Below are 57,671 nucleotides of genomic sequence, written 5' to 3'. Positions count from 1 at the left end.
GCGAGATGGCCGCGGAAGCCGGCAAGCGCGCCGGTGTCGGCGGCAATCTCGGGACTCCGGCGCTGGATCTGCTGACCGACCCGGAGCCGGACCTCTACGTGCTGGAACTATCCAGTTTCCAGCTGGAGACCACCTACTCCTTGCGGCCCGCCGCTGCGGTAGTGCTCAACGTCAGCGCCGATCACATGGACCGCCATGGGGACATCGATGCGTATGCGGCGATCAAGTCGGGCATCTACGCGGGTGACGGCATCATGGTCGTCAACCGCGACGATCCGCGTGTCGCTGCCATGAGCCGGCGGCGCCGTGCAGTGCGTTCCTTCAGCCTTGGTGCGCCCGCCCCGGGAGGATACGGGATTCTCACGGAGCAGGGCTGTGAGTGGCTGGCCCGGGACCGGGACCTCATTCTGCCGGTGGCCGAACTGGCCCTTCAGGGCCGGCACAATCAACTGAACGCCCTGGCGGCCCTGGCCCTGGCGGAGTCGGTGGGGCTGCCGTCCCAGGACTGCGTCAATGTCCTGCGCCGGTTCCGGGGTCTGCCGCACCGGATGGAGTGGCTGGCCGATCATGACGGCGTGCGCTGGATCAATGACTCCAAGGCCACCAACGTCGGCGCGGCCATCGCCGCGATCCAGGGGCTCGACGGGCCACTGGTGCTGATCGCCGGTGGCCAGGGCAAGGGCGCGGACTTTGCGCCTCTGGCGGAGGCGCTCAGGGACAAGGCCCGCGGCGTGGTTCTGTTCGGCGAAGATGCCTCGCTGATTGCGCGGGCGCTGGGGGATAGCGTGCCGGTGCAACGGGTTGCCGGCATGGACGAGGCCGTCGCCGCCGCCGCGGACACCGCCCGGGCCGGCGACACGGTCCTGCTGGCGCCGGCCTGCGCGAGTTTTGATCAGTTCAGCGGCTACCAGGAACGGGGCCGTGCGTTCGCCGAAGCGGTGGGGAGGGTAACCGGATGAGCGTTCCCGTGCTCAACGCCGTCGCCACCGAGGCCCGCCGCGCCACTGCGCTGTGGCCGAATCTCGACCAGCGCCTGCTGCTGGCGATCGCCGCCGCCGTGACGCTGGGTATCGTCGCGGTAACCTCTGCATCCGTGTCGCTTGCGGAGAGCCAGTTCGGGTCGCCGTTCTACTATCTCAACCGGCAGCTGTTGTTCCTCGGGCTGACACTGGCTGCCAGCTGGATGGCGTTGCAGGTGCCTGTAAACAGCTGGTATCAGGCCAGTGGTCTGCTCCTGTTGCTGGCCATGCTTCTGCTGGTTCTGGTGCTGGTCCCGGGGGTGGGGCGCGAGGTGAATGGTGCGACCCGCTGGATTCCCGTGGGCATCTTCCACCTGCAGGTGTCCGAGGTGGCCAAGTTCGGCATTCTGTTCTACCTCGCCGCCTATCTGGTGCGTCGGGGCGACCGGGTGCGGGGCTCCATGCAGGGCTTTCTCATTCCGATCGTGCTGCTTGGCGCCAGTGGGCTGCTGTTGCTGATGCAGCCGGACTTCGGCGGCGCCCTGGTGCTGGGCGCGACCGGGCTGGGGCTGCTGTTCCTGGCCGGTGTGCCTCTCTGGCGTTTCCTGGTGCTGGCGTCCTGTGCCGGGGGCGCGGCCTGGATGCTGATCGTCACGTCGCCTTACCGGATCACCCGGCTCATGGCTTTCATCGACCCCTGGGCCGATCCGTTCAACACCGGCTTCCAGCTGACCCAGTCGCTGATTGCCATTGGCCGGGGCGAGTGGTTCGGCGTTGGGCTGGGCGCCAGTGTGCAGAAGCTCTTCTACCTGCCGGAGGCGCACACCGACTTCGTCTTCGCCGTGCTGGCCGAGGAGCTCGGTCTGGTGGGGGTCGTGCTGGTCCTGGTGCTGTACTCGTGGATCGTCTGGCGGATTCTCTCCATTGGAGCCGCGGCCATCCGCGCCAACCAGCCGTTCGGAGGCTACCTCTGCTTCGCGGTCGGTTTCTGGCTGGGGCTGCAGAGCTTCATCAATATCGGTGTGAACATGGGACTACTGCCCACCAAGGGCCTGACGCTGCCCCTCATGAGCTATGGCGGCAGCAGTCTGCTCACCACGGGCGTCGCCCTGGCCGTGGTTCTGCGGGTGGATTACGAGCGCCGCATGGCCAAGCGGACAGCGCGTCCGGGGAGGTCGTCATGACCCAGACCGCGACCGAGGCGCCCGTTCTGATCATGGCCGGCGGTACCGGGGGGCACGTTTTCCCGGCCCTGGCGGTCGCCGACGCCCTGCGGGCGCGGGGGGTGCCGGTGATCTGGCTCGGTACCCGCCGTGGCCTCGAGTCCCGGGTGGTGCCGGAAGCGGGGCTGGTGCTGGAGTGGCTGACTGTCCAGGGGCTTCGGGGCAACGGCGCCCTCGGCTGGATGCTGGCCCCGCTGCGGGTGCTGCGCGCGGTGCTGCAGGCGGCGAGCGTGGTGCGCCGTCACCGGCCCCGGGCCGTACTGGGCATGGGCGGTTACGTGGCCGGGCCAGGGGGGCTGGCGGCCTGGTTGCTGCGCTGTCCGCTGGTCATCCACGAACAGAATGCCGTCGCCGGCCTGACCAATCGCCTGCTGGCGCGGCTGGCGCGCCGGGTGCTGGCCGGGTTCCCCGGAGCGTTCTCCGGTGATCGGGCAGAGGTCACGGGTAACCCGGTGCGCGGCGCCATTCTGCGGTTGCCGCCGCCGGAGCAGCGCTCCCAGGGGCGCGAACCGTGGCGGCTGCTCGTGGTGGGCGGGAGCCTGGGAGCCAAGGTACTGAACGAGGTCGTGCCACAGGCGCTGGCGCTGATGCCGGAGGCGGAGCGGCCGGCGGTCGTTCACCAGGCGGGCGAGGCCACCATTGCGCTGGCACGCAGTGAGTATGAAGGGCTTGGTCTCAGGGCCGAGGTGACGCCCTTCATCGGCGATATGGCCGCGGCCTATGGCGACGCCGACCTGGTGGTCTGCCGTGCCGGCGCGCTCACCGTCAGTGAATTGTCCATCGCCGGTGTGGCATCGGTCCTCGTGCCGCTTCCCCACGCGGTGGATGACCATCAGACCGCCAACGCCATGCAGCTGGCGGAGTGTGGTGCGGCCGAGCTGATGCCGCAGTCCGAGCTTACGGCGGAGCGCCTGGCCGCGTTTTTCCGCACTGTTGCGGGAGACCGCGCCCGACTCATCGACATGGGGCAGGCCGCACGCGGACTGGCGCGGCCCGATGCCGCTGAAACCGTGGCTGAACGGTGTCTGGAGGTAGCCCGATGAGCGATCATCGTCCCGAACCGAGCTGGGATCACACCCGTCCGGGCACCATGGGCCGGGTGCGGCAGATCCACTTCGTCGGGGTCGGCGGCGCCGGGATGAGTGGCATCGCCGAGGTGCTGTGCAATCTCGGTTACGCCGTCACCGGCAGCGACCTGCGCGAGAATCCGGTGACCCGGCGTCTGGGATCCCTGGGCGTGCAGGTGACCATCGGCCACGCCGAGGCCAATGTGGCCGGGGCGGATGCGGTCGTGGTCTCCAGCGCCGTGGGCGCGGACAACCCCGAGCTGCAGGCCGCGCGCGCGCGGCGCATTCCCGTGGTGCCGCGCGCGGAGATGCTCGCCGAGCTGATGCGGTTCCGTTACGGCGTGGCCGTGGCCGGCACACACGGCAAGACCACGACCACCAGCCTGGTGGCAAGCGTGCTCGCGGAAGGGGGGCTGGACCCCACGTTCGTCATCGGTGGGCGGCTGACCAGTGCCGGGGCCAACGCCAGACTGGGCGATAGTCAGTTCCTGGTGGCGGAGGCGGACGAGAGCGATGCGTCGTTCCTCTACCTGCAGCCGATGATCGCGGCAGTGACCAACATCGACGCCGACCACCTGGGCACCTACGGCGGCGATTTCCAGCGCCTGCGCCAGACGTTCCTGGAGTTTCTGCACCACATTCCGTTCTACGGTCTCGCCGTCCTGTGCCTGGATGACGACGAGGTTGCCGGCCTGATGCCGGAGCTCACGCGCCCGGTGCGCACCTACGGGGTCACCGAGGGCGCGGACCTGCAGGCGTTCGACATCGTCCAGGAAGGCGCGCGCACCTATTTCAGCGTGCGCCTCAACGGCGACCCCGAGCCACTGCGCATCGGGCTCAACCTGCCGGGCCGCCACAACGTGCTCAATGCCCTGGCGGCCATTGCCATTGCCGACGAGCTGGGCGTCGACCACGACGCCATCGTGCGGGCGCTGGGCGAGTTCCAGGGCATCGGCCGGCGGTTCCAGAGTTACGGAGAGCTGCCCTTGGGCGACGGCGGGCACGCCCTGGTGGTGGATGACTACGGTCACCATCCCAGCGAGATCCGTGCGGTGCTTGAGGCGGTGCGGTCCGGGTGGCCGGAGCGGCGCCTGGTGGTTGCGTTTCAGCCGCACCGCTACAGCCGCACGCGGGACCTGTTCGATGACTTCTCGCGGGTGCTGGCCGGCGTCGACGGGCTGCTGGTCTCCCAGGTCCATGCTGCCGGTGAAGAGCCTGTCGCGGGCGCCGACGCCCGTGCCCTGTGTGCGGCCATCCGCGCGCGCGGGCAGGTCAACCCGGTGTTCGTGGAGTCCGTCGAGGAGCTGGTTGAGACCCTGCCCGGTGTGCTCCGGGACGGCGACATCCTGCTCACCCTTGGTGCCGGCAGCATCGGTGGTGCCGCGGGCATGCTCAAGGAGCGGCTGACAGGAGGTGAGGCGTGATGGCCGAAGCGCTCGAGCATCGCGGCGAGCTGCGGCTGCAGGAGCCCATGGCCCGGCACACCACCTGGCGGGTGGGTGGTCCGGCGGATCGCTTCTACCGCCCCGCGGACCGGGACGACCTGATCACCTTCCTGCGCAGCCTGCCCGAGGATGAGCCGGTGTTCTGGTGCGGACTGGGCAGCAATCTGCTGGTGCGCGATGGCGGCCTCCGCGGGACGGTGATCTTTCTGCAGGGCGGTGTCGACGAACTCCGCCAGCTGGACGCGACCCGCGTGCATGCGGACTGCGGCGTGGCCTGCGCCAAGGTGGCGCGCTTCGCGGCACGGCAGAACCTGGTGGGGGCCGAGTTCCTCGCCGGCATCCCGGGAACCATGGGAGGCGCCCTGGCCATGAACGCCGGAGCATTCGGCGGCGAGACCTGGGAGGTGGTGGAGACGGTGGAGACCATGACGCGGGGCGGCGAGGTTCGGCGGCGCAGCCCCGGGGAGTACAGCGTCGGGTACCGCAGCGTGGAGGCGCCGGCAGAGGAGTGGTTTCTCAGCTGCACGCTGGCATTGCAGGCCGGGGATGGTGACGCGGCAATGCAGCGCATCCGCGAGCTGCTGGCCCAGCGGGCCGCATCGCAGCCCATCGGCAAACCGAGCTGTGGTTCCGTGTTCCGCAATCCGGAAGGCGACCATGCCGCGCGGCTGATCGAGGCCGCAGGGCTGAAGGGCGCCCGGCGGGGCGGCGCAGTGGTCTCGGACAAACATGCGAATTTCATTATCAACGAAGGCGATGCCACCGCCGCAGACATCGAGGAACTGGTCGGGGCCGTGCGCGACGCCATCGCCGAGCGGTTCGGTGTCGGCCTTGAGGCGGAAGTGCGCATCGTCGGGGAAGCACGGAGGACGGCGGATGACTGAGCATTCGGTGACCACGCCAGCGATATTCGGCCGGGTAGCCGTGCTCATGGGCGGCTGGTCCGCCGAGCGCGAGATCTCCCTGCGTAGCGGCCGGGCGGTGCTCGCCGGCCTGCAGGCGCGCGGTGTGGACGCCTACAGCGTGGACGCCGGCCGTGACGTGCTCCAGGTGCTGGAGGATGGCGGCTATGACCGCGCTTTCATCGCCCTGCATGGGCGTGGCGGCGAGGACGGCGTGATTCAGGCCGGCCTGGAGCTGCTCGGGCTGCCCTACACCGGTAGCGGTGTGCTGGGGTCGGCCCTGGGCATGGACAAGCTGCGCACCAAGCAGGTGTGGCGGGGCGCCGGGTTGCCCACGCCCGAGTACATGGAGCTACGCCCGGAGACACCCGCGGCGGATGTCATCGCTGCCCTGGGGACGCCGCTGATCGTCAAGCCGGCGCGTGAGGGGTCGAGCATCGGCATGAGCCGGGTCACCACCGAGGCCGAACTGGTTGCCGCCCGTGATGCGGCGGCCCGCTACGACCGGGACGTGATCGCCGAGCGCTGGATCGCCGGCGAGGAGTACACGGTCTCGCTGCTTGGCGACACCGTGTTGCCCGCGATCCGGCTGGAGACTCCGCACACGTTCTACGACTTCGAGGCGAAGTACGAGTCCGACGCCACCCGTTACCACTGCCCGTGCGGGCTGGAAGGGGCCGACCTGGACGTCCTCGATGCGCTCGCGGCGGAGGCCTTCCGGGCGGTTGACGGTGCGGGTTGGGGGCGCGTGGACGTGATGCGGGACGCCAACGGTGCGTTCTGGCTGCTGGAGGTGAACACCATCCCCGGCATGACCGATCACTCGCTGGTGCCCATGGCCGCTGCGGCCGCGGGGATCCCGTTCGACGAGCTGGTCTGGCGGATTCTCGAAACCAGCCTGGAGGCGGATGCATGAAACGGCAGCGCGCCACCGCGAGTGCCCGTCGGCGCGGGCCTGTCCGCAGGCCGGTGGATCCGGCCGTGCGGGCGGAGCGCCGCGCACGGGTGCTGCTGTGGTTGCGTCGGAGTGGCCTGGCGGGTGTGGCCGCCGCAGGCGTCGGCGGCGCTGTCTGGGGGACCGCGTGGCTGCTGGCCCCGGAGACGTTCCCCCTGGAGTCGGTGCACTTCGACAGCCGGCTCGAGCACGTACGCGAAGGCGACCTTCGCGACGCTCTGGACGGCCGACTCAATGACGGCTTCTGGGCGCTGGACGTGGACGGAATCCGCCGGGCGCTGGAAGCGCTGCCCTGGGTTGACCGGGCCGCGGTCCGCCGGGTCTGGCCGGGCCAGCTGCGGGTCGAGATCCGCGAACAGGAGGCGGTTGCGGTGTGGAACGACGAGGCCCTGCTTGGTGCCAGCGGTGATGTCTTTGCCGCGCCGGAGGACACCTGGCCGGAGGGTCTGCCGGCCCTGTCCGGGCCGGACGGCCGGGAGTCGGACGTGGCCGAGCGCTATCGCGAGCTGCAGCGTGCGGTGGCCGGTATCGGTTTCGGTGTCGAGCGCCTGGGAATGGACGACCGCGAGTCGTGGACCGCGGAGCTGGACTCGGGCGCGCGGATCCGTCTCGGCCGCGAGGATGTGGCGGACCGGCTCGAGCGGTTCGTGGCCGCGTACCCGGGGCTGGTGCGCGAACGGGAAGAGGAGATGGCCCGCGCCGATCTCCGTTATCCCAACGGTTTTAGCGTGCGTTGGCGCGACGACGGAAACAACGCGCCCAACTGACGAGGGGTTTAGAGCATGTCGAAGAAGACGGAACAGAGTCTGCTGGTCGGCCTGGATATCGGCACATCCAAGGTCGTCGCCATCGTGGGCGAGGTGGGCCCCAATGGCGAGGTGGAGATCAGCGGGATCGGTTCTCATCCTTCGCGCGGACTCAAGAAAGGCGTGGTGGTGAATATCGAGTCCACGGTGCAGTCCATCCAGCGCGCCGTGGAGGAGGCCGAGCTCATGGCCGGCTGCCAGATCCACTCCGTGTACGTGGGAATCGCCGGCAGCCACGTGCGCAGCCTGAACTCCCACGGCATCGTTGCCATCCGCGACAAGGAAGTGGGGCAGGCGGACATGGAGCGGGTTATCGACGCGGCCCGGGCCGTGGCCATCCCGGCGGACCAGAAGATCCTGCACATCCTGCCCCAGGAGTTCGTGATCGACAGCCAGGAGGGGATCCGGGAGCCCATCGGCATGTCCGGTGTGCGCCTGGAAGCCAAGGTGCACATGGTCACCGGGGCGGTGAGCGCGGCCCAGAACATCGTCAAGTGCATCCGCCGCTGCGGGCTGGAAGTGGACGACGTGATCCTGGAGCAGCTCGCGTCCAGCCACGCCGTGCTCACCGACGACGAGAAGGAGCTGGGGGTCTGCCTGGTGGATATCGGTGGCGGCACCACGGATATCGCTGTGTTCACGGAGGGCGCCATTCGCCATACCGCCGTCATCCCCATCGCCGGCGACCAGGTCACCAACGACATTGCCGTGGCCCTGCGCACGCCGACCCAGCATGCCGAAGAGATCAAGGTGAAGTACGCCTGCGCGCTCTCCCAGCTGGCTGGCGCGGAAGAGACCATCGAGGTGCCCTCGGTGGGGGATCGCCCGGCCCGCAGGCTATCGCGGCAGACCCTCGCCGAAGTGGTGGAGCCGCGTTACGAGGAGCTCATGACACTGGTCCACCAGGAGCTGCGCCGCAGCGGCTTCGAGGACCTCATCGCTGCCGGCGTCGTGCTGACCGGCGGCAGCTCGAAAATGGAAGGGGCCATCGAACTGGCCGAGGAAGTGTTCCACATGCCGGTGCGCATCGGCATACCGCAGAACGTCACCGGGCTGTCGGACGTGGTCCGCAACCCGGTCTACGCCACCGGGGTCGGTCTGCTGACCTTCGGGGCCAACAGCCGCGGTCAGAGCGCCGCGGTCGATTACGACACGTCCAGTGGATACAACGCGCTCTGGGACCGCATGAAGAGCTGGTTCCAGGGCAACTTTTGAGTTTCGGGTCGGGTCTGCGAGCGGCAGCTGCCCTCGCAGGGCATTGTGAGAAGGAGGCATCGCCATGTTTGAACTGATGGATTCGTTCAGCCAGAACGCAGTGATCAAGGTCATCGGGGTCGGTGGCGGCGGCGGCAACGCCGTGCAGCACATGGTCTCTGCAGACATCGAGGGCGTGGATTTCATCTGCGCCAATACGGACGCCCAGGCGCTGAAGAACACGTCCGCCAAGACGGTTCTGCAGCTGGGCAGCTCCATTACCAAGGGGCTGGGCGCAGGTGCCCACCCGGAGGTGGGGCGCAACGCCGCGGCCGAGGACCGGGAGCGGATCGCCGAATCGCTGGAAGGGGCCGACATGGTGTTCATCACCGCCGGCATGGGTGGTGGCACCGGCACCGGCGCGGCGCCCGTGGTCGCCGAGATCGCCCGGGAGATGGGCATTCTCACCGTGGCGGTGGTCACCAAGCCGTTCCCGTTCGAGGGCGGCAAGCGCCTGCGCGTGGCCGAGGAAGGGATCAAGGAGCTGGGACGGAGCGTCGACTCCCTGATCACCATTCCCAACGAGAAGCTCCTCAGTGAGCTGGGTCGCAACCTGACGCTGCTGGACGCCTTCAAGGCGGCCAACGACGTGCTGCTGGGCGCCGTGCGCGGTATTGCGGAGCTGATCACCCGTCCGGGCCTGATCAACGTCGACTTTGCCGACGTCCGCACCGTCATGTCCGAGATGGGCATGGCCGTCATGGGCACCGGTGCCGCGTCCGGCGAGGGGCGTGCCCGGGAGGCCGCGGAGCGAGCCATCGCGAGCCCGCTGCTGGAGGACATCAACCTCCACGGCGCCAACGGCATTCTCGTGAATGTCACTGCCGGTCTCGATCTCGGCATCGGTGAGTTCGACGAGGTTGGTCAGGCCGTGCGGGAGTTCGCTTCCGATGACGCCACGGTGGTGGTCGGCACGGTGATCGATCCGGAGCTGGAGAGTGAGTTGCGGGTGACGGTTGTCGCCACCGGGCTCGGGCAGCCCAAGACCGAAGACAAGGCGCCGCAGCTGCGCACGGTCAAGAAGCCGTCCGGCGAAGTGGACTACGACGAACTGGAGAAACCCACGGCGACCAGGAAGAAGGCCGCCAACGACAAGTACGGCGATTCCGGTGATATGGACTATCTTGACATTCCGGCCTTCCTGCGACGGCAGGCGGATTGACAATGACGGTTCTGTGAACTAGTGCGCGGGTACTGCCCGCGGCGCGCGGTACCATTGCGCCCGTCACCGACCCGACGGCGTGCTATGTTGCACCGCAGTATGCAAGCTGTGTGCGTTACAGTAAAATGACGCGGCACTAATTCGGGGCGAGTTTGTCGAACGTCGATCGACGCGCCCGTTTCGGGCCAGGCTAGGAGTTGATTGTGGCAATGATCCGCCAACGCACCCTCAAAAACGTGATCCGCGCCACCGGCGTTGGTCTGCACACCGGGGAGAAGGTCTACCTGACGCTTCTGCCCGCGCAGGCGGATACCGGGATCGTGTTCCGGCGCACGGATCTTGGCACTGAATGGGAGATCGGCGCCCACCCCGAGAATGTGGGTGACACGCTGCTCTCCACGTGCCTGGTCCGCGACGGCGTTCGCGTGGCAACGGTCGAACATCTGTTGTCCGCCCTGGCCGGGTTGGGCATCGACAACGTCATCGTCGAGCTGAGCAATGCCGAAGTCCCCATCATGGATGGCAGCGCCGGCCCGTTCGTGTTCCTGATTCAGTCCGCCGGCATCCAGGAGCAGGAGGCGCCCAAGCAGTTCGTGCGCATCCGCAAGCCCGTGGTGGTGGAAGACGACGACAAGTGGGTCCGTTTCGACCCGTTCGACGGCTTCAAGGTGGACTTCACCATCGAGTTCAATCACCCGGTCTTCGACAGCGGTACCCAGCATGCGTCCGTGGACTTCTCGGCGACCTCCTTCGTCAAGGAGATCTCGCGCGCACGCACGTTCGGGTTCATGCGCGACATCGAAACCCTGCAGGCCAACCGGCTGGCCCTGGGCGGCAGCCTGGACAACGCCATCGTGGTGGATGACTACCGCATCCTCAACGAAGACGGCCTGCGTTACCGCGACGAGTTCGTGAAGCACAAGATCCTGGACGCCATTGGCGACCTGTATCAGCTCGGCCACAGCGTGATCGGGGCGTTTACCGGCTACAAGTCCGGTCATCACCTGAACAACATGCTGCTCCGGGCCCTGCTTGCGAACCAGGAGGCGTGGGAGTACGTCACCTTCGAGGGGGACGAGCCCGCACCGGTGTCGTTCGACCAGCCCCTGTCGGTGCCGGCACCGGCGTGATCGGAACAGAGCGGTCGGCGACGGGCTGACCGCTGCTACTTCTTCTCCTGACCTCCCGAGGCGCGGGAGGCCAGCTTTGCCAGCGCGTCCGCGAGCCGTGGGTCGCTGGCATGCCGTGCCGCAGACTCGATTGTGCGGCCGGCCTCCTTCGAAAGGCTTTTCGGTGTGGTGGTGTCGGGGCGGCGGGGCAGATCGCCGATTCTGACCGTGACGGTCTCCGGGCGGGTGCCGGACTGTTCCGCGACCACATCCTGCAGACGTGGTGCCAGATAACGCAGCCGGTGCCGCCATTCCGGGCTGTCCGCCACCAGAACCAGGGCATCCCGCCCGATCCGCGCCACGCGCACGTGGCCCTTGGCCTGGAGCGGCAGCTCCCGCAGCAGCCGTGCCTCCCAGCGGCGCAGCTCGGTGGCGCGTGCATACAGCCCGGCGGCCGGGCCGCGCATCGCCTTGAACGCGCCGGCCAGGCGTTTCGGTCCCTTGCCTTCAGTCGCCATGTCCCGCTCCCCTGCAACCCACTGCCTGCAGTTTACCCGCTGATCAGGTATGATGGCCCATTTACCGGCCGCGCCCTGCGGTAATGCTCGTGGTCATGGCCATGATGATGCCAGACCGATGGCTTGCGGGGCGACCGGGAATGGAACCAGGCCCCGTTCGAGGGCGTCGAAAATGCGTCTGCAGTGGCGCGCTCGTGCCGCTGCCCACATCGTCATCGAGAAGGTCTCTATGCTAGGTGCAATTGCCAAGAAGGTCTTCGGCACCCGTAACGAACGGCAGGTCCGCAAGCACTGGAAGAACGTGGACCGGATCAACGCCCTTGAGCCCGAGGTCGAAGCGCTGACCGACGAGGAACTCCGGGCGCGTACGGATGCTTTCAGGGAGCGGCATGCCAACGGGGAGAGTCTCGACGCGTTGTTGCCGGATGCGTTCGCCACGGTTCGCGAGGCCGCACGGCGCACCCTGGGCATGCGGCATTTCGATGTCCAGCTCATCGGCGGCATGGTCCTGCATTCCGGGCGCATCGCCGAAATGAAGACCGGGGAGGGCAAGACCCTGGTTGCCACACTCGCCGCCTACCTCAACGCCCTGAGCGGCAACAGCGTCCACGTGGTGACGGTTAACGACTACCTCGCCCGGCGTGATGCCGAGTGGATGGGGCGCATCTACGGCTTTCTCGGGCTGGAGACGGGGGTGGTGGTGCCTGGCATGGCCCACGAGGACAAGAAGGCGGCCTATGCCTGTGACATCGTCTACGGCACCAACAACGAATTCGGTTTCGATTACCTGCGCGACAACATGGCGTTCCGGCTTGAAGACCGCATGCAGCGGGATCTCGGCTTCGCCATCGTCGACGAGGTGGACTCCATCCTCATCGACGAGGCGCGCACCCCCCTGATCATCTCCGGTCCTGCCGAACAGAGTTCACAGCTCTACGAGGGGATCAACCAGTTGATCCCGAGGCTGGAGAAGCAGGAAGAGGAAGAGGGGCCGGGCGACTTCTGGCTGGACCTCAAGTCCCGCCAGGCCTACCTGACCGAAGAGGGGCATGATCGCGTCGAGGAGATGCTCTCCGAGACCGGCATGCTCAAGGAAGGGGAGAGCCTCTACGATCCCCGCAACATCGGGCTGTTGCACCACATCAACGCGGCGCTGCGTGCGCATCATCTCTATCATCGCAATGACCAGTACCTGGTGCGCGACGAGCAGGTGGTGATCGTGGACGAGTTCACCGGGCGCGCCATGCCCGGGCGGCGGTGGTCCGATGGGCTGCACCAGGCAGTGGAAGCGAAGGAAGGGCTGCCCGTGCGCAAGGAGAACCAGACCCTTGCCTCGATCACTTTCCAGAACTTCTTCCGCCTGTACGACAAGCTCTCCGGCATGACCGGCACGGCCGACACGGAGGCCTACGAGTTCCAGCACATCTACGGCCTCGAGGTCACGGTCATCCCGACGCACCGGCCGATGGTCCGTGAGGACAACAACGATCTCGTCTATCTCAATCAGAGCGACAAGATCAACGCCATCGTCGAGGACATCATCGCCAATCGCGAGGCGGGCCGGCCGATTCTCGTGGGGACAGCCTCCATCGACGTCTCCGAGGTGATCTCCAGGAGCCTGGACGAGGCCGGTATTCCCCATGAGGTGCTCAACGCCAAGCAGCACGACCGGGAAGCGCCGATCATTGCCAAGGCCGGTGAGCCGGGCGCCGTGACCATTGCCACCAACATGGCGGGTCGCGGCACCGACATCGTGCTGGGCGGCAACCTGGACGCGGAGCTTGCCGAGCTGGGCGAGGATGCCACGGAGGAGCAGCGCGAGGCGGTCCGCGCCGACTGGCAGCGCCGCCACCAGCAGGTCATCGAGGCGGGTGGTCTGCATGTGATCGGGACCGAACGGCACGAGTCGCGCCGGGTCGATAATCAGCTGCGCGGCCGTTCCGGGCGTCAGGGTGACCCCGGCTCGACCCGGTTCTACCTCTCCCTGGAAGACAGCCTGTTGCGCATCTTTGCCTCCGAGCGTGTCTCCAACCTGATGCAGCGGCTTGGCATGCAGGAAGGTGAGGCGATCGAGTCCGGCATGGTGTCGCGGGTGATCGAGAACGCCCAGCGGAAGGTCGAGACCCACAACTTCGACATCCGCAAGCAGCTGCTGGAGTTCGACGATGTCGCCAACGACCAGCGGCGGGTGATCTACCGGCAGCGCCAGGAGCTCATGGCCGACGACGACCTGAGCGAGACCGTCGAGGCCATGCGCGAGGACGTCATCAACCGCGCCATCGACGAGTACATCCCGCCGGGGAGCATCGACGAGCAGTGGGACGTCCCGGGTCTGGAAGAGGCCCTGCGCCGGGAGTTCTCCCTGGAGCTGCCGATCCGGCAGTGGCTGGAAGATGAGGACGATCTCCATGAGGAGCCGTTGCGTGAGCGCATCGTGGAGCGCGCGCAGCAGCAGTATCGCGAGAAGGAGGAACAGGTCGGCGCCGACGCGCTGCGGCGTTTCGAAAAGGTTGCAATGCTGCAGGTGCTGGACAGTCAGTGGAAGGAGCACCTGGCGGCCATGGATTACCTGCGTCAGGGCATCCACCTGCGTGGTTACGCGCAGCGCAACCCGAAGCAGGAGTTCAAGAAAGACGCGTTCAACATGTTCTCCGCGATGCTCGAGAGCATCCAGCGGGAGGTCATCAGCCTGCTCCAGCGCGTCCAGGTGCGCGAGCCGGAGGATGTGGACCGTGCCGAGGCGGAGCAGCCCAAGCCCCAGGAGCGCGCAGACGTCAGTTATCAGCACGCCGAAAGCCAGAGTGCCCTGGCCGAAGGTGGTGAGACCGGAGGCGGCCAGGGCGAGCGCGCGGCCCCGCGCACCGCGGACACCTTCGTCCGGGAAGGCCGGAAGGTGGGGCGTAACGAGCCGTGCACCTGCGGGTCCGGCAAGAAGTACAAAAACTGCTGCGGACGTCTGACCTGAGGAGCCTGTAACGTGGCGGTCGGACTTCCCGCGCAACCTGCCATTTCGCCCGTCGCCGGTGTCCGCCTCGGCGTCGCCGCGGCGGGTATCAAGAAGCCGGACCACCCGGATCTGGTGCTCATGGCACTGGATCCGGGCGCCCGGGTCAGCGCCGTGTTCACCCGCAACCGCTTCTGTGCGGCGCCGGTGCACGTGGCACGGCATCACCTCGGGGTGGCCGAGCCGCGTTTCCTGGTCATCAACACCGGTAACGCCAACGCCGGCACCGGCGAGCCCGGCATGGCTGCGGCGCGCGCGACCTGCGAGGCCGTGGCGCGGCACATGGATGTGGCAGACGCCTCGGTGCTGCCGTTCTCCACCGGCGTCATTGGTGAGCCGCTGCCGGTGGATCGCATCATCGATGCCATCCCTGCGGCTGCAACCGCACTGCAAAGCGACGGCTGGCTCCCGGCGGCGGCCGGTATTCTCACCACCGACACCGTGCCCAAGGGGGCGTCGCGGCGGGTCGTGCTGAGCGGTGGTGAGATCACCATCAGCGGCATGTCCAAGGGCGCGGGGATGATCCGCCCCGACATGGCGACCATGCTCGCGTTCATCGCCACCGACGCGGACCTGAGCCAGGCACAGCTGGATGACCTCTTGCGGGGCGCGGTCGGCAACAGCTTCAACCGCATTACCGTGGACGGTGACACGTCCACCAACGACGCCTGTGTCCTGATCGGTACCGGTGCCAGTGGTATCGCGCCCGCGGACGGCAGCGATGATCTCGCACGGCTACACCAGGCCATGGTGTCGCTGTGCCAGGAACTCGCGCAGGCCATTGTGCGGGATGGGGAGGGGGCGACACGCTTCATCACCATCGATGTCGGCGGCGCACGCGACGAGGCGGAGGCGGAGGCCGTGGCCTTCACCATCGCCCAGTCGCCCCTGGTGAAGACCGCGTTCTTCGCGGGTGATCCCAACTGGGGCCGGATCCTGGCCGCCATCGGCCGCGCGGGCGTGGACGACATGGATGTGGATCGAGTGGCCATCTGGCTCGACGATCTCTGCATCGCCGCGCACGGCGGGCGTGCACCCGACTACAGCGAAGCGGCTGCGGCGGAGCGCATGGCGCGGGAGGAGATCACCATTCATGTGGCGCTGGGGCGCGGCGATGCCGACGCCACGGTCTGGACCTGCGACTTCTCCTATGAATACGTCCGCATCAATGCCGAGTACCGCACCTGACGGCAGCCTGCGCCCATGAGCGGCGCTGATCCCGAGCCGATTCACGTGGCCGTGGGGGTGATCCGCCAGCCCGACGGGCGCGTGCTGATCGCGCGCCGGGCCGAGGGCAGCCACCAGGGTGGTCGCTGGGAGTACCCCGGTGGCAAGGTGGAGGCCGGCGAAACCATCCGCGATGCGTTGACCCGGGAGCTGCACGAGGAACTGGGTATCCGGCCGCTTGAGCTGCGGCCCCTGATCCGCGTGCCGTGGCGGTATGCCGACAAGAGTGTGCTACTGGATACCTGGGAGGTGCGCCGTTTCGCCGGGACCCCGTCCGGCCGCGAGGGGCAGCCGCTGCGCTGGGTGCCCCCGCCGGAGCTGGCCCGCTACCGCTTTCCCGCCGCCAATGGCCCGATCACGACCGCCGCAGCGCTCCCGGAGACCTACCTCATCACCCCCGATGTCCCCGGGGGGGAGCGGCACAGTGCGTTCGTGGAGCGGTTGCGGCGCCACATGGCAGGCGGGGCGGAACTGGTGCAGCTGCGTCTCCCCGGCGCCTCGGCAACCGCCTGGCGCCGGATTGCCGCCGACGCCGCCCAGGTTGCCAGAGAGCAGGGTGCCCGGTTGCTGCTCAACGGCGACGTCGCCCTTGCGCGGGAGCTGGGGACGGGGGTTCACCTGCCGGCCGCCATGGTGCGGGCGCTTGGCGAGCGGCCGCTGGCCGCATCTTCCCTGGTGGGCGCCTCCTGCCATGACGCCCGGGAGCTGGACCAGGCGGTGGCACTGGGGGCGGATTTCGCCGTGCTCGGGCCGGTGCGGCCAACGGCAAGCCATCCGGATGCGACGCCACTGGGCGACGCGCAGTTCCAGGCGCTGATCGCCGACGTGCCGATTCCCGTGTACGCCCTGGGCGGGCTGGGCCCGGAAGACCTGCCCCAGTTGCAGGGATACCGGGCTCAAGGCATTGCGGCCATACGCGGTCTCTGGCGGGAGGCCTGAGCCCTCAGGTCCGGTCAGTGGTTGGCCGGATCCTGGCTGTCGCCCACTTCGTCGAGCAGTTCCTCGGGGAGCTCGATGCCCGGGATCCGGTGGCTCTCCTGCAGCCAGCCACCCAGGTCCACCGACTTGCAGCGTTCACTGCAGAAAGGCCGCCAGGGGCTGTCGCCGTCCCAGTCCACCAGTTTCCTGCAATTGGGGCAGGGGACCTTGCGATCGCTCATCTCAAAGCACGCACAGTTGCAGTACGAACCGCATATCCTCGGTGGACTGCTGCGGGCGGTCAAGGGTGCCGCTTTGTTCCATGAAGCGGATGGTGATGAACATCTTGGTGCCGCTGATCTCCGGGTACTGGCTGCTGTCCGCCGGCAGCTCCACCCGCACGAGCTGATAGGAGGTGTCCTTGTCCAGGTTGCGCTGGTAGGTGCCCTTGCGGGCACTGCACTCCCGGGGAATGGCGCTGTCCCGCAGCAGCTCCAGCACGGTTTCGGTGGCATCGCGGACCGTGTCGATACTGGCATACCAGTTCTCGAGATCGTGCTGCCGGGCGCTGGCCGGACGGGACAGCCAGCGGTGGTACCGGGGCAGGTCGAAGGCGCAGGTCCCCCCCGCGATGCCGGCGCGCTGCATGACGTTCGAGAGCAGATCGTCCTGGCGCAGCGCGGCCCCCAGCTGCCCGGTGTGCTGGCCCAGCCGCTCGTGCAGCGTGCCGCAGCGTTCAATGACGTGGTTCAGGCGGTCGGTGTCGACACCGGGGCGTTCCTCCAGCCGCCGCAGCAGGCTGGTGACCCGGTCCAGCTCCTTGATGAGCTCGGTCTTGAGGTCACCGCGGCTGAACAGGTCCAGGATCTCGCCGATCGTGCTGACGCCGAGCCGGCTGTGCCACAGGGTGTCCCCTTCCATGGCGAAGCGGGCCTGGCCAAACAGGTGCTCCAGTCGCATGAGGGTGCGCACGCGCTCGTTCAGCGGCTGTTCGAAGACGATGGATTCGTTGTCGTTTGGTTCGTGTTCCATTAGTGCTCCGCTAGACCGGCGTTCGTGTCGGTGCTGCGTTCCGCCATGGCGATGTACGCCTGATGAAGGGTCTCGATCTGTTGCTTCAGCGCTGTCATGTCCCGGGTGTTGTCGATGACGTCGTCGGCGTGCCGGAGCCGCTGCTCCCGGGAGGTCTGTGCGGCGATAATGGCTTCCGCCTGCTCCGGGGTGCTGCCGTCCCGGGCGATCAGGCGCTCGCGCTGCACCGAGTCGGGGACGTCCACCACCAGCACGCGGTCGACCATGTCCAGCAGGTTGCTCTCCACGAGCAGCGGTACCGACAGGATCGCATACGGCCCTTGTGCCCGGCTGAGCTCCTCGTCCATGAACGCACGAATGCGCGGGTGGAGAATCCCCTCGAGCCGCCGGCGGGCTGCTTCGTCGGCGAATGCCGTGTTCCGCAGCTGCTGACGGTCCAGCGTGCCGTCGGCCGTCACGATCTGATCACCAAAGGCCTCTACGAGTTCCGACAACGCAGGTTGTCCAGGTTCCACGACCCGACGGGCGGCCACGTCCGCGTCCACCACGGTAATGCCGTGACCGGCGAACAGATCGCTGACCGTCGTCTTGCCGCTGGCGATGCCGCCGGTGAGGCCGATGATGTGCACGAATCCGTTTCCTCCTGGTTCTGGGCGGGCCCCGGTCTGTTCTAGCCCAACCCGGAGAACCGCATGTAAGCGGCGATCAGGTCATCCCGCCACAGTAAGGTAAGCCAGCCCGCAGCGGCAAGGTATGGGCCGAACGGAATGGGCAGCTCCCGGTCCCGCCCGAGAATCAGGATCATGGCGATCCCTGCCACGGCACCAACCAGCGACGCCATCAGGATGATGACCGGCAGCGCCTGCCAGCCAAGCCACGCCCCCAGCAGGGCGAGCAGCTTGAAGTCGCCGTAGCCCATGCCCTCCTTGCCGGTCGCGAGCCGGAACCCGTGAAACACCAGCCACAGGCTGAGATAGCCTGCCATGGCACCGATGAGTGCGTCCGCCGGCGTGGCCAGCGCCCCGCCGGTGAGTAGCGCAAACGCCAGGCCGGCCCACAGCATGGGGAGCGTCAGTGAATCGGGTAGCAGCTGTTGGTCCAGGTCGATCACCGAGAGGGCGATCAGCGACCACGTGAGCAGCAGGGCGCCCGCCAGCTCCACGCCCCAGCCGAAGTGCCACGCGACGGCGGCGGAGAGCAGGGCGGTGATCAGCTCCACCAGTGGATAGCGTGCGCTGATGGTGGCGCGACAGCCCCGGCAGCGGCCACGCAGGGCCAGCCAGCTCAGCACCGGGATGTTCTCCCAGGCGCGGATGCGGCGACCGCAGGCCGGGCAGTGTGACCCCGGGCTGACCAGGTCGAATCGGTCCCCGGCCGGCTCCGCAGGTTCGCCGAGGATCTCTCTTGCCTGCTGCCGCCATTCCCGTTCCAGCATCACCGGCAGGCGCAGGATGACCACGTTGAGAAAACTGCCCACCAGCAGCCCGAAAGCGAGTGTTGCGGGAATCAGCCCCGCTGGCTGCTGCAGCACGTCGATTACACTGGCCATCCGGTGAGAAGGGTCCTCGTTGAACGCGGCGTGTCAGATAACCTGACCCATCTGGAAAATCGGCAGATACATGGCAATGACCAGACCGCCGACGAGGACACCCAGGATGACCATGATGAACGGCTCCAGCAGACTGCTCAGGCTGTCGATCTGATTGTCGACCTCCTCCTCGTAGAAGTCCGCCACCTTCGCCAGCATGGTGTCGAGAGAGCCCGACTCCTCGCCGATGGCGGCCATCTGCACCACCATGTGCGGGAACAGGTTGGACAAGCGCATGGCGACATTCAACTGTTGCCCGGAGGCGACCTGATCCTTCATCTCGAGGATGGCGTCTTCGTAGACGGTATTGCCGCAGGCCCCGGAGACGGATTCCAGCGCCTCCACCAGCGGCACGCCGGCGGCGAACATGGTCGAGAGCGTGCGCCCGAAACGTGCGGTGGCCGCCTTGTCCAGTATCGGCCCGACCACGGGGATACGCAGCATGAGCCGATCCATGAAGCGCCGGAATCGTGGTGATCGTCGGTGGGTCATGACGAAGGCGACAACGGCGCCGATGATGCCCCCGAAGATCGCGTACCAGTACTGCTGGAAGAAGTCCGAGAGGTTGATGACCATGCGCGTGAACACGGGCAGGTCGGCGCCGAAACTGCGGAACATGTTCTGGAATTCCGGCACCACGAAGATCAGCAGGATCGCGGTGACGATGAATGCCACCACGATGACGGCGGCCGGATAGAACATGGCCTTGCGGATCTTCTTCTTGATCGACTCCGTCTTCTCCAGGTAGGTGGCGAGCTTGTCCAGCAGGGTGTCGAGCACGCCCGCGGATTCGCCGGCCTCCACCAGGTTGCAGAAGAGGTCGTTGAAGTAGCGGGGGTGTTTCGCCAGCGCCTCGCTGAGATTGGTGCCACCCTCCACGTCGCCCTTGATGTCGGCGATAAGCTCCCGCATGGATGGGTTCTGGTGGCCGGAGGCCATGATGTCCAGGCCCTGCACCAGCGGCACACCGGCATTCATCATGGTGGCGAGCTGGCGGCTGAACACCGCGATATCACCGGGGGCGATTGGCTTCTTGCGCTGCCCCAGGCTGGACAGCGCGGATTTCCGCCGGACGTTCTTCGGGTTGATGCCGATCCGGCGCAGCTCCGCCTTCATCATGGTGACGTTGGCGGCCTGATTCTCGCCCTTGACCCGTTCTCCCCGTTTGTCGGTTCCTTCCCAGATAAACGTGGGGTTCTGTTTTCCCGCTTTTGCTGCCATGTTCATTCCTTGGTGACGCGGTTGACCTCATCGAGGCTGGTGACGCCCTGCATGACCTTCATCAGGCCCGAGCGTCTGAGGTCGTTGATGCCTTCCCTGGTGGCCTGCTCCTCGAGCTGCATGGCGTTGCCGCCTTCCATGATGATGCGGCCCATGGCTTCGCTGACGGGCATGGCCTGGTAGATGCCCACCCGGCCCTTGTAGCCCTGGTTGCACTGGTCGCAGCCCACCGGGGCATAGACGGTGAGATCCTGCAGGTCGGCGTCGGTAAAGCCTTCCTTCTTGAGCGCCTCGGCGGGAATGTCCGCCGGGGCCTTGCAGTTGTTGCACAGCCGCCGTGCCAGGCGCTGGGCGATGATCAGATGCACGGACGAGGCAATGTTGTACGACGGCACGCCCATGTTCATGAGCCGGGTCAGCGTCTGCGGCGCGTCGTTGGTGTGCAGGGTGGAGAGCACCAGGTGCCCGGTCTGGGCCGCCTTGATGGCGATCTCGGCGGTTTCCAGGTCGCGGATCTCCCCGACCATGACCACGTCCGGATCCTGGCGGAGAAATGCGCGCAGGGCGGTGGCGAACGTAAGCCCGGCCTTGGGGTTCATGTTGACCTGGTTGATGCCCGGCAGGTTGATCTCCACCGGGTCCTCGACCGTGGAGATGTTCCGGTCCTCGGTGTTGAGGATATTCAGCGCCGTGTACAGGGAGACGGTCTTGCCGCTGCCGGTGGGGCCGGTGACCAGCACCATGCCGTAGGGTTTCTCGATGGCGCTGAGGAAGCGCTCCTTCTGCTCCGGCTCGTAACCCAGCTTGTCCACGCCCAGCATGGCGCTGCTGGGGTCCAGGATGCGCAGCACGATCTTCTCGCCGAACAGCGTCGGACAGCTGCTGACACGGAAGTCGATGGCGCGGCTCTTGGACAGGCTCATCTTGATGCGCCCGTCCTGGGGCACGCGCCGTTCGGCGATGTCCATGCGCGACATGACCTTGAGCCGCGCGGAAATCCGGGGTGCCAGGCCCAGGGGCGGGCTGGCGACGGTGTGCAGCATGCCGTCCTGGCGGAACCGCACGCGGTAGGTCTTTTCGTACGGCTCGAAGTGGATGTCCGATGCACCCTTGTTGATGGCATCCACCAGCACCTTGTTGACGAAGCGCACCACGGGTGCGTCGTCGGCGTCGGACTCCTCGCTGGAGGTGGTGTCATCGTCGCTGGCGCTGACCTGCAGGTTCTCCAGGTCACTGTCCAGCTCCTCGCTGCCCATGCCGAAGTTGCTGCCGGCCGCATCCAGTGCGCGCTCGATGGCACGCTGCAGCTTGTCGTGCTCGACCAGGATCGGCTCGGTGGTCAGCCCGGTGTGGAACTTGAACTCGTCCAGGGCTTCCAGGTTGGTGGGGTCGGTCACTGCCACGAACAGCCGTTTGCCGCGCTTGAGCAGCGGCAGGATGTGGTGGTGGCGGATGAGCTTTTCCTTGACCAGCTTGACCGCGGCCGGATCCACGTCCAGCGCGTCCAGATCCAGCAGCGGCACGCCGAACTCCACGGCCGCCGCATGGGCCAGGTCACGGGCGGCGATCAGGTGTTCGCCGACCAGGTGGGTCACCAGGGGCTGGCGCGCCTTGCGGGCGGCTTCCACTGCCTCGCGCGCGGTCGCCTCGGCGATGAATCCGTCGCGGACAAGTCGTCCGGCCAGGCCACTGAGATTGATTGTCGGGTTTGCCGTTGCCATGGATCAGGAGTCGGTCGTTCCGGTTGCGGGCCCGGGAGGCGCGTTCACTCGCGGGCCGGATGTCCGCAGTCACGGGACGTGCGATGTAACCCTGTACGCAACGGCCTGCGCTCGGCTGGCCAGATCAGGTGCATCGTCCGTGACACCAGTGCGGGACGCTTGATTGTTCTCCATTATGCGTCCATGGACTATAAACGATGGATGCCACGAACAAAAACGTAGCACCTGCGGGCACCCGCAGATGCGACACAGTTCCGGTTTAAGGACCGGGAAGTCCCTTTCCCGGTCAACGGCTTTCGCTGGCCCGCCGGGCCCGGTCAGGCGGTTGGCAGCAGCTCGGCTTCGGCCAGTGCGGCGCGGATGCTGTCCAGCGCTTCCGGGTTGCCGAGGGCGGCGCGGTTTTCCTCTTTCCTGTCGCCGCGGAGCATGCGCGCCACGGCCAGTTCCACCTTCTTGCCGCTACGGGTGTAGGGGATGTCGTCAACCGCGACGATATGCCTCGGCACGTGTCGGGGGCTGGCGCCTTCGCGGATGCGCTGGCGCAGCTCCCGCTTGAGGTCGCCGGTGAGGTGCGTGCCTGCCGCCGGCACCACCAGCAGCACCACTTCCACGTCGCCCTCCACCGGGCGCCCTACGACCAGGCTGTCGGCCACAGTGTCGACGGTCTCCACCTGCCGGTAGATCTCCGCCGTGCCGATGCGCACGCCGCCCGGGTTGAGAACCGCGTCCGAGCGCCCGTAGATGATCGCACCGCCGCTCTCGGTGAAGCCGACAAAGTCCCCGTGGGCCCAGACGCCGGGAAACGTGTCGAAGTACGCCTCGCGGTAGCGTGCGCCGTCGGGGTCGTTCCAGAACGCCACCGGCATGGACGGCAGCGGCTGGCGGCAGACCAGCTCCCCGCGGTCGTGGGCCAGGGCGTTGCCGTCCTCATCAAAGGCGACAACGTCGGCGGCCAGCATGGGCGCCTGAATCTCGCCCCGGCGGACGGGCAGGATCGGGTTGCTGCCCACGAAACAGGCGCAGATGTCGGTGCCGCCAGCGATGGAGCCGAGCAGAATGTCCCGGGAGACGGACTCGTAGAACCAGTCATAGTCCTCCGGCAGCAGCGGTGAGCCGGTGGAGAACACCACCCGCAGCCGGCCGAGGTCCTGATCCCGGCCCGGGTTGATCTCCGCCTTGCGGCAGGCGGCGATGAAGCGGGCGCTGGTGCCGAAGTGCGTAAGCCGCTCCGACTCTGCCAGCCGCCACGGCATGCCCACGTCCGGATAGCCCGGGGAGCCGTCGTAGACCACCAGCGTCGCGCCCGCGAGCAGGGCGGAGGCCTGCCAGTTCCACATCATCCAGCCGCAGGTGGTGAAGTAGAAGAAGCGGTCGCCGGGCGCGACATCACCGTGGAGGATCAGCTCCTTGGCGTGGTTCAGCAGAATGCCGCCGGTGCCGTGGACAATGCATTTCGGTTTGCCGGTGGTGCCGGAGGAGTAGAGGATGTAGAGCGGGTGGTCCGCGGGCACCGGCGTGAGCGATGGTTGTTCGCCGTCGTGGGCAGCCAGGGCCTCGTCCCACGGCACGAAGGCATCCCCTTCCGGCATGGGCGCCTCGTCGAGCTGGCAGATAACCGCCACGGCGCGGATCGACGGCATGCGCTCCTTGAGTTCCCGCAGCTGTTCGGCCCGGTGGAAGCGCTTGCCGCCAAAGCTGTAACCGTTCACGGCCACCAGAACCTTCGGCTCGATCTGGCCGAAGCGGTCTTCCGTGGCCTGGGCGCCGAAATCCGGGGACGCGGAGCTCCAGACCGCGCCGAGGCTGCTGGTGGCCAGCATCGCGACCATTGCCTCGTGGCCGTTGCACACGAACCCCGCCACGCGGTCTCCGGCCTCCACGCCCTGGGCCCGCAACCAGCTCTCGAAGGCACCCACCTGCTCATAGAGCGTGCGCCAGGTGAGGCGTACGGTCTCGCGGCCCTCGGCGACGGCGACGATGGCCTCCTCGTCGGCACGCGCACCGTGGGCATGGCGCAGCAGGTTGCCGGCGTAGCTCAGCCGGGCGCCGGGCAGCCAGCGCGTGGCCGGCATGGGCTGGTCGTCGCGGATGCGTTCCCAGGGGGTGTCGGCCTGCAGGCCGGCATACTCCCAGACCGAGCGCCAGAAACCGTCCATGTCGCCGATGGACCACTGATACAGCGCCTGCCAGTTGCCGAAGCGGCCGTACCCCTGGTCTGCCAGCCAATCCATGTACCGGGCCATATTGCTGTTGCGCAGCTCCCGTTCACCCGGTTGCCACAGGATTTCACCGGACATGTCTGTATTCCTCCGTCGCTGTTCTTGTCACGGGCGGCCAGCGCCCGCGCGGCGCCCGTTCTGCATCCTACTGCATGTGCCAGCCGTGGCTCACCACCACGGACTGTCCCGTGAGGGCGTTGGACGGGAAAGCGGCCAGATGGATCGCCAGCTCGGCGACATCCTCCAGCGTCGTGAATTCCTGATCCACCGTCTGCTTGAGCATGACATCGCGCACCACGGCCTCTTCGGAGATGCCGAGCTCCTGCGCCTGCTCCGGGATCTGCTTCTCCACCAGCGGTGTGCGCACGAAACCGGGGCAGATGATATTGCTGCGCACGCCGTGGGCGGCGCCTTCCTTGGCGACGGAACGGCACAGCCCCGCCAGGGCGTGCTTGGCGGCAACGTAGGGCGCCTTCAGGGGCGAGGCCTCCTTGGAGTGGACCGAACCCATGTAGATCACGGCGCCGCCGCGCCCGCTGGCGTACATGGACTGCAGCGCCGCCTTCGTGACCAGAAAGGCGCCGTCCAGGTGAACGGAGACGACTTTCCGCCAGTCGGCATAGTCCAGCTGATCGATGGGGTCGATGTGCTGGATGCCGGCGTTGGCCACCAGCACGTCCACGGCGCCCCACCGCTCGCAGACGGCGGCGACGCCGTCATTGACGGCCTGCTCGTCGGTCACGTCCATGGTGACGGCCATGGCCTCGCCACCATTCGCGGTGATGGCGGCCGCCGTCTCGCTGGCCATGTCCGCCGACAGGTCGGCCACCGCCACCCTCGCGCCTTCGCGGCCGTAGGCTTCGGCGATGGCCCGGCCGATGCCCCGGCCGGCCCCGGTAATCAGCGCCACTCGCTTGTGCATGCGCATGGAGTGTCCTCCGCGTTGTTATGTTGCGGCGTATCGCACGCCGGTTGGCATCAGCCCAGCAGCAGCTCCGGCAGCCCCGTGATCAGGCCCGGGAACAGCGCGAGAATAACGCAGGTGAGCACGATCAGCAGGCAGAACGGGATCACCGCCTTGTACAGGTCCAGGATCTCGACGCCAGGCGGTGCAACGCCCTTGAGGTAGAACAGGGCGTAGCCGAACGGCGGCGTGAGGAAGGACGTCTGCAGGATGACCGCGTTCATCACCACGAACCACAGCACGTCGTAGCCCATCATCTGCACCACCGGCAGCATGATCGGGAAGCTCAGCAGGACGATCCCCGTCCAGTCCAGGAACATGCCCAGCAGGAAGACCAGGAACAGCATGGTGATCAGGACACCGATCTCGCCGCCGGGGGCGCCGAGCATGAGCTGCTGCACGAACTCCATGCCGCCACCACGGGAGAACACGCCCGTGAACGCGGTTGCGCCGACGATCACGAACGTGACCATGGCCGTGGTCTTGCCGGCTTCAACGAAGGTGTTGAAGCAGGTCTTGATGGAACGGTCCCCGAAGATCAGGAACAGCACGAAGGCGAGCAGTGCGCCGATGGCCGAGGCCTCGGTGGCCGTGGCAAAACCGGTGAACAGGGAGCCCAGCACGCCCAGAATCAACCCCATGGGCGGGATCACGTAGAGCGCCATCATGCCCAGCAGTCGGGGCGTGGTGTACTGGGCCCGCTCGGCGGGCGCCACCGGCGGCCCCCATTCCGGCTTGAGCCAGCAGGCGACCAGCACGTAGGCCGCGTAGAGCGCGCCGAGGATCAGGCCGGGCACCAGGGCACCGGCAAACAGTGCCCCCACGGATACCGGTGAGTAACTGGCCATGAGCACCAGCATGATGCTCGGCGGGATCAGAATGCCCAGGCTGCCGCTGGCCATGATGACCCCGGAGCTGAGGGACTTGTCGTAGCCGTACTTGAGCATGGGGGCCAGGGCGATCAGGCCCATCACGGCGATGGATGCGCCGACAATGCCGGTGGTTGCGGCCAGCAGTACCGAGACCACCACCACCGTCAGTGCCACACCGCCGCGCAGGTTGGCCATGAGCAGGCGCATGACTTCGAACATGCGCTCCGTGACCCCGGAGTCGTTGAGAAACCGGGCCATGAGAATGAACAACGGAATGGCCACCAGGACGTAGTTATCCATGACGCGGCCGTAGACGTTGCTGACGATGGTGCCGAACACCTGCGGGCCGGGCCCGAGGTAGGCACCGATCACGGCGGCGCCGCCCAGCACGAAGGGCAGGGGGTGGCCCATGAACAGGCCGATCAGCAGCGCGCCGAACATGATGAGAGTGAGCAGTTCCGGACCCATGCGTTATTCCTCCCGCAGCCGCTGGACAGCCTGAAGCACGATGGCGATGGCCTGCAGGAGCAGGAGCACGCCGGTGACCACCATGATCATCTTCACGGGATACACGGGGATGGACATCATGCCCGAGGTGGTCTCGCCGCGGGTCCAGGAGCGCATGGCGTAGCCCCAGGAGCGCTCCAGGTAGATGTAGATGAACGGTGCGAAGAAAATCAGATAGCCGAGGATCTCCAGAATCGCCTGGATCTTCTTCGAGAACAGGTTCTTGACGATGTCCACTTCCACGTGCGCCCGGTGGTAGAGCGCAAAGGCGCCGAGCAGCATGAAGTGGGCCGCAAACAGCTGTTTGGTGACCTCGAACGCCCAGTCGCTGGGCCGGCCGATGAAAAAACGCAGGGTGATGTCGTAGACCACCACCAGCGCGAGGATCGCAATGATCGGAGCGACGATGCGCCCGAACCATTTGTTGAATCCGTCGATGAAGCTGGCAATGAAGTGCATGAGCCATGCTCTCCCGTCACGGTTCGGAAGGGGGATGCGGTGCCGCCTGGGCGGCCGACCCCGTCGGCAACACCCGCGGCCGGAGGCCGGCCGCGGGTGCGATCAGGCGATCAGTGCCTGCCGGATCAGAGGCACTCTTCCAGTTCGTCAAGGGACGGCAGGTTGTCCATGGTGCGGCTCATGTTGAACGGCACGGACAGGTCCCGCCAGGTGGCGTACTCCTTCAGGTAGCTGACCTGGGAGTGGTACACCTTCGCATGCAGCGGGTTCTCGCAGGCACCGCGGACGATGACCTCGTTGGTGGCCTGCTGCACTTCCTCAAGCTCTTCGGACGGGATCTGGGTGATCTCCACGCCGGCTTCCTGGAATTTCCTGGTGCCCTCCGTGGAGCCGTGCTCGGACCAGGCAATGGACCAGGCCATGGTGGACTCGGCGGCGACCTTCAGCTTGTCCTGGGTCTCTTCGGATAGGGCGTCCCAGGAGTCCTTGTTGATCATCACGCCGAAGACGCTGGCGGACTGGTGCCAGCCGGGGGTGGCCCAGTAGTCGACGATCTCGGCGAAGCCGACGTTGTAATCGACGCCCGGGATGGCGAACTCGGCGCCGTCCACCACGCCGCGCTCCACGGCCTGGTAGATCTCGTCACCGGCCAGCTCCACCTGCGAGCCGCCGAGCTTCTCCAGCACGCGACCCTGGTCACGCCCGGCCAGGCGCAGACGCATGCCGTCGAGGTCGCTGATGGACTCGATCTTCGTGCCGCCCATGAAGCCGGACTCATTGTTGGTCACGGCGTAGGGCAGGTACACCATGCCGTACTCGCCGTAGATCTCCTGGTAGAGGTCCCAGCCGCCCCATTTGAAGATCCAGTTCAGGTAGTCGACGGCGTTGAACAGCATGGTGTGGGTGGCCAGGGGGGAGAACGCGGAATCCGTGCCGGCCCAGTAGCCGGGCCAGTCGCCGGAGGCATCGATGCTGCCGGTCTCGGTGGCGTCAAAGACTTCGCCGGCGGACATCAGCGTGCCACCGGAACGGAAGTCGATCTCCAGTTCATCGCCGGCGATACGGTGCACCGTGTCGACCCAGCGCTGATCGATCTTGATCAGGTCGATGGAGTCGGACCAGGTGGTGGTCATGGTCCACTGGGCCGGGCTGTCGGCGTGGGCGGTGGTTGCCATGCTGCCAAGGGCGAGGCCGGCGGTGGTGAGGCCTGCAACGGCCAGACGGGTCACAGCTTTCATGGTATCTCCTCCTGGGATTTTCGTTCTGGCGAGACGCGCTCGCGGGGCGGCTCCATGAGACGGCCCGGTGTCTTTCGCACCCTCGCCGTGACGCGTTGATGTCGCCCGATGCGTCATGCCTATTCGGGGCAACACGCTGTTACGGAAGCACCGTGCGTGCCAACTCCGGACGGGGCGTCATAACGTATTGTCTCGGCGGGAAAAGAACGGGATTGAATGGAGTCGGAGGCGGTTTCGGCAGGGCCAAGTGTCCGGATACCAGGACAATTGCAGTCGTCCGGGTTCTCGGTATGTCCGGAAATCAGGTCACCTGTCCCGATTTCAGGACAGTTTTGACAGCTTCTCGTACAGGACGGATCGCGAGATGCCCAGCAGCCGCGCCGCCCGGCTGCGGTTGCCCCCCGCGGCGCGCAGGGCGGACTCGATGGCGGCCTGTTCGGCATCCGCGACAGTCTCCGCCAGTGGCCGCACCATCGCCGCACTCGTGGCGGCGGGTGACCCGTTGTCACGGCCGCCCGGGAGTACCGCATGGACTTCATTCGCCGACAGGGCACCTTCCCCCTCGTTCATGGTCATTGCCTGTTCCAGCGTATTGCGCAGTTCACGGATGTTGCCGGGCCAGTGATAGAGCTCCAGTACGGCCAGCGCATCGCTGGTGAGCTCGGCGTGAAGCTCGCCGCCCAGGGCGATGTCCTCCAGCAGCGCCTCGCAGAGAATCCCCAGATCCTGCAGCCGTTCCCGCAGGGGCGGCACCCGGATCTCCAGCACGTTGAGCCGGTAGTAGAGATCGGAGCGGAACGTGCCGTCGGCGAGCATGGCGCCGATGTCGCGGCTGGTGGCGGCGATCACGCGGACGTCCACCTGCTGGACCTGATTGGAGCCCAGCGGCTCCACTTGCTGCTCTTCCAGCACCCGCAGCAGTTTTGCCTGCAGTGCCAGGGGCATGTCGCCGATCTCGTCCAGGAACAGGGTGCCGCCATGGGCCAGCTGGAACTTGCCCTCCCGTGTGCGCTGTCCGGCGCCGGTGTACGCGCCGGGCGCCACACCGAAGAACTCCGCCTCCAGCAGGTTCTCCGGTACGGCGGCCAGGTTCACGCCCACGAACGGGCGATCCGCCCGTGCCGAGGCGCTGTGAATGGCCTGGGCGAGGATCTCCTTGCCGGTACCCGTCTCGCCAAGGAGCAGCGTGGGGGTGTCGCGGCCCGCCGCCAGCCGGGCGCGGCGTTTCACGTCCAGGGCCGCCGGGCTCGCGCCGACGAAGTCCGACAGGCTGTAGCGCGCCGTTCGACGCGCCAGGGCCCGCCGCGCGGCGGCCAGGTCGTCCTGCAGGCGGCGGTACTTGGACATGAGCGGGGCCAGGGGCTGGAGGTCGTCATAGAGCACGAAGGCCAGGGCACCGACGACCACGCCGTCCTCCTCCACCGGCAGGCGTGACACCACCAGCTGCTGGTCCCGGAACTCCATGATGTCGAGTAGCCGGGGCTGGCCGGTGCGCACGGTCTCCGGCATGCGCGTAGCGGGAATGACCTCCCGGATGGCCCGCCCCACGAGCCGCTCCGGGGCGTCGCCGATCAGGCGGGCGTAGCTGGCGTTGATCCACGTGATGCGGGCGTCACTGTCCACGGCGATGGCGCCGGCCGTGGCCTCCTCGAGCAGCGGCAGCAGCGTCGTGAGGAGGTGGCGGGGAATGCCCATGAAGGGCCCCCGGGAACTGCCGCCACCGGCCGTCACGGCGCCTCCCGGCTATCGTCTGTAGCGAAGATGTCGCTCGGCTCCTGCATGAAATACCCCTGGATGTAGTCCACGCCCGATGCCCACAGGAACGACAGGCTGGACACGTCCTGGACCAGAGCGGCAATGGTGCGGGCGTCCGCGGCGCGCGCCTGACTGGTCACCGCCTGCACGCGGCTGCGCTGTGCTTCATCGGCGTCGATGCCGCCGGTCAGCGCCGGCGAGAGCTTGATGTAGTGGAGCGGCAACCGTTGCAGCAGGTTGTTGTGGTCCGGCCGGGCGCCGTAATGCTCCAGGGCGAGCATGCAGCCGAGTGCGCCCACGGCCTGCGCCATGGCGGTGGTTTCCGTGAATCGCGTGGCAGCCACGTTCTGGGGCACCTGAAGCACGAGCTGGGTGCCGTCCACCCCGTGCTGCCCAAGCCGGTCCTGCAGCCAGTCCGGAAAGCGGGGATCGGCGACCGTGTCGGCGAACAGCTTGACGAACAGTGTCGGGTGGTTGCCCAGCGCCTGCTGGGAAGCCAGCACCGCCAGTGTGCGGTCGACGATCCAGCGGTCCAGTGCGCCGGTCATGCCCAGACGGTGCGCCGCGGGCAGGAACTCCTGGGGAAGGATGTCGCCGCCGTCCTCGTCGAGCAGGCGGATGAAGGCTTCGTAGAGCGTGGTGGGGTTGCCGGCGAGGCTGGCAATGGGCTGATAGACCAGCCGCAACCGGCCCTGATCCAGTGCGTGACGGAGTGTCTGGTCCCATTGTCCGGTTGCGTCGCCATCGGTGTCCGCCGGCGCCGGCCCGGCGCCCCAGGGCTCACCTGGTGCGCCCGCCTGCCGTGCCCGCTCCAGCACGGCTTCGGCGTTATCCTCGGTGCCGCCCAGCGCGGCCGTTCCCATGGCCACGGCGGTGGCGGGGGCCTGCTTCTCCAGGGTGCGGAGCAGCTGCCCCGTCAGCTGCTCCAGCTCGGCGGCCGTGTGCCCGAACACCAGGGCGGCGTAGTTGTGCCGGTCGAGGCGTGCGGCAACCGAGGCAGACGGCAGCAGCGCCTGCAGGCGGCGCGATACGGCAGCTGTGAGGGCGCGGTCCATGCGTGGATCGCGGGCGGCCCGCGCGTCGGCCGGCTCCGCCTGGATGTGAATGAGCGCGGCAGTGCGCCGGTCGCGCCCGCCGGCCCGCAGGGCCTGGCGCAGCTCCGCCAGGAGGTGGGCGGCGCTGTGGAGGCCGGAGTCCGGGTCGCGGCGGGCAAGATAGCGTGCGCTGGCCTGGAGCCGTGTCACGCGTTCCAGCCGGCTCGTGACAATCGCCTGCAGGTCGTCCGTGGGCGCCGGGAGGCCCACGACGCCGTCGATACCGGCGCTGGCGGCGAGGCCGTCAAAGCGGCGCTTGTCGCCAGCGGTGAGGACCAGTGCCGGGATGCCGTAATAGCGGCTGTCATGCCGGACCGCCTGGAGCAGCTCACCACTGTCGGCAGCCTGAAGGTCGCCCGAGACCAGCAGCATGTCCGGGCACCGGGTCTGCAGACGCTGGAGCAGCGTCAACGGGGTGTCCAGGTGCTCCACGTTGAAGCCGGCCGTGGACAGGGTGGCTGCCGCCGACGCGAGCGCGCCCGTGTCGTCCACCAGCAGGAGGTTGCCGGCGTCGGCCCCGTCGTTGCCCGTCAACTGGTGCAGGCGACGGGCCAGCACCGACGGGTTGAACGGGCGCGTGAACCAGGCATCCGCACCGGCCCTGACAGCCTCCAGGCGGTGAGCCATGGCGGGGTCGCGGCCGACCACCACCAGCGGCACTCGCCATGTGGCCCCAGGTGTTGCCGGCAGCACCGGCTGGTGCTCACTCCCGAGCAGTGCGTGGTCCAGCACCACGGCGCGGGGTGGCGCCGCCGCAGCGGCGTTGGCGAACATGTCGAGGTTGATCATGTGCCGGGTACGCAGGCCGAAGTCGCGCAGGCTGGCCGCCAGCCGCTCCGCCGTGGAAGCATCCCGGAACACGACGAACACTGGCGCTTCACCCGGCTGGCCCGAGGCCGCCCCCTGTCGTTCGTCTGCTCCCATGCTCCGCCCTTCAGTCCGTTTTCGGGGCTCCAGCATAGCGAAGCCGGGCCAGCGCATGAACCGCGAGGGGGCTCCCTCAACGGAATGCCACCTCGGCGAAGCTGCGCAGCTTGCGCGAATGCAGGCGTTCCCGGTCATAGTGCTTGAGGTTTTCCAGCGCCTTCAGGCCCATCTCCAGGTGTTGATCCACCCGCTGGCGATAGAGCTCGCTCGCCATGCGCGCAAGCTTGATCTCGCCGTGCATGGGCTTGTCCGACACGCACAGCAGCGTGCCGTAGGGTACTCGGAAGCGGAAGCCATTGGCGGCAATGGTGGCGGACTCCATGTCCAGCGCCACCGCGCGCGACTGTGACATGCGCTTGAGCGTGGTGGCGTGATCGCCCAGCTCCCAGTTGCGGTTGTCGACGCTGGCCACCGTCCCGGTGCGGATCACGCGTTTGAGTTCGAAGCCGTCCAGGCCGGTAACCTGCCGGGCCGCATCTTCGAGCGCCACCTGCATCTCTGCCAGTGCGGGCACCGGCACCCACAGGGGCAGCTCTTCGTCCAGCACGTGATCGGCGCGGATGTAACCGTGGGCGAGCACGTAGTCGCCGAGCTTCTGGGTGTTCCGCAGGCCGGCGCAGTGGCCGAGCATGAGCCAGGCGCTGGGCCGCATCACCGCCACGTGGTCGGTGATGTTGCGCGCGTTGGACGGGCCGGCGCCGATATTGATCATGGTGACCCCGGAGCCATCCGCGGCCACGCGGTGATACGCCGGCATCTGGAACGCGCGCTCCGGCGGTTCTCCGCTCGGCTGGTTCTCGCCGCGGCGCGTGATGCGGTTGCCCGGCTCCACGAACGCCTCGAAGTCGGCGGTGCCGTCGGCGAGCTGCTGGCGGCAGTGGCGGGCGAAGGCATCGGTGTAGAACGGGTAGTTGGTGAAGATGACGAAGTTCTGGAAGTGGCACGGGTCGGTGCCGGTGTAGTGGTCCAGCCGGTGCAGGGAGTAGTCCACCCGTGCGGCGCGGAACAGCGCCAGCGGCTGCGGTGCATCGGCGTCGCCACTATGGGTGCCGTTGACGATGGCATCGTCCATGGCCGCCAGATCCGGGGTGTCGAACAGGTCGCGCAGGGGGCGGTCCGGCAGGCCGTCGGCGAAACCGCCCTGGACGTTGATGTCCCGTGGATAGGCGAAATGCAACGGGATCGGCTCCGCGGACTCGCCCACTTCCAGGGGTTCCCCGTGGTGCTGCAGCAGCAGGGCGCACTGCTCGATCAGGTAATCGCGGAACAGGTCCGGCCGCGTGACGGTTGTCTCGAACACGCCCGGTCCGGCGACGAAGCCGTAGGACGAGCGGGAGTCCACCCGGGCGTGGGTGGCCGTGGCGATGCGCACCCGCGGGTAGTATGCGCGCACGCGGCCCGGCACCGGGTCACCCTGGGCGCAGCTCTGGAACCAGTCGCGCAGGAAAGCGGTGTTGCGGTCGTAGATCTCCTGCAGGTAATCCACGGTCGCCACCGGATCGGTGAAGCTGCGCGTCGCGGCAGCCGGTGGCGTGAGGATCTCGCTGTGTATGGCCATGGTTCGCTCCCTGAGTGCTCTGTTGTTCCAGCATAACCAACCTGGTCAACCCTGCGTGCACGCGTGCCCTTGAGTGTGTTGGAATCGCCTTCTACACGCGATCACGGGACTGCCGGCAATGGGTGAACTGCGCTTCGAACGACTCTACGGCACCGGTCTGGGCCAGCGGCTTGACGATATCGCGCGGTTGCGGATGACCGTCTTCCGGGAATGGCCCTATCTCTACGAGGGTGATCACGAGTATGAACGCCGGTTCCTGCAGATTTATGTCGACTCGCAGCGCTCATTCGCGCTGAGTGTGCTGGACGGTGATGCCGTGGTCGGGGTGACCACGGCCATGCCGCTCGCGGACGAGGAGCCGGAGATCCGGCAGCCGTTCGTGGACGCGGGGCTCGACGTGGGGCGTGTCTTCTATTTCGCCGAGTCGGTGCTGTTGCCTGCGTACCGGGGGAAAGGGCTCTACCGGCAGTTCTTTCGCGAGCGGGAGGCGCACGCCGGCTCGTTCGGGGCGTACGACCACGTCGCGTTCTGCGCCGTGCAGCGCCCGGATGATCACCCCATGAAGCCCGCCGGCCACCAGCCGCTGGATCCGGTGTGGCGGCATTTCGGTTATGAGCCCCGGCCGGAGCTGGTGGCCTATTTCCCGTGGCCCGACATCGGCGAGCGGGAAGAGACGGAGAAGCCCCTGCAGTTCTGGCTCAAGGCGCTGGGCTGAACGCCGGCTCTAGTGGATCTTCGCCGTCAGGCCGCCATCGACCACCAGGTTCTGGCCGGTGATGTACTTGGCTTCGTCCGATGCCAGGAAGACCATGGCGTGAGCCACATCCCACGCATCACCCATGTGGCCGGTGGGGCACTGGGCGTTCCGTTTGTCCACCATCTCCTGCTGGCTGCTCGCGGAGTAGCCCTCGTTGAGCCCCTGGTAGATCATCGGGGTGTCCATCAGGCCCGGCAGAATGCAGTTCGCGCGGATGCCCCGGCTGGCGTACTGTAACGCCACGCTCTGACACAGCTGCGCGACGGCGGCCTTGGTGGCGCTGTAACTCACGTAGGGTACGCCGGTGTAGCGGATGCCCGCGATGGACCCGGTAATCAGAATCACGCCGCGGCCCTGACGCTCCATCACCGGCAGGACGTGCTTGCACGTGAGAAAAGGGCTGGTGAGGTTGATGTCCAGTGCCCGCTGCCAGGCGCTCTCCTCCAGCTCGACCGGACCACCCAGTTCGACGATGCCAATGTTGTTGTGCATGACGTCGACGCCGCCGTAGGTGCGTACGCATGCGTTCACCATGGACTCCACCGCGGCAGAGTCCGTTGCGTCGGCCTGGTGCGCGCTCGCCTCGAACCCCTCGTTGCGAATGAGATCGACGGTTTCCTGCGCCGCCTCTGCGTTGATGTCCACCGCGAAAACCCGGGCGCCTTCCCGCGCGGCCTGCACGGCCGCTGCCTTGCCATTGCCCCAGCCGGCATCAATGGAACCTGCGCCGATGATCATCACCACGCGGTCCTTCAGGCGTTGTCCGCTCATTGTGCATCTCCTCCGATCCTGGGCGGTTCTCGTGTTATCGCAGTCACCATACGAAGGGGGGTGGGCAAGCGCACCCCTCTAAAGTGGGGAGTGACTTGTGGTTACCTTGGCGTGCTGCTTTCCGTAAACTGCGGGGTCGTGGCGGCACCCCGGGGCGCGCCGTGACGGTGCCGGCGTCCCGGCTGGAAATGCGCCCGTTCCACAGGTGGCATGTGGTTGACGATGGATAGATCGCGGTCTCCGGCAGAAATGCAGGCACTGGACGTGCCACCGACGGTGCTTCGGCCGCCGCAGAGCGGTGTCGAGCTGATCTCGCGCCCACACGTCTTCAAGACCATCACCGATCTGCCTCCCGGATGCATGGTCAAGGTCATGGCACCAGCCGGGGCTGGCAAGACGACGGTACTCAGCCAGGCGTATGAGCGCCTGCGTCGGGATGAAGTCGCCGTGGCCTGGCTGTCGGTCACCTCGCTGGCCAATGACTTCCACCGTTTCATGCTGCAGCTCATCGCGGCAGTGCGCACCGCGAAGCCGGATTTCGCCGCAACGCTGCCGTCGCTGCTCGAGAGCACAACGTCGCGCATGTATCAGGACCTGGCCATGAAACTGGCGCTGGCGTTCGCTCACGGGGTGGACAGGCGCCTGGTCGTGTTCGTGGACGACTACCACTGCATCGATTTGCCGGTCATTCATCAGACGCTGGCCATGCTGCTGGATCATCTGCCACCCCAGGTGTCGCTGGTTGTCGGATCACGCACCGAGCCCGACTTTCCGCTGGGAGCCATGCGGGCGAGTGGCCGTCTCGTGGAGCTGGGCTGGAACGAGCTGCGATTCTCCCGCGACGAAGCGGCCCGGTTGTTTCAGTTGCGCGGCTGCGATCTGTCGGCCTCGCAATTGCAGAGTGTCTACGACCAGACGGAGGGGTGGGCCACGGGCCTGCAGCTGGCGAGCCTGGATCTGGGCGCGGATGACACCTTGCGCGCCGGCGATCAGCCGCTCACCCGTCAGGCGCACGTTACTGACTACTGGCTGGACGCCGTGCTGCGGAGGCTGTCACCGAAGCTCCAGGATTTTCTGCTCCGCACCTCGGTGCTGGACGGAATGAGTCCGGGGCTTTGTGATGCGATCTGCGATACCGATGACAGTGCCGCCGTGTTGCAGGAGCTGGAGCGGCTGAATCTGTTCACCTTCCGCCTGGACGACGTCCAGGTGTGGTTCCGTTATCACCACCTGTTCCGGGAGTTCCTTTACACCCGACTACGGGACCGCCACCCGCAGCAGATGGACGCGTTGCATCTGGCCGCCAGCCAGTGGTTCGAACAGGAGGGGGCACTGGCCGAGGCCATTGATTTCGCCCTTCGCGGTAACGACCCGGAGCGCGCAGCCGTGTTGCTTGTGCCCTATGGGCGGGCGCTGTTCCGGAGTGGGCGGTTCAAGGAGCTGCGCCTGAGCCTGGAGCAGTTGCCTGAAAGCGAACTCACCGCATCGGCGGAGTTGTGCATCCTCAACGGCTGGTCCTACGCCTATGGCGGCGAGTTCGGGAGGGCGCACGCCTGGGCCGAAGCCGGAGCGGAAGCCGCGTTGCACGAGCCAAAGCGTGCAGCCTTCGAGGGTGAGATCGCGGTGCTTCTCAGCACCCTGGGGGTCATCCAGAACGACGAACCGAATCGCACCAGCCTCCATCCCGGGCTCATGGAACAGCTGGAGCACACCGACAGTTCGGTACAGGCGTTCGCGCACATCGCGCTTGGGTACGCCTACCGTTCGGATGGCCGGCTGGCTGATGCCGGTCACGAAATCGCTGAAGCGATTCGTTTTGCCGAGCGCAATGAGTGCTCGTTGATCAACATGCTCGCCCGCTACAACCATGTCGCACTGGCGTTGCTGCGGGGCGAGCGCGAGGTCGCCGAGAACAGTGCGCGCGGGAGTCTGCAGATCGCAACGGAACGCCACTGGACCGAGGGGATGGGGGCTGCGTTCGTACGGACGCAGCTGGGCGCCGTCCTGTACGAGGCAAACCGCATTGACGACGCGCTCACCGAACTCGACGCCGCCGTGGCCATCCTGCGTGCGACCGAGGCCTACGGTTTTCTCGGGGTTGCCCTGCTGATGCGGGCGCGCGCGCTATGGGCGGGAGGGCGTATGGACGCGGCTGCCAGTGATCTGCGTGACGCCGGCGAGATCGGCGAGAGTCGCCAGGTAGAGCGGGTGCGCTTCAAGAAGGCGCTTCTGGAGGCGCGCATGGCGCTCGCCGATGGACGAATGGCCAGGGCAAGGCGTCACCTGGACAGGGCGCGATCGCAGGTGCGTGAGCCAGGGGCCGGGGAGGCGTGGTCGGAGCACTTCGAGCAACTGAAGCTGGTGGAAGCACGGGCGGCGGTGGCCAGCCAGGACTGGCATGCCGTCTCGGCAGAGCTTGCCATCATCGCGACCAGCGCCCGCGACGCGGGGCGCTGGTATCACTGGCTGGAAGCGCAGGCACTGACCGTGGAAGTCAGCCTCGCCCAGGAGGAGGCCGATAGCGCCGCCGACGCCGTGCTCACGGAAGCACTTGCCTTCGCGGCCGAGGAGTCGCTGTGGCGTCCGTTCTTCCACGTGGGCCCGCGCTTGCGGGCGAGGGTTGCCCTGCTCGCCAAGCGGGGCAGTGTACGCGGGGCGGCGGAGCTGGATGCAGCCCTGGGGGCTCCGCGGCTTGCTGCCGCGCGGAGCCGCTGTGAGCCTCTGCATGCGCGGGAGACCCAGATTCTCGCGCTGGTGGCGGAAGGGGTGAAAAACCGTGAGATCGGTGCGCGGTTGTTCATCTCCGAGGAAACGGTGAAATGGTATCTCAAGAGTCTGTACCGCAAGCTCGATGTGGAGAACCGCACTGCCGCCGTCGCCCGGGCCCGGGAGCTGGGGTTGATGGAAGAAGCCTGACAGCCTCCCCGGACGCCCCGGGGAGGCGCGTGTTCACATGGTGCTCGGGAGCCAGGTCGTCAGCAACGGGAAACTGAACAGGATTGCCAGAGCTGCCAGTTCCATCAGCACGAACCAGCTGGAGCCGTGGAAGACCTTCTCCAGTTTGACGTCATCATCCAGCCCCGCGATGACGTAACAGTTCAGCCCCACCGGTGGCGTGATCAACCCGATCTCGCACATCTTCACGGCCAGAATGCCGAACCAGATCGGGTCGAACCCGAGCGCGACCACGGTCGGGAACATGATCGGCATGGTGATCACGAGCATGGAGAAGGCGTCCAGGAACATCCCCAGGGGCAGGAAGATGAGCAGGAAAAGGAAGATGATCACGAGCCCCGGCACCGGCAGAGTCGCGGCGAACTCGGAGAGCATCTGCGGCAGTTGCACCAGGCTCAGGAACAGGCTGAATATCGCCGCCCCGACGATGGTCATCATGATCATGACGGTGGTGGACAGGGCGTCCTGGCAGGATGTCCAGATGCTGCGCAGCTTCCCCCGGGTTCTGGAGACAAGCAGCATCAGCAGCGCCGCCAGTGCGCCCACCGCCGCAGCCTCCGTCGGCGTGAAGACGCCGGTGTAGATGCCCCCCAGTACGACGACGATCAGCACAAGCAGCGGCCATGCACCAACCAGGGAGACCAGGCGCTCCTTCCAGGGGGTGCGCTCGGACACCTTGCCCAGTTCCGGCTTGAGCTTGCTCAGCACCCAGATGCCGCCCAGGAAGATGACGGTGGAGAGAATCCCGGGGATGACGCCCGCAAGCAGCATGGCGCCGGCGGAAACCTGGTTGATGGCGGCATAGAACACCAGCAGCACGCTGGGCGGAATCAGCACGCCCAGCACACCGCCTGCGGCGATGGCACCGGTGGAGAGCCGTTGATCGTAGCCCGCCTTCTTCATCTCCGGGAGGGCAATCGACCCCACGGTCGCTGCGGTGGCGACGCTGGAACCGGATGTCGCCGAGAAGCCTGCGCACGTGAGCACGCTGGACATGGCCAGCCCTCCGGGCCAGTGACCGACCCACTTTCGCGAGATACCGAACAGGGCGCGCCCGACTCCGGCATGGTGCGCGAAGTTGCCCAGCAGAATGAACAGCGGGATCACGGTCATGAGATAAACCGCGGTCTCCTGGTACGTGAGCGTGCGCAGGGTGGAGTAGATGTAACCGAACCCCTCCGTGGCGAAAATGCCCAGCAGACCGGAGATGCCCAGGGCCGCGAATACCGGGAATCCGACCGCCATCAGAATGAACAGCAGGGGGATGACAATGATGATTGCGGTGACTGGCTCAAGCATGGGGAACGTCCTGTTGCTCGGTCGGGCGTCCGGTGTTCATTCGGCCTCCCCCCGCCAATGCCTCCACGGCGCACTTGAGCATCTGCAGGCTGGCCAGCCAGAGACCGAGGGCGACGATGATCTTCACCCACCAGACCGGCATGCGCACGACGCCCCAGCGGAACTCCCGGTCGAGGGTCGAGTGATAGGCCTCCTGGGTTGCCGGCGCGGCGATGAGCATCAGCAGGATCGCGGTGGCGATCCAGGCGAACGCCTCCAGGCCGGCCCGCGCCCGGGGAGGTAGCCGGTCAACAAGGAGTGTCACGCGGATGTGCTTGCGGCCCTGCTGTGCCCAGCCCAGGCCGAACATGACGCAGACCACCATGGCCAGTTCCGCCATTTCGAACACACCGGGAATGGAGTTGCCGAGGAAGAAGCGTGAGGCAACGTCCGAGCTGGTCCCCACCATCAGGAACAGCAGAAAGGCCATGGCGATCACGCCCGTCACCCAGGCGAAAAGGGTCTCGAATCGGTTCAGGAGATTCACGGCGCACCTTCATTCTTTCGGCAATGAAACCGCCCCGGAGCGCGTCAGGCGCACCGGGGACGGGTTGCTCACGATCAACCCCGGGCCTGGTAGATCTCGTACGGTGTCTTGAGATCGCCCTGGCCGTCGTGCCGGTCAATGGCCTCGCGCACCACTTCCTGCATGGCATCGCCGTCGATGCCATTGGGTTCGGCAACCTCTGTTTTCCATTGCTCCACCTGCTCGGGCTGGACAATATCCCGGGCCCGTTCCTTCTCCTCCTCGGACCAGGTGGCGAACTCGGCGCCGTCTTCCAGTGCGGTCTCCACGGCCTGCTCGGCAGCGGGTTGATAGATCTCGGCGAGCTTGCGTTCGTACAGGTCCGCCGCCACCTCCTCGAACAGCGTCCGGACCTCTTCCGGCAGTGACTCCCATTCCCGCATGCTCATGACCGTGGCGGCGGGCGCATGGGGGCCGTCACCCATGTCGGTGAAGTGCGGGGCGATCTCGTGGAGCTGGTAGCTGACGGCGGTCACGAACTCGAAGCCGGCAGCGCCGTCGATGACGCCGCGCTCCAGGGAGGTGTAGACCTCCGGCGCTGCCATGGGCACCGGGGATCCTCCCAGGCGCTCGATGGTGTCATTCATGACGCCGTAGGCGCGGATGCGCTTGCCACGAAGATCCTCGACGGAGTTGATGGGCTCCCGGGTGACCAGCGGTGCGTGGTACCAGTTCGTCCAGTACAGCACCTTGGCGCCGTGGCGTTCTTCCCACTCCTGGCGAAGGGGGGCGAAGTTCTCGTAGACATCGCGGCAGACCAGTTGCAGCGCATCGGCCTGGGACATGCGGTAGTACCACTCCAGGCCGCGGGTCGCCGGCATGGACGATTCGTAATAACCCGGCGAAATCAGGGACATCTGGCTGCGGTTGTCGCGCACTGCCGGCAGGTGGTCGCCCACGCCGTGCAGCGACGCCGACCAGTACTGGCTGAAGTCGATGGCGCCTTCGGAGCGGCGCTTGATCTCCTCCATGAACCAGGTATCGAGCTGCGAGGGAATGGCCTGCTGCGAAATGTAGGACGCCCAGCGCATGTTGCGGTCGTTGCCGGCGAGCAGGGACAGGGGCACGCTGCTGAGGGCGATGGCCCCGCCGACGGACGCGCCGGACAGTTTCAGAAAATCTCGTCTTTGCATGGTCGTACTCCTCCAGTCGGTCTCTTTATGGTCGTATTGCGGGGGCTAGCGGGCGCGCTCCAGAACGCTGGCGTAGTTCGCGACGGCCACGCCCCCCATGTTGAATACGGCCCCCAGCTGCGGTGATGCCACCTGCATGTCCCCCGCTTCACCGGTGAGCTGCTTTGCGGCCATCACGTGCATGGAGACGCCCGTTGCGCCCACGGGATGCCCTTTGGCTTTCAGCCCGCCGGACGGGTTGACGGGCAATCGCCCATCCGCCGTCACCCAGCCTTCCTCGATGGCGCGGCGGCCCTGGCCCTTCGGCGTGAGGCCGATAGCCTCGTAGATCATCAGCTCCGCGATGGTGAAACAGTCATGGACCTCGGCGAATGACAGGTCGTCCAGGCCAACACCAGCCTGCTGCATGGCCTGACGCCAGGCATGGGCCGCGCCTTCCAGTTCGGTGAGATCGCGCCGGGCCATGGGCATGAACTCCGTGGCCTGTACGCGGGACCGGAAACCCACCGCCCGCCGGGCACTGGCCAGGCCCGATGCGTCGGAAAGCACCACGGCCGCCGCGCCGTCGGAGACCGGCGAGCAATCCGTGCGACGCAGGGGAGCGGCCACCACCGGGTTCCTGGCGGACTCCGTGTTGCAGAAATCGAACCCGAAGTCGTTCTGAAGGTGGGCGTAGGGGTTGCGCGCGCCGTTGTGGTGGTTCTTGGCGGCGATCCTTGCCAGCACGTCACTGTGATCACCGTAGGCGTCAAAGTAGGCCCGGGCGATGCGTGCGAAGACCCCGGCGAAGCCCAGGCTGGTCTCCACCAGGTCGCTGCGGCGGTAACTGGCGCCGAGCAGGCTGTCTGCAACCTGGGCCGCCCCGGCATCGGTCATCTTCTCGACGCCCACGACCAGAACGCGGCGGGCGGCGCCACTGGCGAGGTGGTTCAGCCCCTGGTGCAGGGCGGCGGAACCGCTGGCACAGGCGTTCTCGACCCGGGTAGCCGGCTTGAAGCGCAGCCGCTCGTCCACCTGCAGCACCAACGGCGCGCAGAAGTCCTGAGGGCTCATCCCGCTGTTGAAGTGGCCGAGGTAGATGGCATCGATCTCGGCCGCGTCAACACCGGCATCCTCCAGCGCCTCGCGTGCAGCCTGGACAATCAGTGACTCGATGTCGCTGTCGGTATGTTTTCCGAAGCGGGTATGTCCCCAGCCGATCATGTAGTGGTCCACGGTGACCTCCTGATTTGGTGCGCGCCGCCCGGGTTAGTCGGTCCCGGGCCGCAGCCGTTCGCGCAGGGTGTTCTTGACGATCTTCCCGTAGGCGTTCTTCGGAAGGTCGTCCACGAAGAAATACTCCTTGGGGCGCTTGAAGCGCGCGATCTTCTCCAGGCAGAGTTGATCGAGTTCCTCGGGTGTGACGTCTCCGCCGTCGGTGGCGACCACGAAGGCCACCACCACCTCGCCCCACTCCGGATCCGGGCGGCCGACCACGGAGACTTCGAATACGCCGGGGTGGGTCAGCAGCACGTCTTCGACTTCCTTGGTGTAGATGTTGGTGCCGCCGCTGATGATGACGTCCTTGGAGCGGTCCTTCAGATACAGCAGGCCGTATTCGTCCATGCACCCGCGGTCACCCGTGTACAGCCAGCCATCGACGACGGCCTCCCGTGTGGCCTCGGGGTTCTGCCAGTAGCCGCTCATTACCGTATCGCCGCGCACGATGATCTCGCCGACCTCGTTGGCCGGTAGTGTCGCGCCGTCGTCGCCGACGACGCGCACGTCCACCACGGCATTGGGCATGCCGACGGATGCAAGCTGATGTGCATGCTCGGGCGTGTTGCAGCGGGCGTGGAGTGCCCGTGACTTCGCGGTGATCGTCATGGGCGTCTCGCCCTGACCATAGATCTCGACCAGCCGGTTACCGAACACGTCCAGCGCGTCACGCAGATCGGCCAGGTACATGGGGCCCCCGCCGTAGATGATGTTGCGCAACTCGGTAGTGTCCGCGCGCCGTTCCCGGACCTTCTGGGTGAGCCGCTTGACCATCGTCGGTGCGGCGAAGAAGGACACGCTGCGGTGTGTGCCCAGGAGGTCGCAGATCTCGTCCGCGTCGAACCCGCCGCTTTCCGGAATGATCTGCAGAGCCGCGGCGGAGACGTGGGGGAGCACGTAAAGCCCGGACCCATGCGACAGAGGCGCTGCGTGGAGAATGCTGTCACCGGGGGCGACGGACTCGACGTCCATGAAGTAGCCGTAGTTCATGGTGATCAGATTGCGATGGGTGAGCATGGCCCCCTTGGGCGTGCCCGTGGTTCCGCTGGTGTAGAACAGCCAGGCGGCATCGTCGGAGGCGAGGTCCGCGACCGGGACCGGCACCGTATTGAACCAGTCCGCGAATGTCGCCGTGCCCGTATCGATGACGTGCTCCAGCGTGGCAACATCATCGGCGATGTGATGGACCGTCTCGGCCAGCCCCGGCGTCGTGAAGCAGATGCGGGCGCCGCTGTGGCCGAGGATGTACTTCAGCTCCCCGCCTGACAGCTTGGCGTTCACCGGGACGACGGTGATGCCGGCGTGCCAGGCGGCGAAGAGGATCTCGAGGTACTCCGGGCTGTTCTTCATGAACAGCGCGATACGGTCCCCCTGCACGAGCTCCGCCTGCGAGCGAAGGGCGCCGGCAAGTGCGGCGCACCGCCGCGAGAATGACCCGTAGTCGTGCAGGATCCGTTCACCGTGAGCAATGGCGGGCTGCGTCGGAAACGTACGGCCCGCGCGCTCCAGTAGCGACGCAAGGTTCAAACCACTCCCCTCCAGAGTTCTGGCGTGCAAGCCTTTCCGGCTTTCGGTATGGACTCAGGCTAGAGGGGCAGGGTGAGATGACGCACCCCCCGAAAGGGGGGACAATCGCCATGCGAGCAGGCATGCTCTGCGCCAGGGAGTGCAGGGCATGGGTGACTAACCGCGCAGGACGTTGGACTCCTTCTGGAACTTTCTCGCCTCCCGCAGGAGTCGTTCTTCCAGGGTTTCCAGCTCCCGGGGGTCGTTGTGGTCGGTCCCTTGCGCTTCGCGCCGCTCCAGTTCGGCGTCGATGCGTTCGAGCAGGGTGCGCAGGGCGTCATCGGGCCAGGCTTTACGGTCGGAGAACCGATGGGACGTCGGTTTCGGCATGCAGTCCTCTCGGGATTCGGGTTGCGACAATTCGGGGTATACGTCACGTCGTGCCGCATGCGGCGCCACGATCAGTTTATGGGTATCGTCCCTGACCGTTTCAAGGACCATTCAGTTCCGAATGGTGCCGGGGCAGGGAGTGGTTTGCAGGAGAGTCGAGACAGCGATGGATGGGGATGACACCAACGCGGCCACGGTGGAGCCGGAGGCCGGAACGACGCCCCTGAGCGACGCCGAGCGCGACGCCATGCGCAGCATGCTTGATGACGTGCGCGGCAAGACCGACGGGTTTCGCTCGCGCCGGGCACAGCTGCAGATGATCGCCGACGTGGCGCGCATCCTCACGGGAGACGCTGCGCCGGAGCCCATCGGGCTGATCGAGGCGCAGACCGGCACCGGCAAATCCCTGGCCTATCTGATTCCGGCCATCGCCCTGGCCCTTCACAGACAGCGCAAGGTGGTGGTCTCCACCCGCACCGTGGCGCTGCAGCAGCAGCTCGTGGATCGCGACCTGCCTGCGCTGGTGGAGGCCGCCGGGCTCGACATCACCTTTCGTATCGCCAAGGGCCGCGCGCGCTATGCCTGCCCGTACCGCATGGAGCAGTATCTCGGGGATGTGGCCCAGGGGACGCTGTTCGAGGACGATGATGCGGCCGGGGATGACGGCGAATCGCTGGCCGCAGTGACCGCCGTGATCCAGTCCATGGATGACGCCCTGCGTGCGGAGACATGGAGTGGCGACCTGGATCACTGGCCCGAGCGCATCGATGCATCCGTGAACCGCCGGATTACCGTGGATCAGCACCGCTGTCTCGGCAGCAAGTGCCCGAAGTTCAGTGCCTGTCCCTACTTCACCGAGCGCAACCGGGTGCGTGACGCCACGGTGGTGGTCGCCAACCACAGCCTGGTGCTGAGCGATGTCTCCCTGGGCGGTGGCACGCTGCTGCCGCCCCCGGAGGACACCTTCCACATCGTCGACGAAGGCCACAACTTCGCCGAGGTGGCCACGGGCCACAACAGCTTCGATCTGGATGGCAAGGCCGCCCGGGAGATGCTCGGCGGGTTGTCGCGCGACGCCCGCGACGTGGCCGAGTCCGCCATGCCGGGCAACCGCGTCGAACCCACGGCCCGCAAGCTCGCCGAGAGCGGTGGCGAGGCGCACGCCGCCCTGCGCGACTTCGCCCACGCGGTGGATCGCCACCTGCGTGACCACGGTGAACGCCGTGGCGACGGCGCTCTCTACTGGCTGCTGGATGGCGAGGCGCTGCCGGACGACATCACCACCACCGCCGATCAGCTCGCCGCCACCGCCCAGGCGCTCACGGGGGCCGTGGAGACATTGCAGGCGGGGGCCCAGTCCCGGATCAGCAGCGGCGAGCTGTCACCGGCCCAGGGCACCCAGCTGCAGGAGCGCATCGGTGCGCTGCTGACCCAGCTCGAGGGTATCCAGGGTGTTGCCCGCGCCTACGCCCAGCCGGATCCGGCCGATGCGCCGCCGGTGGCGCGCTGGGCCACACTCGGCAGCGACGGCGTCAACGCCTACGCCTGCCCCACATCCGCCGCGGCCTGGCTGCGCGGGCAGTTCTGGTCGAAGGTGGCGGGAGCGGTGGTGACGTCCGCCACCCTCGCGGCCGGCGATGACTTCACCCGCACCCGCATCGGCCTGGGGCTGCCCCGGGAGGCGTTCGAGCGGCAGCTGCCGTCGCCGTTCGACTTCCAGCGCATCAGCCGCCTGAACATCGTGCGCCTGCCCGCCAGCGCCGCACAGCGGGACGCCCACATCGAAGCCGTCATCCAGGAGCTGCCGCATCGCGTGGCGCTGGAGGAGGGCACGCTGGTGCTGTTCACCGCGCGCCGGCAGATGGAGCGCACCGCCGAGGCCCTGCGCGAGACCTGGGGCGACGCCCTCATCTGCCAGGGTGACGCCTCCCATCATGAAGTGCTGCGCCGGCACCGGGCGCGCATCGAGGCGGGCCAGGGGTCTGTCCTGTTCGGTCTGGCCTCGTTTGCCGAAGGGGTGGACCTGCCCGGTGCGCAATGCCGGCACGTGGTGATCACCAAGCTGCCGTTTGCCGTCCCCGACGGCCCGGTGGACAAGACCTACTCCGACTGGCTGGAGAAGCGCGGCCGCAACCCGTTCATGGAAGTGGCCATCCCCAACACCGCGATCAAGCTCAAACAGCAGTGCGGCCGGCTCATCCGCAACGAGGATGACTACGGTACCGTGACCCTCATGGACGAGCGCGTGCTCACCAAGCGCTACGGCCCGCTGCTGCTCGCGGGGCTGCCGTTCCCGCGGCAGGTCGAGTCAGGGGGCGGCGGTGGCTGAGTGGGCCGTGGTTCATCGGACGCCGGTTGACGAAAGCCCGGTGCACACGCCCCGGGCACGGTGCGTTGTTGCCTGTGACCGGCTGAACCTCGGGCGCGCCAGCCCGGACGCGTGCTGACCCCGGAGGGCGGATGCTGCTCTACTATCTGGACCTTGCCGGTGTGGCGGTATTCGCCGCGAGCGGTGTGCTGGCCGCCCGGGATCGGGAGCTGGACCTGTTCGGGGTGATCATCGTGGCCACGCTCACGGCCATCGGAGGCGGGACGCTGCGCGATCTGCTGCTCGGACACCACCCCATCTTCTGGATCGTCGACAACTGGTATCTGATCACCATCGTCGCGTCCGCGCTGGCCACCGTGGCCTACCTCGCCCTGCGCCCGCCGCCCGGCATGCTGTTTCTCGTGGCCGACGCCTGTGGCCTGGCGCTGTTTGCCATGTCCGGTGCGAAACTCGCGCTGGAAGCGGGGCTCTCGCCGCTGATCGCGGTCATCATGGGGACCATGACGGGTGTCGTCGGCGGGATGCTGCGCGACGTGATCACCGCCCGCGTGCCGCTGGTGCTGCAGAAGGAGATCTACGCCACCGCGGCCATGGCCGGCATACTGGTCTACCTGGTGCTGGATGCGCTGGGGGTTCCCGAAACGCCGGCGTTCACCACCGGCGTGGCGGTGGTGATTACCCTCCGGATCATTGCCATCCGCTGGGGGCTGAATCTGCCGTCGCTGCCGCACAGGCGGCCAAAATGAAGCTGGTTTGCCCGTGTCGGCCGCCGGACGTTCGGAACGGGTGCGACTCTGATAAGCTGGCGGTTCGAAACGGATCATCCATCCATGCCCAGCGAGCCACAGGCACGTCGGACAGGTATGCCGTGCGGCATGCCTGTCCGGGTCAGGTCATTTGAGGAAGCCATGTCTACGCAGCCACCGATCGTCATTTCCGAAACCGATCTTGATCGCCTTGAGCGCCTGCTGGAGACGGCGGCGCGCGACAAGCAGCCGGGTGTCACGGAGCTGGAGCGGGAGTTGGAGCGCGCCGAGGTGGTGGCGCCGCAGGACGTGCCGGCGACCGTGGTGACGATGAATTCGAGGGTCCGGTTCCGGGAGGTGGTGTCGTCGGAGGCGTTCGAGATGACGCTGGTCTACCCGAAGGACGTGGCGTCTGATGGCTCCACCATTTCCATCCTCGCACCCGTGGGCAGCGCGTTGCTGGGGCTCGCTGAAGGCAGCGAGATCGAGTGGCCGAAGCCGGGTGGCGGGACCCTGCGCGTTCGTATCGAGGAGGTGATCTACCAGCCGGAGCGCGCGGGCGAATACCACCGCTGAGCCGTCGCCTCAGCCGCCGAGCTGTCGCATCGCCTCCCGCCAAAGCCCGGTGACGTGATCCGCCGCCGGTTCGGTGGTCGCCATCGCGGCCGCCTGTCCCGCCCATGCCTGCATGCGGTGGACGTCATTGGCGTCGGAGCCGGCCTGCTTCATGGGGCCGGTGAGATGGCGCTGGACCGGGTAGGGCCGTGCCGGCGGCGCCGTAGGCGCGGCCATGGTCTGTGCGAAATCCGTGGCGATGGCGCGGGCCGCACGCCCGGTCAAGGCGCGGGTCAGCATGGTGTCCTCCGGCTCCAGACCGCTGAGCGCGTCGGCCCAGCTCGGGTGGGTGGCGGCTTCGGGGCAGCGCAGAAAGCCGGTGCCAATGACCACCGCGCTGGCGCCGAGCGTGAGCGCCGCGGCAATGCCCCGACCATCGCCAATGCCGCCGGCCGCGATGACCGGGATGTCCAGGTGGTCCGCCAGACGCGGGACCAGCGCAAACAGCCCCACGGTCTGACGCTCCCCTGCAGCCGGGTTGAAGGCGCCGCGGTGCCCGCCGGCTTCCGCGCCCTGGGCGATCACGGCGTCCGCGCCGGCGGCCTGCGCTTCCTTCGCCTCCCCCAGCGTGGTCGCTGTCGCGAACCAGCGGATGCCGTGCTCTTTGCAGCGCTGCACGAATGCGGGCGGGAATACGCCCATGATGGATGACACCACCGTGGGTCGGGCCTGGAGCAGTGCCTCGCACTGGGCATCGAAATCGGGCAGGGGCGTATCCGCGGCGGAGGCCGGGACCTCGGGCCCCCAGTCGGCGAGAAACGCCCGCATCCGCGCCTCGGCCTCGGCATCCCGGTGCGGGGGCGGGTCCGGAATCCACAGGTTGAGCTGGAACGGCCCGTCGCTGCCGGCGCGGAAGCTGTCTGCCCACGACTGGATGGCGTCCGGCGACGAGACAAGCGCGCCCATGGCGCCCATGCCGCCGCCGTTGGCCACGGCAACGGAGAGCCCGACGGGGCAGGCACCGGCCATGGGTGCAAGCAGGATCGGCGCGTTCAGGCCGTAGGCATCACAGAAGCGCTCTGTGCGCTGGATCGGGGATGTGTTCATCCGGAGTCCCTCAGTCGCTGGAGACAGGTCTTACCCACCCGTTGCAGATGGTCGATGTTGCGACCGTTCCACACCTCCCGGGCGCGCGCATGGCTGTCTCCGTTCCCGTGTGTGTGATGACTGTAGCCCAACGTCACCTGTTGTTTCACGTCGTCCGGCCTGATGCCGAGGTGGTTCACGGCGCGCGAGGCTGTTCCGTCAGCGTGACACTCCGGGTGGAGCACCTCACAACACCTGGCAGATGGGTGACACAGTATCCACCCCGCCGTGGTGGGTTCGGTGTCTGTAACCGTCTGAACCAGAGCGAGGTTCTTTTCCTGGCACGGGGTGTGCTTTTCACCTCCCGACTTCGTTGCAACAAACCGCTTCGTGACACAACACAACGAGAAGCTCAGGAGGAGAGTATGACATTCGAACAACCCGGACAGCCCGGCTCGGTGGTGAGTTTCAAGGCCCGCTACAGCAACTTCATCAACGGCGAGTGGGTCGCCCCCGTCGCAGAGCAGTATTTCGAGAACGTGAGCCCCGTCACCGGAGAGGGGTTCTGTGAGATTCCGCGGTCCACGGCGGCGGATATCGACAAGGCACTGGATGCCGCCCACGGCGCGAAAGATGCCTGGGGCAGTGCCTCCTATGCCGAGCGTGCCAATGTCCTCCTGAAGATTGCCGATCGCATCGAGAACAATCTGGAGATGCTGGCGGTTGCCGAGACCTGGGACAACGGCAAGCCCGTGCGCGAGTGTCTGGTAGCCGATATCCCGCTGTGTGTGGACCACTACCGCTACTTCGCCGGTGCCATCCGTGCCCAGGAAGGTGGTATCAGCCAGATCGACGACAACACCGTCGCGTATCATTTCCACGAGCCGCTCGGTGTCGTGGGGCAGATCATCCCCTGGAACTTCCCCCTGCTCATGGCGACCTGGAAGCTGGCTCCCGCCCTGGCCGCAGGCAACTGCGTGGTGCTCAAGCCCGCGGAGCAGACCCCGGCGTCGATCCTGGTGCTCATGGAGCTGATTCAGGATCTGTTGCCACCGGGCGTGGTGAACGTGGTCAACGGCTTCGGCCTGGAGGCGGGCAAACCCCTGGCCACCAGCAACCGCGTGGCGAAGATGGCGTTCACCGGTGAGACCACCACCGGTCGCCTCATCATGCAGTATGCGTCCGAAAACCTGATTCCGGTGACCCTGGAGCTCGGTGGCAAGTCTCCGAACATCTTCTTTGATGACGTCTGCGACCAGGATGATGCGTTTCTGGATAAATGCGTCGAGGGCGTGCTCATGGCGGCCCTGAACCAGGGGGAGGTCTGCACCTGCCCGTCGCGGGTACTCATCCAGGAATCGATCTACGACACGTTCATGGATCGGGTGGTGGAGCGCTGGGGCCGGATCAAGCAGGGCAACCCCCTGGATCCGGAGACCATGATCGGTGCCCAGGCCTCCTCGGAGCAGTTGGAGAAGATCCTGAGCTACATCGACATCGGCAAACAGGAGGGGGCCGAGGTGCTGGCCGGCGGCAAGCGCAAGACGGTCGACAACTTCGAGAACGGCTATTACGTGGAGCCGACCATCTTCAAGGGGCACAACGCCATGCGGGTATTCCAGGAGGAGATCTTCGGTCCGGTGGTGTCGGTGACCACCTTCAAGGATGACGCCGATGCCCTCGCAATCGCCAATGACACTCTCTACGGTCTCGGCGCGGGTGTCTGGACCCGGGACGCCAATCGCTCCTACCGCATGGGTCGCGGCATTCAGGCCGGCCGCGTATGGACCAACTGCTATCACCTCTATCCGGCCCATGCCGCGTTCGGCGGCTACAAGCAGTCCGGTATCGGCCGCGAGAACCACCGCATGATGCTGGATCACTACCAGCAGACCAAGAACATGCTGGTGAGCTACGATCCCAGCCCAATGGGCTTCTTCTGAGACTGGCCGGACCAGTGGCGGGGGCTGCCCCGCTGCTGGTCAGTGGAGGTGATGATGGCTGCAATCGTCTCGCGTGTCACAGCCACCGATGCGGCGCTGGAGTTGATCGCGACATTGCGCAGCAAGCACGGCGATCTCATGTTCCACCAGTCTGGTGGTTGCTGCGATGGCAGCGCGCCCATGTGCTATCCCCTGGGCGAGTTCCGGGTGGGCGGATCGGACGTCAGGCTTGGTGAGATCGGTGGCTGCCCGTTCTACATGAGCGAATCCCAGTTCGAGTACTGGAAGCACACGCAACTGATCATCGACGTGGTGCCTGGCCGGGGCGGCATGTTTTCCCTTGAGGGGCCTGAAGGTCTGCGATTCCTTACGCGTTCACGTCTCTACACCGACACGGAGTGGGCGTTACTGGACGATCAGCCCGTTCCGCGGGGAGATTCCTGAAACGGGGGGTGACCGGATCTGAGCCGGCAACCGGCGTTGGAGGAGCGTTGACTCCTCCCTTTTTATTTCCGGAGAGGTGTAGTGGATGGATCATTACAGGCGGGGACTGCCGTTGCTAGCATTTGCCGTTGCCTCTGCGGTGCTGCCATTGACCGCCAGGGCCGACCAGGGGGCCCGGCTCGAACCGGTGGTCGTGACGTCCCCGCGCCTTGAGCGGGACCTGCATGACACGCCCGCGGCCGTGGGCGTGGTTGACGTGGAGGAGATCCAGCAGGGTCGCCAGCAGCTGCAGCTGGACGAGTCCGTCAATCGCGTGCCCGGGGTGTTCTTTCAGAATCGATACAACTTCGCGCAGAACCTGCGCCTGTCCATTCGTGGTTTTGGCGCCCGGGCGCCGTTCGGTGTCCGCGGCATCCGCATTCTGGTTGACGGTATTCCCGAGACACTGCCGGACGGCCAGTCCCAGGTGGATGCCATCGATCTGCAATCGGCCGAGCGTGTGGAGGTGATCCGAGGGCCGTCATCGGCGCTGTATGGCAATGCGGCGGGCGGAGTGGTGGACATCCGCACCATGGACGGGCCAGCCGAACCCTACGCCGAACTGCTCGGCACCATGGGCAGCTACGGCTTCCAGCGCTACGGCGTCATGGGCGGCGGGGAGCGCGGACCGTGGAATGCGCATATCAGTGCCTGGGACATGCAGTACGACGGTTACCGGGAGCAGAGCCGGACGGAGAAGCGTCTGGTCAACGCCAAGGCTCGCTACGACTTCGATGCCGACCGCAGCGTGACAACGGTGTTCACGGCCCTGGATCAGCCGGTAGGCCAGGACCCCGCGGGCCTGAGTAGAGATGCGGCACGGGAAGATCCCCGTCAGGCCCGTGATAGTGCCAGGAACCTGGACGCCGGGCAGGAGGTCGAGCAGCAGCGCATTGGCGTGATCTACCGCGACGGCGAGAGTATGCAGGGCGAATGGACGGCGCGGGCCTTCTACACGAACCGCGATTTCCGCCAGCAACTCCCGACCACGTTCATCCCGAGCCTGATCGCGTTTGATCGGGACTATTACGGGGCCGGCGCCGACTACACCGATCGCTACACGATTCTCGGTCGACCGGCCACGTATACCGCGGGTACGGAAATCGCGCATCAGCGCGACGACCGTCAGCGCGACGAGGTGGACCAATCCGGGAATCCCACGAACCGGACTCAGGACTCCATCGAGACCGCCACGTCTGCGGGGGTCTATGGCCAGACGGACATCGCCCTGCCCGCTGGCATGGATCTGACCCTGGGTGCCCGCTATGATCGGGTGCGTTTCCGCGTTCGCGACCGGCAGGAGGGCGGCGCCGCCTCCGGTACCCGCAATTTCGACGAGTTCAGCGCCGTTGCGGGCCTTGGGTATCAGCTCACCGCGGATCACCGGCTCTACGCGAACGTCGCCAACTCGTTCGAGACACCGACGTTTACCGAGTTCTACGATGCCACCTCGCCGGAGGAAGGGTTCGATCCGGGGCTGGATTCGCAACGGGCCACCAACGTGGAAATCGGCCTCAAGGGTTTCCTGGGAGCGCGTGCACAGTACGATGTGGCCGTGTTCCGGGTCGATACCCGGGATGAGATCGTCGTGACCGGGTCCGAGGACAATGCCAACGAGTTCGGCAACGCCGGTCGTACCCGGCGCGAAGGCCTCGAGGCGGCGATCGAGTTCTTCTTCACACCGCACCTTTCGCTCTCCGGCGCGTATACGGCATCCCGGTTTCGTTACCGCGATTTCGAAGACGATGGCGAGCAGTTCGACGGTAACCGTCTCCCGGGTCTGCCTGATCATCAACTATTCGGCGAGCTTGCCTGGCGTGATCCCGGTGGTGTCTATGCCATTGTCGATGCCCTGATCGTTGACAGCGTCTACGCTGACAGCGGGAATCAGGATCGGGTGTCAGGCTACGGCGTCGTTAACGCGCGGGTCGGTACCAGGCAGACCACGCGCACCGTGGAGCTGGAGACGTTCGTCGGGGTCAATAACCTGACCAACAAGGATTACTTCAGCAACATACGCATCAACGATAACGGCCGGAACTACTTCGAACCGGCACCGGAGCGGAACGTCTTCGCTGGCGTCCGCGCCCGGTTCTGACGCCGTGTTTCCGTGACAGTGTGCTGCCTTGTCTCGACGCGCCCGGCATGCATGCCGGATCGCGCGTACGGGGCGGTCCCGGTGGCGAGAAACAGCAAGGGTGAGCACGGCGAAGAGCAGCTGTGGCCGCGTGATCAGGGACACGGGTCAGGCTTCCATGACACCGGCACGAATGGCGAGACGGGCGAGGTCCGCGGCGCTGTCGGCGGCGAGTTTCGTGCGAATCAGCGTGCCGTAGTTGGCGGCGGTCTTGTAGCTGATGCTCAGGGTTGCGGCGATGTGCGCAACTTTTTCGCCGGCGGCAAGACGGCGGAAGATCTCGAACTCCCGTGGCGAGAGCGCGGCAAGGTCAGGGTCCGGGCGGAGCGTGGTTTCACCGCCGTGGTCCACGTCCGGGCCGAGGAACCGATGCCCGTCCAGTACACGCGTGACTGCGGTGACGAGGACGTCCGGGGCGCTTGCCTTGGTCACGTAGCCGGCAGCGCCGGCGTCCAGCGCCTTGGTCACGAAGCTCGGGCTGTCGTGCATGCTCATCACGAGGACTCGCTGGTCCGGTCTGCGGCCCCGGATTCGGGTCAGCGTTTCCAGGCCACTGATCCCGGGCAGCGAGAGGTCCAGCACCACAAGCGCGAAAGGGCGGTCCGCGCAGAGCCGGCAGGCCTGCTCCCCGGTCCCTGCCTCCAGAACCTCGCGGCATGTCCGTGCCTGCTCCAGTAGCCGTCGAAATCCGGCGCGAACCACCGCATGGTCGTCCACGAGGAGGAGGTTGCGCGCGTGGTCGGGAGTCAGCCTCGCCATGATGATTCTCCGGGTCGGGGCCCACACCCAAGCAAGACGGGTGCCATGGGGGGATCTCCGCCATCGCCGCGCGCTTTCCGTTCACGTCCTGGTGACACCGTTACAGCAGGGTGACAGTCCGTCACGCGCAGTGTGACGTTCCCGGTGCACTTGCCGCGGCCACCCCTCGTCCGCCAGGGCGGGCGCGGCCTGCTGAGCCCGCGTGCCCTGCAGGTTCGCTGTCCGGGCATCAACGGTGGCACCTCTCTTGCAAAGCCCCCCTTGCGACGCCCCCTCAATGAGGCGCACGTGGCGTACCAATGACAAGAAAGTATCCCGATTGTGGAGGAGTACCGACCATGAAGCTTTTGCGGAATGACCTTGCGGTGACCGGCGGTTCGTCGTCAGCACTCGTTCTCGCCGCGGCCCTCGTCAGCGGCTGCGCCGCGGCGGAGACCGCTGGCGCCGATGGCACCAACGGTGTCACCCAGAGCATGATCAACAACGATCACGCCCATAACGACCGTATCACCAGCTATGGCATGGGGCCCCACGGCCAGCGTTACAGCACGCTCGAGCAGATCAACCGCGACACGGTGGGTGATCTGACCCCGGCCTGGGCGTTCTCCTTCGGTGGCGAGCAGCAACGCGGCCAGGAAAGCCAGACGCTCGTCTACGACGGCAAGATCTTTGTCACCGGCTCCTACTCCCGCATGTGGGCTCTCGACGCCGAGAGCGGTGAGCTGATCTGGTCCTACGAGCACCGGCTCCCGGATGGCATCTCCCCGTGCTGTGACGTGGTCAACCGTGGTCCCGCCATTTATGACGACCTGGTGATCTTCGGCACGCTGGATGCGCAGCTCGTGGCCGTGGACATGGAAACCGGCCGCGTGCGCTGGCGCGACGAGATCGCCGACTACCGCGAAGGCTATTCCTATACCGCGGCCCCCATGATTGCCAACGATCTCCTGATCACCGGTAACTCCGGTGGTGAGTTCGGCGCCGTGGGCGAGGTTCAGGCGCGTGACCCGCGTACCGGCGAGATGGTATGGAGCCGTCCCGTTGTCGAGGGGCACGTGGGCATGCTGCCGGATGGCTCCGACAGCATGACCGGGGAGAAGAACGCGACCTGGGAAGGCAATACGTGGGAGCAGGGCGGCGGCGCGCCCTGGCTTGGTGGCACCTACGATCCCGAGCTCAACCTGGTGTACATCGGCACCGGCAACCCGGCGCCCTGGAATGCGCACTCCCGTCCCGGCGACAACCTCTACACCTCCGCGACGGTCGCCCTGGACGGCGATACCGGCGAGATTGTCTGGCACTACCAGACCACGCCCAACGATCACTGGGACTACGACGGCGTCAACGAACTGGTGCTGTTCGATTACGAGGACGAGAACGGGGAGGTGGTCAAGGCCGGTGCCAAGGCGGACCGCAACGGCTTCTTCTATGTCCTGGACCGTGAAACCGGCGAACTGCTCTCTGCAGAGCCTTTCATTGACAACATTACCTGGGCCGATCGCATCGACTCTGACGGCCGACCGGTGGAGACCGGCAACCGCCCGGGCAATCCGGCTGAAACGGACGGGGACCGGGGCGAGTCCGTGACCGTGGCGCCCGCCTTCCTCGGTGGCAAGAACTGGTCTCACATGTCCTACAGTCCCCGGACCGGCCTTTTCTATATCCCCGCCAACGAGTGGGAGATGGAGATCTGGAACGAGCCGGTCACGTACCGGCGCGGTGCTGCCTACCTGGGCGCCGGCTTCACGATCAAGCCGATCTATGACGACAAGGTGGGCGTGTTACGGGCCATGAACCCGCGCACCGGCGAGATCGAGTGGGAAGTCCCCAACCCGACGCCGATGTGGTCGAGCACCATGGCGACCGCCGGGGGGCTGGTGTTTGCGGGGACTCCAGAGGGATTCATCAAGGCATACGACGACGAAACCGGCGAGGTCCTGTGGCAGTTCCAGACCGGCTCCGGCGTCGTCGGTCAGCCTGCGACCTGGGAAATGGACGGCAATCAGTACCTCTCCGTGGTTTCCGGCTGGGGCGGTGCGGTGCCGCTCTGGGGTGGCGAGATCGGGCCGCTGGTCCGGCATATCACCCAGGGCGGGATGCTCTGGGTCTTCAAGCTGCATCAGTCCGCTGACCTGGCAAGCCACTAACGGAATGCTCCGGCCACCGGTCCCGGCCGGGCCGGTGGCCGCTCGACCCCGAGGAGTCTAGAGATGACACGACCGACCAACACGCTTGCGTTATTTGCCGCCGCGCTGCTGGGTGCCATCGCGATCGGCGTGGTGTACGGCCACGGAGACGTGAACCCGCAACCCGTTGAAACGGAGGGGTTGCCGGAGCTGGACGAGCGCAAACAGGAGAACCCTTACAGGGAAGCCGGTGGAGATGTCTACGAGACGGCCATCCGCATCGGTGAACGCGGCTACCAGGCCAACTGCGCCGCCTGTCACGGCCTCGGCGGTGTATCCGGCGGCATTGCCCCGGATCTGCGGCTGCTGGAGCCCGGTTTCGACGATGAGTACTTCATGAGCAAGGTGCTCGACGGTGCCCGTGGTATGCCTGCATTCGACGGCGTGCTGGATGACGAGGCCATCTGGGCCATCAAGTCCTGGCTCGACACCATGCACGAAGACGCCATGGAGGAACGTTATGGACGCTAAATGGCATAGAGCTGCCGCGGGTGTCATGGCGTCGGCCCTGCTGCTTGCGGCGCCGGCTTCGGCGGAGCGCATGGAACAGATACGGGAGTCCGGGCGCATCAAGATTGCGCTCTACAACGACTTTGCACCGTATTCCTGCGAAGCCCGGGATGGCGATCTCACCGGCGTTGACGCGGTCCTTGCGCGGGCTGTTGCGCAGGAGCTGGGTCTCCAGGCGGAACTGGTGGGCTTCGGCGCCGACGACAGCATGGATGCAGACATCCAGCAGCTGCGTGAGGACCAGGAGTACGACGAATGGCGCAATCCTGACAGGCGGGACCGGGCCCCGGACCTGATGATGCACGTCCCGGTGGACCCGGTCTTCGCCGACCGCAACCCGGAGTTCCAGTTCTTTGCCCCGTACTATCACGAGGACATGGCAGTGCTCTATGACCGTGACGAGATCGGTGATGTGCCCGACGTGGTCAACACGCCGGAGCCGTTCGAGGGCAGCCGTATCGGCGTGGAGATGTACACCCTGAGCTACATCTTTCTGACCAACGGGTTTGACGGTCGTCTACGCGAGACCACGGTCAACCACAAGAGCGTCTCGCTGGCGGTGGAGTCCCTGCTGGAAGGCAGCGTGAGTGCCGTCATGGC

48 protein-coding genes (2 of these 48 running past the window's edge) are annotated in these 57,671 nt (G+C 66.7%); 24 read left to right on the top strand and 24 right to left on the bottom strand.

Annotation, left to right across the window (positions count from 1 at the left end):
• The 10 genes from murD to lpxC form a co-directional block, all read left to right on the top strand.
• Positions 1 to 959 carry the 3' portion of a UDP-N-acetylmuramoyl-L-alanine--D-glutamate ligase gene (murD, locus tag BMZ02_RS07580; protein ID WP_245753974.1) on the top strand. It extends 376 nt beyond the left edge of the window, so the window shows 959 of its 1,335 coding nt (coding positions 377–1,335); its start codon lies beyond the left edge, outside the window; the stop codon is at positions 957 to 959.
• A complete protein-coding gene (ftsW, locus tag BMZ02_RS07575) occupies positions 956 to 2,143 on the top strand; it encodes a putative lipid II flippase FtsW (protein WP_091641591.1) in 1,188 nt (395 codons plus the stop codon). The genes murD and ftsW overlap by 4 nt, the downstream gene beginning before the upstream one ends.
• A complete protein-coding gene (gene murG, locus BMZ02_RS07570) occupies positions 2,140 to 3,225 on the top strand; it encodes an undecaprenyldiphospho-muramoylpentapeptide beta-N-acetylglucosaminyltransferase (protein ID WP_091641588.1) in 1,086 nt (361 codons plus the stop codon). Before ftsW ends, murG begins: the two co-directional genes overlap by 4 nt.
• Positions 3,222 to 4,673, top strand: a complete 1,452-nt coding sequence (murC, locus tag BMZ02_RS07565; RefSeq protein ID WP_171909849.1) for a UDP-N-acetylmuramate--L-alanine ligase — start codon at positions 3,222 to 3,224, stop codon at positions 4,671 to 4,673. The genes murG and murC overlap by 4 nt, the downstream gene beginning before the upstream one ends.
• Positions 4,673 to 5,578, top strand: a complete 906-nt coding sequence (gene murB / locus BMZ02_RS07560) for a UDP-N-acetylmuramate dehydrogenase (protein ID WP_091641585.1) — start codon at positions 4,673 to 4,675, stop codon at positions 5,576 to 5,578. Before murC ends, murB begins: the two co-directional genes overlap by 1 nt.
• Positions 5,571 to 6,512 carry a D-alanine--D-alanine ligase gene (locus tag BMZ02_RS07555; protein ID WP_091641583.1) on the top strand — a complete coding sequence of 314 codons (942 nt, stop codon included), beginning with the start codon at positions 5,571 to 5,573 and terminating at the stop codon, positions 6,510 to 6,512. The genes murB and BMZ02_RS07555 overlap by 8 nt, the downstream gene beginning before the upstream one ends.
• The gene (locus tag BMZ02_RS07550) at positions 6,509 to 7,318 is read left to right on the top strand and encodes a cell division protein FtsQ/DivIB (RefSeq protein WP_091641580.1); all 810 of its coding nucleotides are present in this window, start codon (positions 6,509 to 6,511) and stop codon (positions 7,316 to 7,318) included. Before BMZ02_RS07555 ends, BMZ02_RS07550 begins: the two co-directional genes overlap by 4 nt.
• A gap of 15 nt (positions 7,319 to 7,333) precedes the next feature.
• Positions 7,334 to 8,572, top strand: a complete 1,239-nt coding sequence (ftsA, locus tag BMZ02_RS07545) for a cell division protein FtsA (protein WP_091641579.1) — start codon at positions 7,334 to 7,336, stop codon at positions 8,570 to 8,572.
• A gap of 64 nt (positions 8,573 to 8,636) precedes the next feature.
• A complete protein-coding gene (ftsZ, locus tag BMZ02_RS07540; protein WP_091641576.1) occupies positions 8,637 to 9,773 on the top strand; it encodes a cell division protein FtsZ in 1,137 nt (378 codons plus the stop codon).
• 209 nt (positions 9,774 to 9,982) lie between these two features.
• Positions 9,983 to 10,903, top strand: coding sequence for a UDP-3-O-acyl-N-acetylglucosamine deacetylase (gene lpxC / locus BMZ02_RS07535; protein WP_091641574.1), 921 nt, complete (start codon positions 9,983 to 9,985; stop codon positions 10,901 to 10,903).
• A gap of 35 nt (positions 10,904 to 10,938) precedes the next feature.
• On the opposite strand, the gene BMZ02_RS07530 is transcribed toward lpxC, so the two are convergent.
• Positions 10,939 to 11,400, bottom strand: coding sequence for a DciA family protein (locus BMZ02_RS07530; protein ID WP_091641571.1), 462 nt, complete (start codon positions 11,398 to 11,400; stop codon positions 10,939 to 10,941).
• A gap of 229 nt (positions 11,401 to 11,629) precedes the next feature.
• On the opposite strand from BMZ02_RS07530, the gene secA reads away from it, so the two are divergent.
• From secA to BMZ02_RS07515, 3 genes are read left to right on the top strand one after another with little or no spacing between them, the layout of a single operon-like run.
• Positions 11,630 to 14,365 (top strand): preprotein translocase subunit SecA, encoded by a 2,736-nt coding sequence (gene secA, locus BMZ02_RS07525; RefSeq protein ID WP_091641948.1) that lies wholly within the window; start codon positions 11,630 to 11,632, stop codon positions 14,363 to 14,365.
• Positions 14,366 to 14,377: 12 nt separating this feature from the next.
• Complete coding sequence (gene argJ, locus BMZ02_RS07520) at positions 14,378 to 15,592, top strand: bifunctional glutamate N-acetyltransferase/amino-acid acetyltransferase ArgJ (RefSeq protein ID WP_091641568.1); 1,215 nt, start codon at positions 14,378 to 14,380, stop codon at positions 15,590 to 15,592.
• Between the two features lie 15 nt (positions 15,593 to 15,607).
• On the top strand, positions 15,608 to 16,570 hold the full coding sequence (locus BMZ02_RS07515; RefSeq protein ID WP_091641565.1) for a Nudix family hydrolase: 963 nt from the start codon (positions 15,608 to 15,610) through the stop codon (positions 16,568 to 16,570).
• A 14-nt stretch (positions 16,571 to 16,584) separates the two neighbouring features.
• On the opposite strand, the gene BMZ02_RS07510 is transcribed toward BMZ02_RS07515, so the two are convergent.
• From BMZ02_RS07510 to BMZ02_RS07445, 14 genes are all read right to left on the bottom strand, one after another.
• Entirely contained in the window at positions 16,585 to 16,791 is a 207-nt protein-coding gene (locus BMZ02_RS07510; RefSeq protein ID WP_091641562.1) for a DNA gyrase inhibitor YacG, read from the bottom strand.
• Position 16,792: 1 nt separating this feature from the next.
• Entirely contained in the window at positions 16,793 to 17,581 is a 789-nt protein-coding gene (gene zapD, locus BMZ02_RS07505) for a cell division protein ZapD (protein ID WP_091641559.1), read from the bottom strand.
• Entirely contained in the window at positions 17,581 to 18,210 is a 630-nt protein-coding gene (gene coaE / locus BMZ02_RS07500; protein WP_091641556.1) for a dephospho-CoA kinase, read from the bottom strand. The genes zapD and coaE overlap by 1 nt, the downstream gene beginning before the upstream one ends.
• Positions 18,211 to 18,251: 41 nt before the next feature.
• Positions 18,252 to 19,130 carry a prepilin peptidase gene (locus tag BMZ02_RS07495; RefSeq protein WP_091641553.1) on the bottom strand — a complete coding sequence of 293 codons (879 nt, stop codon included), beginning with the start codon at positions 19,128 to 19,130 and terminating at the stop codon, positions 18,252 to 18,254.
• Between the two features lie 33 nt (positions 19,131 to 19,163).
• Positions 19,164 to 20,390, bottom strand: coding sequence for a type II secretion system F family protein (locus BMZ02_RS07490; RefSeq protein WP_091641551.1), 1,227 nt, complete (start codon positions 20,388 to 20,390; stop codon positions 19,164 to 19,166).
• Positions 20,391 to 20,392: 2 nt separating this feature from the next.
• On the bottom strand, positions 20,393 to 22,111 hold the full coding sequence (gene pilB, locus BMZ02_RS07485) for a type IV-A pilus assembly ATPase PilB (protein WP_091641548.1): 1,719 nt from the start codon (positions 22,109 to 22,111) through the stop codon (positions 20,393 to 20,395).
• Positions 22,112 to 22,428: 317 nt separating this feature from the next.
• Entirely contained in the window at positions 22,429 to 24,408 is a 1,980-nt protein-coding gene (locus BMZ02_RS07480; protein ID WP_091641545.1) for an acetoacetate--CoA ligase, read from the bottom strand.
• Positions 24,409 to 24,475: 67 nt separating this feature from the next.
• Positions 24,476 to 25,258, bottom strand: a complete 783-nt coding sequence (locus BMZ02_RS07475; RefSeq protein WP_091641543.1) for a 3-hydroxybutyrate dehydrogenase — start codon at positions 25,256 to 25,258, stop codon at positions 24,476 to 24,478.
• Between the two features lie 50 nt (positions 25,259 to 25,308).
• The gene (locus tag BMZ02_RS07470; RefSeq protein WP_091641540.1) at positions 25,309 to 26,634 is read right to left on the bottom strand and encodes a TRAP transporter large permease; all 1,326 of its coding nucleotides are present in this window, start codon (positions 26,632 to 26,634) and stop codon (positions 25,309 to 25,311) included.
• Between the two features lie 3 nt (positions 26,635 to 26,637).
• On the bottom strand, positions 26,638 to 27,132 hold the full coding sequence (locus BMZ02_RS07465) for a TRAP transporter small permease subunit (protein ID WP_091641539.1): 495 nt from the start codon (positions 27,130 to 27,132) through the stop codon (positions 26,638 to 26,640).
• 125 nt (positions 27,133 to 27,257) lie between these two features.
• The gene (gene dctP, locus BMZ02_RS07460; protein WP_091641536.1) at positions 27,258 to 28,370 is read right to left on the bottom strand and encodes a TRAP transporter substrate-binding protein DctP; all 1,113 of its coding nucleotides are present in this window, start codon (positions 28,368 to 28,370) and stop codon (positions 27,258 to 27,260) included.
• A 321-nt stretch (positions 28,371 to 28,691) separates the two neighbouring features.
• The gene (locus BMZ02_RS07455; RefSeq protein ID WP_245753973.1) at positions 28,692 to 30,101 is read right to left on the bottom strand and encodes a sigma-54 interaction domain-containing protein; all 1,410 of its coding nucleotides are present in this window, start codon (positions 30,099 to 30,101) and stop codon (positions 28,692 to 28,694) included.
• Positions 30,098 to 32,143 (bottom strand): EAL domain-containing protein, encoded by a 2,046-nt coding sequence (locus BMZ02_RS07450; protein WP_171909848.1) that lies wholly within the window; start codon positions 32,141 to 32,143, stop codon positions 30,098 to 30,100. Before BMZ02_RS07450 ends, BMZ02_RS07455 begins: the two co-directional genes overlap by 4 nt.
• Positions 32,144 to 32,219: 76 nt before the next feature.
• Positions 32,220 to 33,704: an AMP nucleosidase gene (locus tag BMZ02_RS07445; RefSeq protein WP_091641531.1), complete on the bottom strand. Its 1,485-nt coding sequence runs from the start codon at positions 33,702 to 33,704 to the stop codon at positions 32,220 to 32,222.
• A 118-nt stretch (positions 33,705 to 33,822) separates the two neighbouring features.
• On the opposite strand from BMZ02_RS07445, the gene BMZ02_RS07440 reads away from it, so the two are divergent.
• On the top strand, positions 33,823 to 34,419 hold the full coding sequence (locus tag BMZ02_RS07440) for a GNAT family N-acetyltransferase (RefSeq protein ID WP_091641528.1): 597 nt from the start codon (positions 33,823 to 33,825) through the stop codon (positions 34,417 to 34,419).
• A gap of 9 nt (positions 34,420 to 34,428) precedes the next feature.
• On the opposite strand, the gene BMZ02_RS07435 is transcribed toward BMZ02_RS07440, so the two are convergent.
• A complete protein-coding gene (locus tag BMZ02_RS07435) occupies positions 34,429 to 35,232 on the bottom strand; it encodes an SDR family NAD(P)-dependent oxidoreductase (RefSeq protein ID WP_091641525.1) in 804 nt (267 codons plus the stop codon).
• A 222-nt stretch (positions 35,233 to 35,454) separates the two neighbouring features.
• On the opposite strand from BMZ02_RS07435, the gene BMZ02_RS07430 reads away from it, so the two are divergent.
• On the top strand, positions 35,455 to 38,148 hold the full coding sequence (locus BMZ02_RS07430) for a winged helix-turn-helix domain-containing protein (RefSeq protein ID WP_245753982.1): 2,694 nt from the start codon (positions 35,455 to 35,457) through the stop codon (positions 38,146 to 38,148).
• A gap of 33 nt (positions 38,149 to 38,181) precedes the next feature.
• On the opposite strand, the gene BMZ02_RS07425 is transcribed toward BMZ02_RS07430, so the two are convergent.
• From BMZ02_RS07425 to BMZ02_RS18970, 6 genes are all read right to left on the bottom strand, one after another.
• Complete coding sequence (locus BMZ02_RS07425) at positions 38,182 to 39,486, bottom strand: TRAP transporter large permease (protein ID WP_091641520.1); 1,305 nt, start codon at positions 39,484 to 39,486, stop codon at positions 38,182 to 38,184.
• The gene (locus tag BMZ02_RS07420; protein ID WP_216110737.1) at positions 39,479 to 40,012 is read right to left on the bottom strand and encodes a TRAP transporter small permease; all 534 of its coding nucleotides are present in this window, start codon (positions 40,010 to 40,012) and stop codon (positions 39,479 to 39,481) included. The genes BMZ02_RS07425 and BMZ02_RS07420 overlap by 8 nt, the downstream gene beginning before the upstream one ends.
• A gap of 74 nt (positions 40,013 to 40,086) precedes the next feature.
• Positions 40,087 to 41,184 (bottom strand): C4-dicarboxylate TRAP transporter substrate-binding protein, encoded by a 1,098-nt coding sequence (locus BMZ02_RS07415; RefSeq protein WP_091641517.1) that lies wholly within the window; start codon positions 41,182 to 41,184, stop codon positions 40,087 to 40,089.
• Positions 41,185 to 41,229: 45 nt separating this feature from the next.
• Positions 41,230 to 42,399, bottom strand: coding sequence for an acetyl-CoA acetyltransferase (locus BMZ02_RS07410; protein WP_091641515.1), 1,170 nt, complete (start codon positions 42,397 to 42,399; stop codon positions 41,230 to 41,232).
• Positions 42,400 to 42,432: 33 nt separating this feature from the next.
• Complete coding sequence (locus BMZ02_RS07405) at positions 42,433 to 43,968, bottom strand: AMP-binding protein (RefSeq protein ID WP_091641512.1); 1,536 nt, start codon at positions 43,966 to 43,968, stop codon at positions 42,433 to 42,435.
• A 156-nt stretch (positions 43,969 to 44,124) separates the two neighbouring features.
• The gene (locus tag BMZ02_RS18970; protein ID WP_171909847.1) at positions 44,125 to 44,337 is read right to left on the bottom strand and encodes a hypothetical protein; all 213 of its coding nucleotides are present in this window, start codon (positions 44,335 to 44,337) and stop codon (positions 44,125 to 44,127) included.
• A 166-nt stretch (positions 44,338 to 44,503) separates the two neighbouring features.
• Here BMZ02_RS18970 and dinG point away from each other — a divergent pair, with 166 nt between their 5' ends.
• The 3 genes from dinG (at position 44,504) to rnk (ending at position 47,988) form a co-directional block, all read left to right on the top strand.
• Complete coding sequence (gene dinG, locus BMZ02_RS07400; protein ID WP_171909846.1) at positions 44,504 to 46,666, top strand: ATP-dependent DNA helicase DinG; 2,163 nt, start codon at positions 44,504 to 44,506, stop codon at positions 46,664 to 46,666.
• 131 nt (positions 46,667 to 46,797) lie between these two features.
• Entirely contained in the window at positions 46,798 to 47,412 is a 615-nt protein-coding gene (locus BMZ02_RS07395) for a trimeric intracellular cation channel family protein (RefSeq protein ID WP_091641507.1), read from the top strand.
• 162 nt (positions 47,413 to 47,574) lie between these two features.
• A complete protein-coding gene (gene rnk, locus BMZ02_RS07390) occupies positions 47,575 to 47,988 on the top strand; it encodes a nucleoside diphosphate kinase regulator (protein ID WP_091641504.1) in 414 nt (137 codons plus the stop codon).
• 9 nt (positions 47,989 to 47,997) lie between these two features.
• Here the strand turns inward: rnk and BMZ02_RS07385 are convergent, their stop codons facing one another.
• Positions 47,998 to 49,074, bottom strand: a complete 1,077-nt coding sequence (locus BMZ02_RS07385) for an NAD(P)H-dependent flavin oxidoreductase (RefSeq protein WP_091641501.1) — start codon at positions 49,072 to 49,074, stop codon at positions 47,998 to 48,000.
• A 404-nt stretch (positions 49,075 to 49,478) separates the two neighbouring features.
• On the opposite strand from BMZ02_RS07385, the gene adh reads away from it, so the two are divergent.
• The 3 genes from adh (at position 49,479) to BMZ02_RS07370 (ending at position 53,577) form a co-directional block, all read left to right on the top strand.
• Positions 49,479 to 50,996 carry an aldehyde dehydrogenase gene (gene adh, locus BMZ02_RS07380; protein WP_091641498.1) on the top strand — a complete coding sequence of 506 codons (1,518 nt, stop codon included), beginning with the start codon at positions 49,479 to 49,481 and terminating at the stop codon, positions 50,994 to 50,996.
• A gap of 54 nt (positions 50,997 to 51,050) precedes the next feature.
• Positions 51,051 to 51,440, top strand: coding sequence for a DUF779 domain-containing protein (locus BMZ02_RS07375; RefSeq protein WP_425425069.1), 390 nt, complete (start codon positions 51,051 to 51,053; stop codon positions 51,438 to 51,440).
• An 85-nt stretch (positions 51,441 to 51,525) separates the two neighbouring features.
• Complete coding sequence (locus tag BMZ02_RS07370) at positions 51,526 to 53,577, top strand: TonB-dependent receptor family protein (protein ID WP_091641493.1); 2,052 nt, start codon at positions 51,526 to 51,528, stop codon at positions 53,575 to 53,577.
• 147 nt (positions 53,578 to 53,724) lie between these two features.
• Here BMZ02_RS07370 and BMZ02_RS07365 read toward each other — a convergent pair whose 3' ends face one another.
• Positions 53,725 to 54,375 carry a response regulator gene (locus tag BMZ02_RS07365; protein WP_091641490.1) on the bottom strand — a complete coding sequence of 217 codons (651 nt, stop codon included), beginning with the start codon at positions 54,373 to 54,375 and terminating at the stop codon, positions 53,725 to 53,727.
• A 338-nt stretch (positions 54,376 to 54,713) separates the two neighbouring features.
• On the opposite strand from BMZ02_RS07365, the gene BMZ02_RS07360 reads away from it, so the two are divergent.
• The 3 genes from BMZ02_RS07360 to BMZ02_RS07350 all read left to right on the top strand — a co-directional run.
• Positions 54,714 to 56,522, top strand: a complete 1,809-nt coding sequence (locus BMZ02_RS07360; RefSeq protein WP_091641487.1) for a PQQ-dependent methanol/ethanol family dehydrogenase — start codon at positions 54,714 to 54,716, stop codon at positions 56,520 to 56,522.
• A gap of 63 nt (positions 56,523 to 56,585) precedes the next feature.
• The gene (gene pedF / locus BMZ02_RS07355; protein WP_091641485.1) at positions 56,586 to 57,032 is read left to right on the top strand and encodes a cytochrome c-550 PedF; all 447 of its coding nucleotides are present in this window, start codon (positions 56,586 to 56,588) and stop codon (positions 57,030 to 57,032) included.
• A protein-coding gene (locus tag BMZ02_RS07350; RefSeq protein ID WP_171909845.1) for a substrate-binding periplasmic protein crosses the window boundary here: on the top strand, positions 57,022 to 57,671 show its 5' portion. It continues 358 nt past the right edge of the window; the window shows 650 of its 1,008 coding nt (coding positions 1–650); its start codon is at positions 57,022 to 57,024; its stop codon lies off the right edge, out of view. The genes pedF and BMZ02_RS07350 overlap by 11 nt, the downstream gene beginning before the upstream one ends.

The sequence above is a fragment of the Aquisalimonas asiatica genome (assembly GCF_900110585.1).
GTDB classification, from domain to species: domain Bacteria; phylum Pseudomonadota; class Gammaproteobacteria; order Nitrococcales; family Aquisalimonadaceae; genus Aquisalimonas; species Aquisalimonas asiatica.
Note: the sequence above shows the minus strand (reverse complement) of the source record. Positions and strands in the feature narration are given on the sequence as shown.

Bases quoted from the DNA above. Each gene is read 5' to 3' on its own strand.
- ftsW (WP_091641591.1), top strand. From the start codon at position 956: ATGAGCGTTCCCGTGCTCAACGCCGTCGCCACCGAGGCCCGCCGCGCC.
- murG (WP_091641588.1), top strand. From the start codon at position 2,140: ATGACCCAGACCGCGACCGAGGCGCCCGTTCTGATCATGGCCGGCGGT.
- murC (WP_171909849.1), top strand. From the start codon at position 3,222: ATGAGCGATCATCGTCCCGAACCGAGCTGGGATCACACCCGTCCGGGC.
- murB (WP_091641585.1), top strand. From the start codon at position 4,673: ATGGCCGAAGCGCTCGAGCATCGCGGCGAGCTGCGGCTGCAGGAGCCC.
- BMZ02_RS07555 (WP_091641583.1), top strand. From the start codon at position 5,571: ATGACTGAGCATTCGGTGACCACGCCAGCGATATTCGGCCGGGTAGCC.
- BMZ02_RS07550 (WP_091641580.1), top strand. From the start codon at position 6,509: ATGAAACGGCAGCGCGCCACCGCGAGTGCCCGTCGGCGCGGGCCTGTC.
- ftsA (WP_091641579.1), top strand. From the start codon at position 7,334: ATGTCGAAGAAGACGGAACAGAGTCTGCTGGTCGGCCTGGATATCGGC.
- ftsZ (WP_091641576.1), top strand. From the start codon at position 8,637: ATGTTTGAACTGATGGATTCGTTCAGCCAGAACGCAGTGATCAAGGTC.
- lpxC (WP_091641574.1), top strand. From the start codon at position 9,983: ATGATCCGCCAACGCACCCTCAAAAACGTGATCCGCGCCACCGGCGTT.
- BMZ02_RS07530 (WP_091641571.1), bottom strand. From the start codon at position 11,400: ATGGCGACTGAAGGCAAGGGACCGAAACGCCTGGCCGGCGCGTTCAAG.
- secA (WP_091641948.1), top strand. From the start codon at position 11,630: ATGCTAGGTGCAATTGCCAAGAAGGTCTTCGGCACCCGTAACGAACGG.
- BMZ02_RS07515 (WP_091641565.1), top strand. From the start codon at position 15,608: ATGAGCGGCGCTGATCCCGAGCCGATTCACGTGGCCGTGGGGGTGATC.
- BMZ02_RS07510 (WP_091641562.1), bottom strand. From the start codon at position 16,791: ATGAGCGATCGCAAGGTCCCCTGCCCCAATTGCAGGAAACTGGTGGAC.
- zapD (WP_091641559.1), bottom strand. From the start codon at position 17,581: ATGGAACACGAACCAAACGACAACGAATCCATCGTCTTCGAACAGCCG.
- BMZ02_RS07495 (WP_091641553.1), bottom strand. From the start codon at position 19,130: ATGGCCAGTGTAATCGACGTGCTGCAGCAGCCAGCGGGGCTGATTCCC.
- BMZ02_RS07490 (WP_091641551.1), bottom strand. From the start codon at position 20,390: ATGGCAGCAAAAGCGGGAAAACAGAACCCCACGTTTATCTGGGAAGGA.
- pilB (WP_091641548.1), bottom strand. From the start codon at position 22,111: ATGGCAACGGCAAACCCGACAATCAATCTCAGTGGCCTGGCCGGACGA.
- BMZ02_RS07480 (WP_091641545.1), bottom strand. From the start codon at position 24,408: ATGTCCGGTGAAATCCTGTGGCAACCGGGTGAACGGGAGCTGCGCAAC.
- BMZ02_RS07475 (WP_091641543.1), bottom strand. From the start codon at position 25,258: ATGCGCATGCACAAGCGAGTGGCGCTGATTACCGGGGCCGGCCGGGGC.
- BMZ02_RS07470 (WP_091641540.1), bottom strand. From the start codon at position 26,634: ATGGGTCCGGAACTGCTCACTCTCATCATGTTCGGCGCGCTGCTGATC.
- BMZ02_RS07465 (WP_091641539.1), bottom strand. From the start codon at position 27,132: ATGCACTTCATTGCCAGCTTCATCGACGGATTCAACAAATGGTTCGGG.
- dctP (WP_091641536.1), bottom strand. From the start codon at position 28,370: ATGAAAGCTGTGACCCGTCTGGCCGTTGCAGGCCTCACCACCGCCGGC.
- BMZ02_RS07450 (WP_171909848.1), bottom strand. From the start codon at position 32,143: ATGGGAGCAGACGAACGACAGGGGGCGGCCTCGGGCCAGCCGGGTGAA.
- BMZ02_RS07445 (WP_091641531.1), bottom strand. From the start codon at position 33,704: ATGGCCATACACAGCGAGATCCTCACGCCACCGGCTGCCGCGACGCGC.
- BMZ02_RS07440 (WP_091641528.1), top strand. From the start codon at position 33,823: ATGGGTGAACTGCGCTTCGAACGACTCTACGGCACCGGTCTGGGCCAG.
- BMZ02_RS07435 (WP_091641525.1), bottom strand. From the start codon at position 35,232: ATGAGCGGACAACGCCTGAAGGACCGCGTGGTGATGATCATCGGCGCA.
- BMZ02_RS07430 (WP_245753982.1), top strand. From the start codon at position 35,455: ATGGATAGATCGCGGTCTCCGGCAGAAATGCAGGCACTGGACGTGCCA.
- BMZ02_RS07425 (WP_091641520.1), bottom strand. From the start codon at position 39,486: ATGCTTGAGCCAGTCACCGCAATCATCATTGTCATCCCCCTGCTGTTC.
- BMZ02_RS07415 (WP_091641517.1), bottom strand. From the start codon at position 41,184: ATGCAAAGACGAGATTTTCTGAAACTGTCCGGCGCGTCCGTCGGCGGG.
- BMZ02_RS18970 (WP_171909847.1), bottom strand. From the start codon at position 44,337: ATGCCGAAACCGACGTCCCATCGGTTCTCCGACCGTAAAGCCTGGCCC.
- dinG (WP_171909846.1), top strand. From the start codon at position 44,504: ATGGATGGGGATGACACCAACGCGGCCACGGTGGAGCCGGAGGCCGGA.
- BMZ02_RS07395 (WP_091641507.1), top strand. From the start codon at position 46,798: ATGCTGCTCTACTATCTGGACCTTGCCGGTGTGGCGGTATTCGCCGCG.
- rnk (WP_091641504.1), top strand. From the start codon at position 47,575: ATGTCTACGCAGCCACCGATCGTCATTTCCGAAACCGATCTTGATCGC.
- BMZ02_RS07385 (WP_091641501.1), bottom strand. From the start codon at position 49,074: ATGAACACATCCCCGATCCAGCGCACAGAGCGCTTCTGTGATGCCTAC.
- adh (WP_091641498.1), top strand. From the start codon at position 49,479: ATGACATTCGAACAACCCGGACAGCCCGGCTCGGTGGTGAGTTTCAAG.
- BMZ02_RS07375 (WP_425425069.1), top strand. From the start codon at position 51,051: ATGGCTGCAATCGTCTCGCGTGTCACAGCCACCGATGCGGCGCTGGAG.
- BMZ02_RS07370 (WP_091641493.1), top strand. From the start codon at position 51,526: ATGGATCATTACAGGCGGGGACTGCCGTTGCTAGCATTTGCCGTTGCC.
- BMZ02_RS07365 (WP_091641490.1), bottom strand. From the start codon at position 54,375: ATGGCGAGGCTGACTCCCGACCACGCGCGCAACCTCCTCCTCGTGGAC.
- BMZ02_RS07360 (WP_091641487.1), top strand. From the start codon at position 54,714: ATGAAGCTTTTGCGGAATGACCTTGCGGTGACCGGCGGTTCGTCGTCA.
- pedF (WP_091641485.1), top strand. From the start codon at position 56,586: ATGACACGACCGACCAACACGCTTGCGTTATTTGCCGCCGCGCTGCTG.